28 protein-coding genes are annotated in these 43,809 nt (G+C 44.1%); 12 read left to right on the top strand and 16 right to left on the bottom strand.

Going from position 1 to position 43,809, the window contains the following annotated elements:
• Positions 1–133 precede the first annotated feature (133 nt).
• From DDR33_RS10800 to DDR33_RS10770, 7 genes are all read left to right on the top strand, one after another.
• On the top strand, positions 134–3,163 hold the full coding sequence (locus tag DDR33_RS10800; protein WP_109415806.1) for a tetratricopeptide repeat protein: 3,030 nt from the start codon (positions 134–136) through the stop codon (positions 3,161–3,163).
• Positions 3,164–3,167: 4 nt separating this feature from the next.
• Positions 3,168–4,829 carry a porin family protein gene (locus tag DDR33_RS10795; protein ID WP_109415805.1) on the top strand — a complete coding sequence of 554 codons (1,662 nt, stop codon included), beginning with the start codon at positions 3,168–3,170 and terminating at the stop codon, positions 4,827–4,829.
• A gap of 40 nt (positions 4,830–4,869) precedes the next feature.
• Positions 4,870–5,892, top strand: a complete 1,023-nt coding sequence (locus DDR33_RS10790) for an HU domain-containing protein (RefSeq protein WP_109415804.1) — start codon at positions 4,870–4,872, stop codon at positions 5,890–5,892.
• Positions 5,893–5,897: 5 nt separating this feature from the next.
• Entirely contained in the window at positions 5,898–6,596 is a 699-nt protein-coding gene (locus DDR33_RS10785) for a MotA/TolQ/ExbB proton channel family protein (RefSeq protein WP_109415803.1), read from the top strand.
• Positions 6,597–6,661: 65 nt separating this feature from the next.
• Positions 6,662–7,057 (top strand): ExbD/TolR family protein, encoded by a 396-nt coding sequence (locus DDR33_RS10780; RefSeq protein WP_109415802.1) that lies wholly within the window; start codon positions 6,662–6,664, stop codon positions 7,055–7,057.
• Between the two features lie 3 nt (positions 7,058–7,060).
• Positions 7,061–7,882 carry an energy transducer TonB gene (locus DDR33_RS10775; RefSeq protein ID WP_109415801.1) on the top strand — a complete coding sequence of 274 codons (822 nt, stop codon included), beginning with the start codon at positions 7,061–7,063 and terminating at the stop codon, positions 7,880–7,882.
• Between the two features lie 17 nt (positions 7,883–7,899).
• A complete protein-coding gene (locus DDR33_RS10770) occupies positions 7,900–9,195 on the top strand; it encodes a bifunctional folylpolyglutamate synthase/dihydrofolate synthase (RefSeq protein WP_109415800.1) in 1,296 nt (431 codons plus the stop codon).
• Between the two features lie 88 nt (positions 9,196–9,283).
• Here the strand turns inward: DDR33_RS10770 and DDR33_RS10765 are convergent, their stop codons facing one another.
• From DDR33_RS10765 to DDR33_RS10730, 8 genes are all read right to left on the bottom strand, one after another.
• Positions 9,284–9,961, bottom strand: a complete 678-nt coding sequence (locus DDR33_RS10765) for an outer membrane beta-barrel protein (RefSeq protein ID WP_109415799.1) — start codon at positions 9,959–9,961, stop codon at positions 9,284–9,286.
• A gap of 47 nt (positions 9,962–10,008) precedes the next feature.
• Positions 10,009–11,742 carry a thiamine pyrophosphate-dependent enzyme gene (locus DDR33_RS10760; protein WP_109415798.1) on the bottom strand — a complete coding sequence of 578 codons (1,734 nt, stop codon included), beginning with the start codon at positions 11,740–11,742 and terminating at the stop codon, positions 10,009–10,011.
• A gap of 151 nt (positions 11,743–11,893) precedes the next feature.
• A complete protein-coding gene (locus DDR33_RS10755) occupies positions 11,894–12,529 on the bottom strand; it encodes a carbonic anhydrase (protein WP_109415797.1) in 636 nt (211 codons plus the stop codon).
• Positions 12,530–12,614: 85 nt separating this feature from the next.
• A complete protein-coding gene (locus DDR33_RS10750; RefSeq protein WP_109415796.1) occupies positions 12,615–13,805 on the bottom strand; it encodes a glycoside hydrolase family 88 protein in 1,191 nt (396 codons plus the stop codon).
• Between the two features lie 62 nt (positions 13,806–13,867).
• Entirely contained in the window at positions 13,868–16,333 is a 2,466-nt protein-coding gene (locus DDR33_RS10745) for a glycoside hydrolase family 2 TIM barrel-domain containing protein (protein ID WP_109415795.1), read from the bottom strand.
• Between the two features lie 21 nt (positions 16,334–16,354).
• Positions 16,355–19,060 (bottom strand): glycoside hydrolase family 2 TIM barrel-domain containing protein, encoded by a 2,706-nt coding sequence (locus DDR33_RS10740; protein WP_109415794.1) that lies wholly within the window; start codon positions 19,058–19,060, stop codon positions 16,355–16,357.
• Positions 19,061–19,146: 86 nt separating this feature from the next.
• Positions 19,147–21,030, bottom strand: coding sequence for a RagB/SusD family nutrient uptake outer membrane protein (locus tag DDR33_RS10735; RefSeq protein ID WP_109415967.1), 1,884 nt, complete (start codon positions 21,028–21,030; stop codon positions 19,147–19,149).
• A gap of 13 nt (positions 21,031–21,043) precedes the next feature.
• Positions 21,044–24,115: a SusC/RagA family TonB-linked outer membrane protein gene (locus tag DDR33_RS10730; RefSeq protein WP_109415966.1), complete on the bottom strand. Its 3,072-nt coding sequence runs from the start codon at positions 24,113–24,115 to the stop codon at positions 21,044–21,046.
• Positions 24,116–24,858: 743 nt separating this feature from the next.
• On the opposite strand from DDR33_RS10730, the gene DDR33_RS10725 reads away from it, so the two are divergent.
• From DDR33_RS10725 to DDR33_RS10705, 5 genes are all read left to right on the top strand, one after another.
• Positions 24,859–28,011, top strand: a complete 3,153-nt coding sequence (locus tag DDR33_RS10725) for a SusC/RagA family TonB-linked outer membrane protein (protein ID WP_109415793.1) — start codon at positions 24,859–24,861, stop codon at positions 28,009–28,011.
• Between the two features lie 15 nt (positions 28,012–28,026).
• Positions 28,027–29,688 (top strand): RagB/SusD family nutrient uptake outer membrane protein, encoded by a 1,662-nt coding sequence (locus DDR33_RS10720; protein WP_109415792.1) that lies wholly within the window; start codon positions 28,027–28,029, stop codon positions 29,686–29,688.
• Positions 29,689–29,708: 20 nt separating this feature from the next.
• A complete protein-coding gene (locus DDR33_RS10715; protein WP_109415791.1) occupies positions 29,709–30,218 on the top strand; it encodes a hypothetical protein in 510 nt (169 codons plus the stop codon).
• A 107-nt stretch (positions 30,219–30,325) separates the two neighbouring features.
• Positions 30,326–31,198, top strand: coding sequence for a polysaccharide lyase (locus DDR33_RS10710; RefSeq protein WP_146198748.1), 873 nt, complete (start codon positions 30,326–30,328; stop codon positions 31,196–31,198).
• A gap of 83 nt (positions 31,199–31,281) precedes the next feature.
• Positions 31,282–32,445 carry an alginate lyase family protein gene (locus DDR33_RS10705; protein WP_109415789.1) on the top strand — a complete coding sequence of 388 codons (1,164 nt, stop codon included), beginning with the start codon at positions 31,282–31,284 and terminating at the stop codon, positions 32,443–32,445.
• 52 nt (positions 32,446–32,497) lie between these two features.
• Here the strand turns inward: DDR33_RS10705 and DDR33_RS10700 are convergent, their stop codons facing one another.
• From DDR33_RS10700 to DDR33_RS25800, 8 genes are all read right to left on the bottom strand, one after another.
• A complete protein-coding gene (locus DDR33_RS10700; protein ID WP_109415788.1) occupies positions 32,498–33,634 on the bottom strand; it encodes a glycoside hydrolase family 18 protein in 1,137 nt (378 codons plus the stop codon).
• 35 nt (positions 33,635–33,669) lie between these two features.
• Positions 33,670–35,580 carry a 7TM diverse intracellular signaling domain-containing protein gene (locus tag DDR33_RS10695; protein ID WP_109415787.1) on the bottom strand — a complete coding sequence of 637 codons (1,911 nt, stop codon included), beginning with the start codon at positions 35,578–35,580 and terminating at the stop codon, positions 33,670–33,672.
• Between the two features lie 29 nt (positions 35,581–35,609).
• Entirely contained in the window at positions 35,610–37,526 is a 1,917-nt protein-coding gene (locus DDR33_RS10690) for a 7TM diverse intracellular signaling domain-containing protein (RefSeq protein WP_109415786.1), read from the bottom strand.
• Positions 37,527–37,546: 20 nt separating this feature from the next.
• Complete coding sequence (locus DDR33_RS10685) at positions 37,547–39,331, bottom strand: cellulase family glycosylhydrolase (RefSeq protein WP_109415785.1); 1,785 nt, start codon at positions 39,329–39,331, stop codon at positions 37,547–37,549.
• Between the two features lie 380 nt (positions 39,332–39,711).
• Positions 39,712–40,638: an L-lactate dehydrogenase gene (locus DDR33_RS10680; protein WP_109415784.1), complete on the bottom strand. Its 927-nt coding sequence runs from the start codon at positions 40,636–40,638 to the stop codon at positions 39,712–39,714.
• A 91-nt stretch (positions 40,639–40,729) separates the two neighbouring features.
• Positions 40,730–41,683, bottom strand: coding sequence for a D-2-hydroxyacid dehydrogenase (locus DDR33_RS10675; protein WP_202913714.1), 954 nt, complete (start codon positions 41,681–41,683; stop codon positions 40,730–40,732).
• A gap of 79 nt (positions 41,684–41,762) precedes the next feature.
• On the bottom strand, positions 41,763–42,830 hold the full coding sequence (gene serC, locus DDR33_RS10670; RefSeq protein WP_109415783.1) for a 3-phosphoserine/phosphohydroxythreonine transaminase: 1,068 nt from the start codon (positions 42,828–42,830) through the stop codon (positions 41,763–41,765).
• 631 nt (positions 42,831–43,461) lie between these two features.
• The coding region (locus DDR33_RS25800; protein ID WP_158280705.1) for a hypothetical protein at positions 43,462–43,809 on the bottom strand (348 nt) is incomplete at its 5' end.

The following is a 43,809-nucleotide window of genomic DNA, read 5'->3' as shown; positions in this document are numbered from 1 at the left end:
AAACCGATTGCTCTCTTTCTATTTCACTTTTGGTTCCGGAAACGTTATTTTTGGCAGATTATCCACATCTGTTAATTTCTTATGTGCATTTATCGAACTATATCTGTTAAATTCGCAATTTTCACACTTAGATATGCTTAGGAAATATATTCTGCTTACCTCAATATTTTGTTCATTCCTTTTTACAGCGAAGGCACAACAAACCGAATGGTTTACCATAAACCAGGCTTATAAAAGTGGGATCGAGCTTTTTGAAAAATCGAAATATGCTGCGGCAAGTGAACAGTTCAGCAAAGTTGAACAGTATCGCCTGGCGCCTTCATCTCAACTGCTGCCTGATGGCAAACAGATTTCTCTTATAAAGGAAAATGCACAGTACTACCAGGCGGTGTGTGCGCTGGAACTCGGGAACTCGAATGCGGAAGGACTCTTTCTTGCTTTCATCAGGGAATATCCTTCCGGGGCTAATACAAAGGCTGCGTACTTCCAGATGGGACGTTCATTCTTCGAGAGGAAGAATTACGAGAAGGCAATTGAGTGGTTCACTAAGACCAATGCTTCAAACCTGGCAGGAAAGGACAATTACGAATACAGGTTTAAGCTTGCCTACTCTTACTTCTCTGTAAAGAAATACACTGACGCAGAACCGCTGTTTGCCAAGCTGAAGGAAGAAAAGGGGATTTATAATGAATCGTCCATCTATTATTATGCTTACCTGAGTTACCTGAATGCCGACTATAAGACTGCCCTGCGGGAGTTTGAACGACTGAAGAATTCAACTGCTTATCAGTCCAGCTACCCTTATTATATATCGGCTCTTTACTTCCTGGATAAACGCTATGATGATGTCCTGGAATACACTATTCCCGCAATCAACGTAATCGATGAGCAGTACAAAGCGGAAATGTACCGCCTGGTGGCTGCCACCTACTTTGCAAGAAATGATTATAAAACGTCCATTTCTTACTATCAGAAGTTCCAGGCTCTTGATAAAGGAAAAACACAGAATAACCAGGATAACTACCAGATGGGCTATGCCTATATGCAATTAGGCAACCCACAGAAAGCTATTGTGGAACTCGAGAAAATGGGAAGCCCGGATGTTCACTACCAGAGCGGAATGCTTGTTCTGGGAGAAGCCTCTGTAAAAACCAACAACAAGCAGGCTGCAAGGAACGCTTTCTTCAGAGCATCCCGCCTCGACTTCGACCCCAAACTGAAGGAAGAGGGATTATTCAATTACGCAAAGCTTTCTTACGATCTCGATTTCTATACTGTAGCTCTTGATGCGGTACAGCAGTTCATCAAAACCTATCCCCGTTCTGCTAGGATCAATGATGCCAAGACATTGCTGGGAGAAGTTCTGCTTTCAACCAAAAACTACAAAGAAGCTGTAAACATCCTGGAAACTATCCCGACCAAGAATGCCGAAACAAAAGCGGTCTATCAGAAGGTAACGTATTTCAGAGGGCTGGAGTTCTATAATGAAAGAGCTTTTGAAAACAGTATTTCCCTGTTCATGCGTTCTCAAAAGAACGCTGTTGACGACGAACTGGAGGCTTTAGCTACCTACTGGCTTGCCGAAGCAATGTTTGAGGTTAGAAAATACGGAGAGTCGGTAGCCCAGTTTGAGAAATTTCTCGCTATGCCTGCTGCCCGCAAAACAGATGTATACAATTACGCTAACTATGCTTTAGGCTATTCTGCATTCCAGTACGAAAACTATGGTAAGGCGGCGAAATATTTCGACAGGTTCCTTAATGGCGACGACAAAGACCGGAATACGGTAAATGACGCTACTTTACGCCTTGGGGATTCCTACTTCGTATTAAAAAGCTATGATCTCGCCATGCAGCAGTATAACCGGGTGATTGCCTGGAATACTGATGGTGAAGACTATGCTTTATTCCAGAAAGGGATGATCGAAGGGCTGACAGGACAACCGGATGCCAAGATCGCCACGCATCAGGCTCTGCTGCAAAAATTCCCGAATTCCAACTATGCGGATGATGCCGGGTTCGAGATCGCTTATACTTATTTTGTGAAAGGCGAAAATGACCGGTCGAAAAACGACCTGCTTGCTCTGATAGAAAAATATCCGAGAAGCAGCTATGTTCCCCGGGCTCTTGTAACGGTGGGACTTGTTCAGTACAACCAGGATCAGGATGAAGCCGCCCTGGCTACATTCCAGAGAGTAGTAAAAGATTATTCTACTACCGACGAAGCAAAGCTGGCACTTGAATCGATCAAGAATATCTACCTGGATAAAGGAGATGCCAACGGATATCTTGGCTATGCAAACAGCACCAGTATCGGAAACCTGACAACTTCAGAACAGGATAACATCACTTTCCAGGCTGCGAATAACCTCTTCCTCAGAGGAGATTACCAGGCTGCTTTTGATGCGATCAATGCCTACTTCGACAAGTTCCCGAAGCCAATTTATGAGAAACACGCCCGTTTTATAAGGGCCGAAAGCCTGGTTAAACTCAACAGGCCTGATGAAGCCATTCCAGACTATACATTCATCCTTAACGACTGGACAAGCGAATATACCGAGAGAGCGCTGATGAGCATCTCCCGGCTTTACCTGCACCAGAAAAAATACAATGAAGCGGTAGTTTACCTGAAAAAGCTGGAGCTTACATCAGAATATAAGACGAATTACGGATTCGCGATCAATAATCTTCTGGAAGCATATCAGAACATGAATATGCCGGATGATGTACTTAAATATGTAAAGATCATCAGGGAGTTCGACCGCTCGTCTGCTGAAGAAAAATACCGGGCCGGACTTTTTGCCGGCAAGGCTTACCTGTTGAAAGGTGATACGACTACGGCGACAAAAGAACTGACAGATGTTGCCGGTAAAACAGCTACGGTAGTTGGTGCCGAAGCAAAATATCTGGTAGGATATCTCCAGTATGTACGCGGAGATTACAAAGCATCACAGAAAACCATATTCGAGTTAGTCAAGATGGAGTCGCATGATTATTGGGTGGCGAAGGGCTTCATTCTTCTCGCCGACAATTATGTCGCCCTGAAAGATAACTTCCAGGCTAAGAGTACTCTTCAGAGTGTTCTGGACAATTACGCGGGGAAGGATGATGATATCATTCCGACAGCCAAAGCAAAACTTGATCAACTTAACAAGAAGAAATAGTACAATGAAACTCAATCATATTCCATATACTCTTAGTTTTTCAGTTCTGCTGTTTGCAGCGACTTCTTATGCTCAGGTAAAACCTGAAGAAAAAAAGACTGATAAACCGACCGGGGCATTAACAGAAGAAATTGTTGTAGAAAGACCATACAAACCGGTACTGGCTGATGCTGCCAAGATCCGGAGGAGCCCGGATCTGAACAGTACCAAAGCATTAAAATCGAAACAGAATTATTCTATCCTGAATAGAAAGCTGGAATTGAACAGCGAGATCAGGCAATTGCAGGCACAGCCCCTGTCGCAGGCGGCAGTTCCTCCCCCGCTGGCCAATTACGCCAAACTCGGTCTCGGGAATTTCAGTACGGGACTGGCAGAACTTTACCTCAACACAGGTGCGGACGAAGGCTTGCAGGCCGGAGTTTTTGCAAAGCACCTGAACCAGGAAGGGAGCCTGACAAAGCAGCAATTTTCAAGACAGGAATTAGGAATATTCGGGAAAAGTGTGCTGGACAAAATCACGCTCAACGGAGAGCTTGGCTTTGACCGCTACGCAAGTTATTATTACGGCTTCAGCGCCGATTCAGGTAAGACCATTCATGCTAATCCTGAAAAACAACGCTACAGCACTTTTACCCTTAAAGGCGAGCTGATCAAGAATTACGAAGAAAATCCCCCGGTTGACTACGCGCTGAAAGCCGATGCTTACCTGATGTCCGACAAGTTCAATGCAAAGGAGAACTCATTAGCACTGAGCGGATTCCTGAATAAGGTATGGAAACAGTTCAACATCGGGGTAAATACCTCCCTTGATATCACGCAGACAAAAGATTCAGCAAGTATCGGTAACCACATTTTCAGGGCAAATCCATATATTAAGCTGCAGGGAGAAACCTACAAACTCGCCCTGGGTGTAAACCTGGTCCAGGAGTTCGGAACAAACTCAAGATTCAACTTCTTTCCGGCCATCACTGCTGAAATACCCATCGTTCCTGAATTTGCCACCGTATTCGGAGGCTTTACCGGGAACATCAACAAGTCGACTCTGAGAGAGTTCTCACGTGAGAATCCTTATCTGAATCAGAATGTCGGCATTCAAAACGCCGTTGAGAAAACAAATATCTATGGTGGTATAAAAGGAAATGCAGGTGCAGGTTTTGGGTATAAGGCTATGTTGTTCTATAAAAAGATTAACGATATGGCTTTGTTCAGGAACGACAGGGACCGTCAGGAGCGCTTTAACATGATCTATGATGACGCAAAGGTAACCGGTTTAGAAGGAGAAGTGAGTGTAAAGATCTCAGAAACTGTCAGCTGGCAGGGAAAAGTGAATATCAATACCTACAATATGGATATCCAGGAGAAAGCCTGGTTCATGCCCGAGTTCCGTCTCTCTTCAAACGCCCGCGTTAATATTAAAAAGAAGTTAACCCTTGATGGCGAGATCGTTGTTAACGACCAGACATACGGGGTAAAATACAACCCTGACCCGGTCATGGTAAAAATCAAGAGTTATGTAGACTTTAGCGCAGGTGCAGAATACCTGTATAAAGAGAAATACGGAATTTTCCTGAGAGCAAATAACATCTTCGGCAACAAATACGAAAGGTATTTATACTATCCAAAAGTTGGATTAAATGTTATCGCCGGTTTAAACTATTCCTTCTGATAGTGTTGGCGGCATAAATTTTTTAGTTAATTTTACCGGGATGGATATTGCGCTGTATATATCGGAACTTCTTAGAGACCATAATGAAATAAGCCTTTCTGGTATCGGAACGTTCTGCAAAAAGAGAATATCAGCAAAGTACGACCGGGCTACCGGGATCCTGTACCCTCCATCAGAAGAGATCAGCTTTAAAACAGGGGATTCTAATAACAGTGAACTGGTAAGATATGTCAGCGCCGTAAAAAACATTTCCGATGCAGGCGCAAGATATTTCATCAACAAATTCGTTGACCATATCAGGCAATCCCTCGCTTCAGAAGGACAGGCAGATCTGAGTCCGCTCGGGATACTTCATAACCAGAACGGCCATTTATCGATGTCTCCCCTGAGCACGGAAGCTTCGAGTTTTGGTTTGGCGCCAGTTCAGGATACTGCATTTTCTCCTCCGGCCAGAAAGATGGCGGAGAGCCACACGATTCCCGTTTCGCCTCCCGCAGAGTTCGCTGAAGAGGAAAAACCTGCCAGGTCCAATAGTCTCGGGCAGGCCATCCTGGTGATCCTTATTTTAATCATTGGTACAGGGGGGCTGGCATACGTATTTTACCCGGAATTATTCGATCTGAAGACAGACAGACCGCTCCAGGTGAACGAACAGCCTGCGAAAGTCACGGCTCCGCCGGTACAACAAGATACATTGCAGAACCACCCGCAGACCTCTGCCCTTCCCGCAACAACAGGAGTTACAAAACGGACAGATTCTGTTCCCCGTCCGAAACCAACTGTAACTACCACAGCTCCCGTTGCTCTCACAGAGAAGCTTCCTAAGTTTGAAGTGATAGGAGCCTCATTTGGCTTACGCTCTGAAGCCGAAGACTATATTAAAGTAATGAAAAACAGGGGCATCCGGGCTTCTATTTATGAAGACACGAGGAAACCCAGATTCAAGATCAGCTTAGGTTCTTACACCACTTATGAAGAAGCCAACCTGGAAAAGAGAAAAGTACAGAACACTTTCAACAGGGAGGCCTGGATTTTAACAGTAAAAGATAAAGTAAAACAATAACACACATGTTTCTATTACAGATTGATTCAACAATAAACCCGGACACCGCTGCTACAGCAGCAGCGCAGGCGGCACAGAAAGCGCAGGAGTTGAGATTTATGGACCTGCTGTTTAAGGGGGGATGGGTGATGATACCGCTCGCAATCCTTTTATTCATTGGCCTGGTAATCTTTATAGAGAGATATATAACCATCCGGAAAGCGTCGCGTAATGATTCTAACCTGATGGTACAAATCAAACAGAGTATCTTAACCGGTAAACTTGATTCGGCTGTCGCCATCTGCCGCAACAGCAATACCCCTCTTGGCAGAATGCTTCAGAAGGGATTATTACGGATAGGAAGACCCATCAAGGAAATTGAAGGCGCTATTGAAAATGTAGGCAAGCTTGAAGTTTCGAAGCTCGAAAAGAACATCAGCATCCTTGGTATCGTAGCCGGTATCGCTCCAATGCTCGGTTTCGTTGGTACGATTTCGGGAGTAATCAGGATCTTCTATAACATCTCTCTTTCTGATAACATGAGTATTGGTATCATTTCGGAAGGTTTGTATGAAAAAATGATCACTTCAGCTACGGGTCTGATGATTGGTATCCTTGCATATGTTGGATATCATGTATTGAATATCATGGTAGACCGCGTGATCCTGAGAATGGAAACGGATGCCATTGAGTTTATCGACCTGCTTGAAGAACCGGGACGTTAACAGTTAGTGCAGATAAATTGATTTTAGACTTGCAGGCATCAAAGCCCTGCTAAAATGCATCTTAAATGAATTTAAGAAAAAGAAACCGTCCTGCAGCAGAAGTACAAACTTCCGCGATGAACGACATCATGTTCTTCCTGATGCTGTTCTTCCTGATCGCGTCAACGTTAACGAATCCAAATGTGATTAAGTTGTTGCTCCCGAAATCAGAATCAGGACAATCAATATCTAAAAAAACCGTTAGTATAGCAGTTACAAAGGATCTGGAGTACTTCCTGGACAAACAGCCTGTTAAGCTCGAAGATATTCAGCCAAGGCTGCTGGTTTATAAGCAGCAGGTAGAAGAGCTAACTATTGTATTGAGCGTTGATCGCACGGTTGCCATTCAGGACGTTGTTCAGATCATGGACATCGCTAACAAAATGGGAATAAAACTTGTTTTAGCAACGGAACCCAAATAAGCTATGCAATACCAGGAAGAAAATAACTATCCCAAAGCATTCCTGATCTCAGGAGTTATGATGGGACTTTTAATAGCAATCAGTTATTTTATTGTCTTTGGGATGCAGGCACCCCAGGAAGTAGGAACAGGCGGTATTGTTGTCAATTACGGCACGGTTGAAGAAGGAATGGGTGATGACTTCATGAGTATCGAAGAACCTTCAGTAGATCCGAATGCCAATAATACCCCGCCTGATAAAGTGCTTCCCAATACCGAAACACAACCCGTCCCCTCGGCAGAAAGCAATGAGAAAACCGTTGTGACGCAGGAAGTAGAAGATGCTCCGGAAGTAAGTGTTCCTAAAAAGGCAACCAGCGCACCCGTTGCATCAACAGCCACAACACCCCCTAAAGAAAGTAAACCCACTGTGAATCAGAATGCCCTTTACAAAGGGAAGAAGAGTACCGGAACGGGTATGGGCGATGGAACCGGCAGCACACCGGGTAATCAGGGAGATCCTGATGGCGACCCTCTTGCCTCTAATTACGGATCAGGCGGCTCAGGTTTCGGAAATGTCAAGCTTACCCTTGCAAACAGGCGCTTCCTCAATCTGCCAAGGATCAACGATCAGGGGCAGCAATCAGGGAAGATCTATGTGGAGATCCGGGTTGACAAGTCAGGCGAAGTCGTCTACGCCCGGGCAGGCGTCAGGGGAACTACACTTTCAGATCAGAACCTCTGGCGTAAATGTGAACAAGCGGTAATGGGTGCTAAACTAAACCAGCTTGAATCTGCTCCGGATGTACAGATCGGAGTCGTGGTGTTTAACTTCAAGGTGAAATAATCTGAGGTATACATAACATGTCTTACCAGCAAACCGTAGAGTTCCTTTACTCCCGTCTGCCTATGTTTTCCAGGATCGGGGCTCCGGCGTTAAAAAAGGATCTTACTAATACCAGGCTGCTTTGCAGTTATTCGGGCAATCCGCAGGAAAAGTTCAGGACTGTACATGTAGGCGGCACTAACGGAAAAGGGTCAGTGTCGCATATGCTCGCCGCAATACTACAGCAGGCTGGCTACAAAACCGGTTTATACACCTCCCCTCACCTCCGGGATTTCAGGGAGCGAATCCGGATAAACGGAGATATGATTCCGGAAGAAAAGGTTGTTGAGTTGACGGATCACCTCAAAGCTTGCATAAACGAAATTGAGCCTTCATTCTTCGAAGTGACAGTTGCAATGGCCTTTCAGTACTTTGCTGAACAAAAGGTTGATATTGCTGTCATTGAAGTAGGTTTGGGAGGGAGACTTGATTCTACCAATATTATCACTCCGCTTCTTTCAGTGATCACCAACATTGGTTTTGATCACATGAATATCCTCGGAGATACCCTTCCGCTTATTGCTGCCGAAAAAGCGGGAATTATTAAACCAGGCGTACCGGTTGTTATAGGAGAGCAACACCCGGAAACAAAAGACGTGTTCATTACCCAGGCAAGAGAAACCGGATCAGATATTACTTTTGCTTCAGAAGAATGGGAAGTGTCGGGAGAAAAGATAAGCGGAGCACACAAAGATCTGCTGCAGGTAAACGTCAGCCCTTCTGATGATATAATTCCCGCCCTGATTGAACTTGATCTTACAGGAACATATCAGTTAAAAAACATAAAGACAGTATTAAGCGCTGTAAAGGAGTTACGGAAGCAGGGATTTCTTATTGATAAGGAACATATTACTAAAGCTCTTGCCAATGTGCAGTCTGCTACCGGTTTAATGGGCAGATGGCAGGTCCTGGACAGAGCTCCTCTGGTTATCTGCGACACTGGGCACAATGAAGATGGAATCCGTGAAGTTTTAAGAAACATTCAGCAAACTTCCTTTTCTAAGCTTCATCTGGTGATTGGCATGGTCAAAGACAAAGATATTTCCAGGGTACTCTCTCTCCTGCCCGCTGATGCTGCATATTACTTTTGCCAGCCCGCCATTGAGCGGGCTAAGCCCTCGGAAGAACTGGCTGCAGAAGCTGCCCTGAAAGGACTGAGGGGGCAGGCATATTCAAGCGTTAACGAGGCCCTGGCAGCCGCCAGGAAGGCAGCAGGGAAAGATGACCTGATATTTGTTGGCGGAAGTACGTTCGTTGCAGCTGAAGTAGTCTGATCTGCGTACAGCGGCGTAAAGCAATAAGTCAAGCCGAATCTTTACAATACCGTTTACCCATACTAAAGGAATCGAAATAAATATCAGCTTAATACTGCACAAGCGGACCGAACATGTATTTCAGCCCTATATTGAAAACCCCATACATATCATTTCCACTTCCGGGAATGTAATACCCATCCATATTATCCCCCATTAAAAAGTTCGCCTGGAACTTCATACTCAGGATCACCCTGGGCTCCCTTGAAGTTTGGAGATCAACTCCGGCAAGCACCGGAATAACCAGCTCTTTATTCCAGTTTGCACCACGGAACAAAGCTTCCCGGCCAGGTACCGGCTTCCTGTTAATGCTTACCTGGCTGCTGGAAATCAAGCCGATCCCACTTCCGGCATATATTCCTTTGATGAACCTGTTTATAATACCTTCATCGTTGAAGTGATATCGTCCGCTGTTTCCCATAAACTGGCCGAGATGGACCTTTCCATAAGCCGTTGCCGCCTTATAATCATTCACAAAATATCTGCCTGGTGAAGCGGATTCAGATCCCGCTAACTTCCCCTTTTGCAGCTCGGCTCCGATATTGACATACCGGCTGAAATAAAAATCAGCAGTCCCGCCAAAAGCAAATTTATATTTCGACGACGACAGGTCATTTTTGCTGGTAGTGATCCCTGCATTTGCTCCAACAGCAAACCTTCTGAATTCGTTTTGGGCAAATACGGAGGCTGGTAGCAGAAATATCAGATAAAGCCAGAAAGGTTTCATTCAATAATTTAAAAGTAAAGCCCGCAAAAGTAATCCTTTTTACGGGATCACAACATATCTTTAATATGCTTATAATTTGATTTGATCGTATCAATCACTTCGTCCATTTTTCCGTTCAGCATGAGCCTTGTCATAGAAATGGCAAAACCACGGATCTGGTCAAATTCCGTCTTCGGCGGCATCGCCAGGGCGTTGGGGTCTGTCATAACATTCACAAGGGCCGGTCCATTGTGAGCAAAAGCCTGTACCAGCGCATCTCTTACCTGGTCAGGTCCCGCAGCCGAAAAGCCTCTCATCCCCATCGATTGAGCCAGTGCAGCGAAATCAGGATTATACATATCGGTCTGCCAGTCCGGCAAGCCGGCTACTTCCATCTCCAGCTTCACCATTCCGAGTGACCGGTTATTAAATACCACCAGTTTTACAGGAAGATTATACTGCACGATAGTCGCCATATCCCCCAGCATCATAGACAGGCCTCCGTCGCCGCAAAGAGCAACGACCTGCCTGTTGGGAGCAGCAAACGCTGCACCAATTGCCTGAGGCAATGCGTTTGCCATAGAACCGTGATTAAAAGAACCCAGCATCTTCCTTTTAGCGGTTGCCCTGATGTAACGGGCACCCCAAACACAGCACATGCCTGTATCCACAGTAAAAATAGCGTCATCCGAAGCCAACTTGTCGATTTCGGCAGCCACAAATTCAGGGTGTATGATATTGACATCGCCCCTATCGTCCACATAGGTCTGCATTTTTCTTTTTACTTCCCCGTAAAAGTCAAGTTGCTGACGAAGGAAACTGTCATCCGTGTTCTCAGCCAAAATAGGCAGCAAAGCCTGTAAGGAAGCCTTCACCTGCCCGTGAAGTCCAATGTCAACTTTCGCTCTTCTTCCTATACGTTCGGGCTTCACATCCAGTTGCACAATCTTACAGTCCTCAGGAATAAAATTGCTATACGGAAAATCTGTTCCCAGGAGGATCAGTAATTCAGCATCCTTCATACTGTGGTAAGCAGACGGAAGCCCAAGCAGTCCCGTCATTCCCACTTCATAAGGGTTATCATGCTGTAAAGCCATCTTACCACGGAATGAATATCCTACAGGAGCTTTGAGCTTCCGCGCCAGGGCCACCACTTCCTCATGAGCGTTTTCACATCCGATTCCCCCGAAAATGGTAATCTTTTTATACTGAGATATTAAATTAGCCAGGTTCGCCAGCTCTGTATCAGAAGGCCTTATAATACTTTCTGTATGGTATGCCTTTGTAGAAGTCATGCCATTTTCTGCATTCTGCATGGCGAGGTCCCCTGGCAGTCCCAATACAGCTACACCTTTTTTATGAACAGCATGCTGAACTGCTGCCTGAAGCATGCGCGGCACCTGGGTTGGAGTATTAGCCAACACATTATAACAACTGCAATCGTCGAACAGGCGGATCGTATTGGTTTCCTGGAAATAATCTGTTCCGAACTCATTGGAAGGGCACGTAGACGCAATGGCAATAACGGACGCACCCGAACGGTGTGCATCATACAAACCGTTAACAAGATGAACGTGACCGGGGCCGGAACTGCCGGCACAACAGGCCAGTCCGTTCAGCTGGGCCTCAGCGCCTGCAGCAAACGCACCAGTCTCTTCATGACGCACATGTACCCAATCAATCTTGCCATTCCTGCGGACAGCATCATTTATTTCATTCAGGCTATCGCCTGTAACCGCATAAATTCTTTTGATACCTGCTTCTACCAGGATATCGACTACTTGTTCTGCAACTTTTGCCATAACAATCTTAAGGTTAATAAAGTTCTCCTCAATAACAGAGACCCTAAAATATATACAGCAAGGATGCCCGAATGTTTAAAGCCTCCCGGAGAAGGAGGCTTTAAATTTTAAACATTATCACAATAAAGAAGTATATCTCCCTTCGAAATAGCTATACATCAAGATTATAGATCTTTTGTATCTTCTCCAGTTGTTCTTCAAAATTGATGTTCAGGTCGATAAGATCACCATTATGCAGGTCAAATACCCAACCCGCTACTTTGGGAAAACCGTTAGCTTTGTAACATTGCTGTACCTCTGCTGTCTTGATCACATTAATACATTGTTCTACCACATTAAGCTCAACAAGCCTGTTATAGCGTTTTGTATCATCAGCTATCCGGTCCAGTTCCTCCTGGTGATGACGATAGACATCCCGTATATTCCTGAGCCAGGGATTCAGGATCCCCAGGTCTCTCGGCTCCATTGCCGCTTTAACACCTCCGCAATTATAGTGGCCGCATACAATGATGTATTGAACCTTTAAATGCACGACAGCATAATTAATCACCGACATGCAATTCAGGTCAATGCTGTTCACTACGTTGGCAATATTCCTATGGACAAAAACATCTCCCGGCTCCAGTCCCATAATTTCATTAGCAGGCACCCGGCTGTCAGAACATCCGATATAAAGAAACTCGGGCTTCTGCTCTTTAGCGAGTTCCTCGAAGAAATTGGGATGGCCTTCTTTCTTCTGAGCAACCCACTTTTTATTGTTCTCAAAAAGCTGCTGGTAAGAATTCATTTTGTTTAGTTTCCTGCAAATGTAAGCAGCATCACATTCTTTTCAGACAACAAATGTAAATGCCCGGTAATTTTACGCCTTGCTTTTAAAGTTTCTTACCTTCTGTTAAACGCTTGCAGCGCAGCAGGGCTTCAAGGTAGTAATAGTCAGCATAAACAAGCGGAACGTCAATTTCACTGTTTGCAGGCTTGTGCCCGGTGCTATGAGCAAGAATAAATCCGGCGTTCTCTCCCGGCTTGCTGGTATACTTTTCAGTCAGAGAACGAAGAATCTTATCAGACGAACTTCTAAGCTCTTTCCCTTTTTTGCTGTAAGTACTCAGCTCGTATAATGCAGAAGAGATAATAGCAGCAGCAGAGGCGTCACGGGAAACATTCGGAATCCCCGGATCGTCAAAATCCCAGTAAGGCACCATATCAGCCGGAATATTTTTGTTGCGGAGAATGAAGTTCGCCACTTGCTCCGCCTGCCTGAGGTATTTCTTGTCGCGGGTTTCGCGGTAACACATCGTATACCCATACAAAGCCCAGGCTTGTCCACGAGCCCAAGCAGATCCATCGCTGTAACCCTGATGAGTTACTTTTGATCTGACCGAACCATCCTTAGGGTTATAGTCAACTACATGATAGGAACTAAAATCCGGCCGGAAATGATTTTTCAGTGTTGTGTTGGCATGACTTACAGCGATCTTATAAAATGATGAATCACCGCTAAGCCGGGTTGCTTCAAATAAAAGTTCAAGATTCATCATGTTATCTATAATAACCGGGTATTCCCATTTATCCTTGTTATGATCCCAGGAACGAATGACTCCTGTCACCGGATTAAACCGTTTAGAAAGGCTCCTTGCCGCTTCGATCATCACCTTCCTGTATTCAGGGCCGGAAGTCAGGCGATAAGCGTTTCCGGCACTACACCCAATCATAAAACCGAGGTCATGCGTCCCGGTATTATATTGTTCTTTCTCAATTTTTGCTGTAAAATGCACTGCAGCTTCCTTCCACTGCTGATCTCCGCTATATTCGTACAGGAACCAGAGTACCCCCGGAAAAAATCCGCTGGTCCAGTCTCTTGAGGGAACAAGCTTTAACTCACCCTTTTCATAAGTTCTGGGAGAGACCAGCTTTGCGTTAGCGGTATCCAACGGAGCAATTTTCTTAAGCATGAACTGCACTTGTTCTTCAGCGCCTGTAAAGGCTTTTTTCACGTTTACAGGCTGAGCCTTCACGAGGCCCGAAAGCAATAGAACCAGCGGAAAGAAGATCGTATATTTCATAATATCAAAATTTTAAGTTATAAATGGAGAGTTTCTGGTGACATATGGATCCGGAAAGACTACTATAACTCCACAAAAACAGTTGGCAAGCCTTCCGAAGCGGCGCCGACTACCGATCTGCCCTTCTGTAACCTTACTTTAATAAGTACGCGCCCGTTGTATGCCTGTACCTTTCCTGACCCCGAAGAAGTACCCTGATTATCAATCAGCTTTCCGTCTCCTGAAAGAGAAAACTTAACAAGATTTGCTGCATCCAGGCAGAGCACATCCTTATTGTCAAGAAGTTTTACTTCAAGCGTTGCAATTCCATCCTCCTCCGAGATCTTTTGAAGTGTAATTTTGGCTGGTTTTCCCCATTTCTCAGTCTGATAAACAAAAGAGATACTGTCTTTGACTACCTCTTTCCCATTCCCTGCCACTACACTTACAGTGTTCTTTCCTTCCTGCAGAACGGCGCTCCATCTAAGTCCGGCTGCCGGAAAATCATCTGCACTCCTTTTCTTAATCCCGAGGCTCTTGCCATTAAGGAATAATTCCGCCTGCCCGCAATTCGAGTAAACTTTTATCATTTTCTCTTCGTTCTGATCCCCCCATCTCACAGGCATAGAATGACCATAGATATGCACCATCGGCTTTGCCGCCCAGTAAGACTGAAATACATAGTAAGATTCCTTCTTTGTAAAATCCCTTTCCACTACCCCTTTCTGATTGACATATGGTACAGGATTATCCGGCCGTACAGGCGTCGCAAAATCTTTAAAAGGCCAGTAAGCGGATCCCGACAGCCAGGGCATGTTTTCCTGTTCCTTAAGATGCCAGTCGATGAGGTTACAGATATACGACTCACTCCAGTCGCCATCTTTCGAAACGCGCGCTGCGCCTCCATAAAGCGAAGCATCGCCCGCCCGTTCGTCGGCCCCTCCACCCGAAGTGATCTTATTCAAAGCTTTGTCCGGATTTTCCGAATGTCTTCGTGCATGACTGTCGCCACCCCATTCTACGTGAAGAAAGCGCTTTACTTTATTAAACTCTTCCTGGCTTACCTGTTTATATTCCGTATATACTCCCCGATACCAGCCCGCCCATATAGACGGAGAGTAGACATCCACAATATCGCTGCAAAAGTCGCATCGTCTGATCGCTGTTTTCCGTGAGTCGTCCAGACGATGGGATAACGCGTTCAGCTCTTTCATAAAAGTCCGTATTTTCTCCTTATCAAACTCCGGAAAATCGCCGGGCCAGTCATTCTCGTTTCCAAGCCCCCAGATAATAACCGAAGGATGATTAAAATGCTGTTCAATCATGTTGGTCAGCATACGCCGGGCTTGTTCTTTATAAACCTCCCCTCCCAGTCCGCCCCTGCACCAGGGAATCTCTTCCCAAACCAGAATACCGAGGCTATCACACAGATTTAGCACAATCCTTGATTGCTGATAATGCCCGAGGCGGATAAAGTTCACGCCCATTTCCTTCATCATGACCATCTCCTTCCGGATCATCTCCTCCGTCATTGCCTGTCCTACACCAGCATGATCTTCATGCCGGTGTGTACCGCGGAGAAGAAGTCGCTGACCATTAAGAAAAAAGGGGCCTTTCTCTGCAAACTCAAAATTCCTGAAGCCGATCTTTTCTGTTTGTCTGAATTTTCCGGCAGACGAAGTAATAATAGTTTCAACTGTATACAAAAGAGGTTTTGACGGAGACCACAACATTGGCTTTTTAACAGGAATGTCCCAGATCGTCATGTCGTCCTGAAAATTACTGAGTCTGATATTACCGACGGCTACCCGCTTTCCCGAGGGATCATATAAACGAAGTTCAGCCATAGCCGAAGTAATTCCGGCAGGATTATAGAACCTTGCTTTAACGTTTAAATGTCCCAGCTTTCCTGAGGAGTCCGTCTCCGCTTTGGCGAATAATTGATCAACAGAAAGCGAAGGTGTATACACCAGATTAAGGTAGCGGTAAATTCCGCCATAGATAGTAAAGTCTGACAGGTTCGAGGGAATCATTTCGAGGTCGCGGGAATTATCGCATCTGACAGAAAGCGGGACCTTCCCTCCGAATTGCTTTTTACAAACTTCAGTCTGTTTAAATTCTTCTACCGCTTTTGTTACGTCCACCATCCACTCGTCATATCCGCCAACATGTGCCCCAACCTTCGTTGTGTAGATATAAACTTCCGTCTTTTGTCCGGCCCCTTCAAAATGCAGCAGGGTGCGTCCATCACTGTAAGGATTCTTTATATCGAGTAAAGTCCTGTACCAGCCGGGGCCCTGATAGTAGTTTACATCGGGATCGACAGCATCTTCTGCGTTAAAACAATGCGGCAACGATACCTTCTCCCACAACGGAACACTTTCAGGATTGCCTTTTCCTACCGGCCTGACAGCTTCCCATATCCCACCCAAATCCTGTTTCAGAAATTCCCAGTCATTTATCAGGCGAATTTTTTCCTGGGAAAAACATTGTTGAACTGCCATCAGAAATACCAGCAAGAGAATAAATCCGGACTTAAACCAATACATATCTTACTCCTTCAAAGATTATTAGAATACTTTTCTTACTTGCAATGCATTTAATACAGGATCGCCTTCAACAGCGTTAAATTTAATCCCGATCCCTTTTCCCCCTTCTACCAATACGGCTGTACTCTTAATGATTCCCCTGTTTATCCCCGCTTCCTCTTTAATATTCAGAGCATCTATCAGTTGTTTACCATTCACCGACACATCGAATACCCTGGCAGAATCAGTCTTTGGGGCAACGGTATTATTTAGATTATATAATAAAGGCGCTTTTTCCTTTCCACCGTTTAATTCTGAAAAGTATAAAGAAATATGATATAAACCATCAGGTACATCAAGCCTGTATTCTGTTATTCCTACCTGTTGAGTCTGAAACAGAGGATCATCGAATGTACCCTTTATATTCCTGTCGCTACCGTATCCATCTTTATTGCCGTTATTAAGTTTAAATGGCTTGCCCCCGGTATAACCCCAGCTCCCCGGCCTGTACGGCTGATCAGGGATCCATACAATATACTTCTGATCATCCACAAAGAACCGCTGCGTTCCTGATATGATATTCATTTCTTTAAAAGGGATTGAACCGCTGCTTAAGTTATATGGCAGAAGTTTGAAGTCAATCTCTGTATAATCTTTAAAAGATACCCCCTGCTGCATCGCGATCGCTTCTACCGAATTGACCCCGTCAAGAAAAGGGACATCCCATTCGCCGATGTGATCTTCAACTGTTTTTGTCCCCAGATCCTTACCGTTAACGATAAGAGTCACTTCTTTCTGATTGGTATATACCTTCAGTTTCTGAAGACAAAACAGATCCTTATCAGACATCGCAATGCCAGACCGGAGGTTCCAGCCTCGGGAAGCAATCCTGACAAAGGGCTTTTTAAGGAGGGCTGCCTGATAGAGGTAATATATATCCTTCGGTTTGCGGTCCCAGGTGAGGAGCCCCTTGTTATTCATGTGGGGCATCGTCTCCTCCCGCGGTTCAGAGTTAAAATCAGCAAGATTCCATACGGCAGCTCCGGCAACGAAATCTCTTTTCTGAATTTCCTTCAGGTATACCTCATGATAAAAGCTTGCATATTCAACCGTTTTATCAAATCTAAGGGGGTTAAACGTCCGTAACCGGGGATCTGCGTCAGCCCCGTATTCGGTAACCATCAAAGGTTTACCCGGGTTCTCCTTATGAAACTTGTCAAGGAATTGTCCGAATCCTTCAATCTTGTCTCCGTACCAGCCCTGATAAAGATTCCAGCCTATAACCATAGGTATAGAGGTGAGCCCCACTTTCTTATACAGATCATAAGCACCGTGATTAGATACAAAAGTGTAGCGCGTTGGATCCTCTTTCCTCGTCAGATCTTCCAGGTTTTGTACAAGGGCTTTAATATTCTTATAATACGCTTCCTGTCTTTGGGCGTCATTTCCGAACTTAGGCTTTAAAAGGACTTCATTCATATAAGCCCAGAGAATCACAGCCGGGTGGTTATAATTCTGCCGGATCATTTCAATCTGCATCTCCCTGCAGTTATTATAAAACTCTTCAGATTCCGTAATGGCATTGACAACCGGGATTTCCACTGAAGCCAGTATCCCGAGTTTATCGCACATTTCCAGAATAACAGGATCCTGCGGATAATGGGCTATTCTTAAAAAGTTACCACCCATCTCTTTCAGCAATTCGATATCCCGGATATGAAGTTCGGCAGGGATCGCATTGCCGAGGTTCTTATAGTCCTGATGCCGGCTCGTTCCTATCAGCTTACACCGCTTTCCGTTCAAAAAGAAGCCCTCATCGGGATCGAACCTGAACCACCTGAACCCCAGAGGGTTGATCACTTCATCAATCTGCCGCTTACTCCTGGCATCAAAAATCCTGCTTACAACTTTATACAGATAAGGATTGTCGGGAGACCACAAATGAGGATTGTGTATCCCCTTCATCTCCTGTGATATTTCCGCCTTAGAACCGGCGGCCAATTTCAGGGAAGAACTGGTTGAAGTCACTTTATTACCGAGGCTGTCCATTAGTATGGTCTCGATCAGTATCCTCTGCACATTCGCTGCCGAATTATTCAGTTTAGACCGAACGAGTACTGACGCGCTTTTCTCGGAGACCGAAGGTGTGCTTACATAAATTCCGTTAGAGGCATAGTCCGTCAGATCAAAATAAACATCGTCTTTTACAACCAGATACACATTGCGGTAAACGCCACCGAAGAATGTAAAATCAGCTGATAAAGGGGGAATATTCTCGTTATGACTATTGTCGACCTTAAGTATTATTTCGTTGTTCGCCTGACTATTGAAGTCGAGACAATTGCTTATTGGAATACAAAAGCGGGTATACCCGCCGGTGTGTTTTCCTGCAATTTTACCATTTACCCAAACCTCTGTCTGTTGGTTAGCCCCGTCGAAATAAAGGAATAACTGTTTCCCTTTCAGCTCCGGGTTTATCTTAATTTTCTTTTTATACCATCCGATGCCTCTGAAATATCCAGGGTCGTCATCCATCACATCATGAGCGTTCCATGTATGTGGAAAAGACACGTCCTGCCATTGAAGAGAAGCGTTATCTTTCAGTCCTTTACCCTGAGGATCTTTGGTGAATTTCCAGTTGTCGTTGAGGGAAATTTTCCCGACTCTAAAATCACCGTCTAATGATCGTGAGTAAAGGGGATTTGAAATAATCAGAAGGATAGCAATAAAATTTGCAAAGGACTTCATTTGGTTCTTAAAGACAGATTAAATTGACGCACAGTTGAAATAAAACACAACTGTGCGTCTTCTAAAGTACATGATTTATATGAGCACTATTCAACTATTTTATCCAGCGGCGCGACATTTTCCTCATATCCGTTGTATCCTTTATTCTGGTTAATCCTTCCCCGTACATTAAACCGCTGCGCGGCGGCAGGTATAGGCCATAAAACGTGATAAGGAGCTATTCGATATTTTACCCCCTGAACTGTAGGGACTTGATTCCTATAAAAATCATTCTTTTCAATTATTCTGTCATAGAGGAAATTATTATCTGAAAACGAAGCGAGATTATAAGTCTTACCGTTATACGCAGGTTTACCAGTCATTGCAAAAACATATGCGATACGGGTAAGTTCAGTTTTTCTCGGTTCCTCCCAATAGAGTTCACGTGCCCTTTCATCCAAAATTGTCCCGATAGTAATTTCAGCAGGATTAGTAAGCAATTGAGCCTGAGCCCTTTTTCTCACTTCATTTATATCGTCCATCGCACGTGTCAAATCGCCCTTCCAATAGTACGCCTCAGCCCTTAACAGATATGTTTCTGCAACGCGGAAAACATACCAGTCTGTGTTCGTACCTCTTGGTGGGGTCCAGTAAGGGTCGTTGGCAACTTTGTTAGTCGAGTTAATGAACACTTTGTAATGCGGCCAGCCAAACCAGTGACGAATTGTGTCATATGCACCATTCTGGAACCTTGCAGCAACATTAGAATTATTATACTCTATAAGAGGCTTTCCATACAGTTCCCGGTCAGCTGCATTACTGGAGTTTTTTAACGCCGGATTGTTGTAGACCAGGTCTGTCATGTTCATCCACATTCCCGGAGCATGCCGTAAATCGGTATTATCTGTCCAGATATATTTCGTACTGTATGGGGTTCCTCTGTAACGGCCGATTCCTCTTCCATACCAGGCTGTCAATGGATATTCAACATTTACAGCATCAGTCATAGCCGTCGCGCCCGAAGGTGTTTTAACGTTGGCGAAGTGCCATGCGGGAACACAATTACGCATAACCTGAGAACCGAATTGTGTAAACCCATTTGCAAGATTATCCCTGTCTATAACCAGAAAAAGAGCTTCTTTGTTACTTGCCAGCGCTTTGTTATCCATTCTGTGCAAATCCCAAATCACGTTCTTTGAAGCATCTGAAGCTGTACTACCAAAGCGGTTTTTCATAAGGGCATATTTTGCCCCATTAAGGATATTACCTGCGGAGGCAATTGCATCGTCAAACTTGCCCAAAGAGAGATTTACTTTTGTAAGCAAATGGCTTACCGCACCTTTTGTCACTTCTCCTTTCATTACATCATCTGACACCCAGGTTTGGGCGAATTCCAGATCTTCCCTCATCTTCTGAAGGATCACCTCCCTTTTTGTGGAGTAGTAATCGTCACGGGGCGAAGAGATGTCTTTAAGGTTCAGTGGAACATCTCCAAACTGGTGAACAAGACGATAATAAAAGTAAGCGCGATAGAAATATGCTGATCCTAATATTGCATTACGCTCCGCATCAGAAGCATATTTTGCATTATCGATGTTAGTGATGATCGTGTTTGCATATCTGACCGCTCTGAATTCTTCAGTCCAATACCATCCTACTTTGTTATAGTCATTATTATTTAACTCTGCGTCGGGAGTAATGCGGGTAACCAGGTCTTGAGCATTAGTGCTTTTATCAGTAGTACCATCGACTGCTACATCCGAAAAAAGCGACTCTGTCAGCATTGGCGCGGCATCTCCAAAAAATTCCTGCCGCGTACTTGCGCCCAGATTATTTAATGCAGCTTTCATAGCCGCAACATTATTTAAAGACGTAGAGGGAGCATACTGGGATAAAAGATCTGAATCAAGATACGACTCTTTACATCCGCCAGCAGCCAGCAAAACGGCCGAAATTGCAATAACACCTATTCTTTTATTTAGAGTTCTCATGTGAATGATCAAATTAAAGTGAAACATTAAGCCCTAAAGTGTAATACCGCGGCGTCGGTCCGTCATTCTGCGGATCCCAGTAATCCCATGTCGGGGCATATAGCGCGGCGTTATTAACATTCAGGTAAACTTTAGCACTTTTTACCTTTAATTTTCCAGCCAGGTACTGAGGCAGTGAATAAGCAACGGCAACAGTATTCAACCTGATGAACGAGTTATCCCTCCATACGTTGAAACTTGCTCCGCTAAGCCCTGAATTTAACCGTGCAAAATCATTTAAGGGATTTGAAGGAGTCCAATAGGGCAGTATATAGGAACTGGACCTACCGAAGCCAACACTTCCAGGCTGGTTCTTGGCCTGATTAAATTGCTTTTTCTGCCCCCAATTGGACAACAGCTGAAAAGAGAAATCAATATTTCTGAAGATGTTGAACTCGTTTCTTAATGCCCACACAAATCTTGGTGTTTTATAACCAATAAACTGTTTGTCAAGATCATTATAGGTATAATTTCCGTCGACATCTTCAAGTTTAAAATCACCGGCTTTGATGCCTTTGTTAAATTTATTGGCCTCCTCAAGTTCACTTTCCTGCCAAACTCCTAAAATCTTGTAATCCCATATCACGTCGACATCTTTTCCAATAAACCACCCGTTACCTGGTTCATCTGAGGTAGTTGCAAGTCGCTCAATTTTGTTACGGTTGAAGAAAAAATTAAGTGATGTATTCCAGGTGAATTTCTCAGACCTCACGTTCTTGCTGTTCAGGCTCAGCTCTAATCCTGTATTCTTGATTGCAGCTAAATTTGAAAAAACATTGTCGTATCCTGAAACATTAGTCAGCGTTGGTTTTACAAGCAGGTCACGGGTTCTTTTATCGTACACGTCAATTGAACCGCTTAACCTGTCATGCAGAACGGAGAAGTCCAAACCAGCATTAAGCGATTTCGTTTGTTCCCATTTCAGATTGTCATTTCCCATCCGGTTCCCGTTTCTGACGGTGTTTGCTTCAAGTGGAGTACCGCTGTTATTCACAAGTTGATATTTTCCTATTGTAAGCAGCTGCAAGGCAGCGTAAGGATCTAATGTTCCGTTATCCGGGTTCCGTAATTCTCTGTTGCCGTTAATACCATATGACAACCGTAGTTTACCATAATCCAGCCAGTTTAGTTTACCTTTCATAAACGACTCTTCTGTAAAAGTCCAGGCAAAAGCAGCCGACGGAAAGACTGCATCCTTAAAGTTTGCTCCAAACACCGAATATCCATCCTGTCTTACAGAAAGCGTCAGATTATATCTCTGCATAAGGCTGTAGTTTAACCTGCCCATCAAAGCGTTTCCTGTCGCAACTTTGTCTTCTGCGTCTACTGTAGCCTTAATTCCACTTGACAAATTATGATATCCTAAGACATCGCTCGGCACGAACCCCTCATTTCCGGCCTGCGTCCACCATGTTTGATATTTTTCAGCATTCGCAAGCAATGTCACATCAATAGTGTGGATCTTGTTGAAGGTCTTGTTCCACTTTAGCAAATTATCGACCTGCCAGTTGTACCTGGTTTCATTTGCACGGGTAACCGACCCACCCGGAGTTGTAACATTTGGATTATTAGTTGAACTATGATTAAAGGTACGATACATATCTATTCCGGGGCTGAAGTTCAGCTGATATGTGATTCCGAAGGGCAACTCAACCTTGGTATACAAACTACCGAAAATTGTATTCTGCCTGTTCAACCGCGAATTATAGGTCATATCAAGGAACGGGTTCCTTGCATTTAGTCCGTTGTCATCTGTCGGAATTCTCCTTAATTTGCCGTCTGCTGTATACATATCGCCATATGGAGAAAGGCTTGTTAACTGATTCCAATCAGCCTCAATAGCTCCCTCGTCTCTATCTGCATATTGAAAATTTAGTCCGACTGTCAAAAACTTCGCTGCCTTACCCTCGAGATTAACCCTGGCTCTGAATGTGCTAAACTCACCCCCTTTTATCAGATTCTCATTCTTTAGATATCCCAGAGACATATAATAGCTAACTTCCTCTTTTCTGCCGGACATACTTACCGTATGATCCTGACGCAGACCAGTTCTGAAAATCTCATCATACCAATTGACCGTTTTTCCTGCGAGATAATTGGCCTTTTCATTCGCAACCAAGCCAAGACGGTTTAACCAGAGATCGGTAGGATCACCGCTCTGACCATTCAGCCATTGGGTGAGAGTTATTCCTTCCGGCAGGTTATCCGGATTATCATATAAATAAGATGGCGTTGCCGCACCGCTCCTCATTACGTCAGCTCTCCATTTGAGAAAACCGGGGCCGTCGTAAACTTTTTGGTCCCGGGCCAGGGAAGCAAGGCCGAAATTTGTGTTAACAGTAATGATGGGAGCACCGCTTTTCCCCTTTTTTGTAGTGATCGCAACAACTCCTGTTGCAGCTTTGGCTCCATATACGGCGAGCGAACTGGCGTCTTTCAGAACATCAATACTTTCAATATCATTAGGATTAATATCAGAAAGCTGACCTGAATAAATAATCCCATCAAGAACTATTAATGGGGAAATTGAAGCGCTTAAGGTAGTCTTCCCTCTCACAAGCAGATCACCCCCACCTTTTGCACTGGTGCTAAGACCAACATTAAGACCTGGTATGTTTCCTCTCAGTATATCGGTAACATTCTGCGGGTTCTCATTCTCCAATTGACTGGCTTTTACACTAGATATAGCACCGGTCACATCCTTCTTTGTAGCAGTACCGTAGCCGATAACCACCACTTCATCCAGCTGTTTGGTATCGTCAGAAAGAGTGATGTTAATCTCCGACCTGCTTCCGGCGTTTATCTCCTGAACAGCAAAACCAATGCTTGTAAAAACCAATACAGCGTTCGGGGGAACTGCAATCCGGTAATCTCCATTCACTCCGGAAGAGACACCTTTGCTTGTTCCTTTAACTTTCACCGATACCCCCGGCAAAGGGATTCCCTGTTTGTCTTTCACGACACCCTTGACAGTATGCTCCTGAGCAAAAGATAACGTACCAACAGATAACAGGAATACAAGAATAATTGTAAGTTTTTTTCTCATATTACTTAGGTTAATTAAAAACTGATAGAAATAACCGGTTATAATTTCTGCGGTAAAGATAGGGCGGTTTTCAAGAAAAAAACAAGAAAAAAATATCACAATTTATTGATAATAAGATAGTTAACTAACTTTCAATACGCTTTAACGACATCGTAAAAAAATCGGTTATAACCTGTATATCAATGATAAAATACATCTGTACCCGGCCCTGGCCGCTGAATATGATACGCCTTATTCGCCAGTCTTTTTTGGCGTTCTTTTCGTGAACTGTTCTCAGCAACAGATCAACTATTACATGAACTTAAGTAAAAACGCCTCATCAAGTTAAGGGATAGCTCCCGACTAAATTTTTTTTTTCGTTGTGAGATTAACGTATCGGTTTTTAAACATCCCCTTCGGGCTATCGGCTGTAAATGAAGCGGGTACGTTAAATTTCATTTAAGAACAAACCGTATCAAAAAATACATAAATAACTGTAAATCAAATAATTAACCATATTTTTTCCTTGACTATTGAAAAAATGTCGAGTACTTTTGAACTCACAAACCATCTGAAGCCAATTAATAAATACAATGAAGGAAAGAACTCCCCGCACAATCAATTACCAGACCAGCGAATAAAACTAACGACATTAAATTGTCTGGCGGATTAAACGCCTCAAAGAATGTCCGGCACAACAAAATCCATTGCGGACCGGACGAAGTAAAAGCTAATTAATTAACATAAACTTAATTTTTATGAACATGAAAGTCTACTTTCAATGCTTACATCCTATCCTCTCTTTGTGTATTATAATGTTCATTGCGACGGCTGCTGTTGCCCAAACTCCCATTAAGATCACAGGAAGAATAACGTCGCAGGACGGCAGTCCGGCACCCGGAGTCAGTGTATTAGTTAAAGGGACTACAAAAGGTGTTAGTTCTGATGTACGGGGTAATTATACTATCACAGCGCCGGACAACAGCATTTTAGTATTCACACAGGTTGGCTCTATCAAACAGGAAATACCGGTCAATAAACGGAATGCCATTAACGTAGTCATGAAAGACGACGTTTCTCAATTAAACGAAGTCATAGTAATTGGATATGGAACACAAAAAAAGGTTAACCTTACAGGTGCTGTTACACAGGTAGGCGGTGAAGAACTGGAGAACAGGCCGGTACCAAATGTGACCGCTGCTTTACAAGGCGTCGCCCCCGGTGTTGCGATTTCGCGTCAGACGGGGAGACCGGGAGATGAGGGTTACGGTATCCGTATTCGCGGATTTTCCTCTGCAAGCGGCTCCAACGCCCTGGTATTAGTCGACGGGATGGAAATGGATATGAACCTGATAAATCCTGACGATGTTGAATCTATTTCTGTACTTAAAGACGCTTCGGCAGCAGCTATATACGGAGCACGGGCCGCCGGTGGTGTTGTATTGATTACGACAAAAAAAGGTGCGGAAGGCAAGACGAGGATCAACTTTAATAATTATTATGGTCTCAATATCACGGCCAGGCAACCAGAGCGGCTGAATTCATGGGATGAACAAACCCTGATTGACGAATCGCGCTTCAATGCTACAGGTGCCCGTGAATACACTCCCGAACAAATTGAATGGCTCAAAAATGCCAATTTCGACGTGAGAGAAAATCCCACTCAGGATCGCTGGGAATATTTCGGCAATAACAACTGGCTGAAAGAAGGTATGGATAAGGTTAATTCTATGCAAAACTATACCTTATCTGTAAGCGGAGGATCTCAGAAGCTTAATTACCTGGCTTCAGGAAGTTACTACACGCGGAATGGGGTATTACGTTACGGACCGGACGATAACTCCAGAACAAATTTCAAACTGAACGTGAACGCTGAGCTGAATAAGTATATCAGCGTAGGTTTCGTGGGAGGATATATCGGATCATCCGTTAATCTGAATTCAAATGGTACGGACAATATTATTGATCGTTTATACCGGAGCCGTACTCGACAATTATTATATGTACCGGCCGAGGATATAACGGGGCAGCCTTATAACGGAGACCTTCAGATCAATCCGGTCGATATTGAAAAGAACGGAGGGAAGGAAACGAGGGATTATGACACCTTCCAGGGGAAATTAAATTTCACACTAAAAAACCTGGTAAAAGGCTTAACGGTTGACCTCGCCGGCTGGCGCAACCAAAACTATTACAACCAGGAATCCGACAAAAGAAGCTTATTCTGGTATGGTCGTACTACCAACACAGTCAGATTCCAATTTAATGTCCCCAATGAACTGGACATGACGAAAAACAAAGGATTTCAAAATAACATACAGGGTACCTTTACCTATAATCTTCAATTAAATAAGCATAACTTCAAGCTGCTGGGAGGCACTTCTTTTGAAGAGTACCGTAAGGATGAATTCTGGGCGGTAGGCAAGGGAATGATCACTAACGACTTTTACAGCTTCAACTTTTCTGATCCCCTGCAAAAAACAGTTAATGACAATGTTGAAACCTGGGCATTCTCTTCTTATTTCGGAAGATTCAATTACAATTTTAATGAAAGATACCTCTTCGAAGCCTCGTTTCGTTATGATGGCAGCTCCAGGCTTGCTCCGCAGAACAGATGGAAGCTATTCCCTTCTTTCTCGGCGGGGTGGCGAATCAATGAAGAAAAGTTTTTCAAAGAAACGTTTCCATTTGTATCTAACCTGAAACTCAGAGCATCATGGGGCCAGCTGGGGAATGGGGCCGGATTTGGCTTATATGATTATCTGGGACTGATTAGCAGCGGCCTGGTTCTTAATGGAAGTAGCCCGGGAAGTTATCCTAATCTCGTATTTAACGATCAGCGTACCCAATACCTGCTCCAGGAGGAATTGCCCTCAGTAGATAAAACATGGGAGATTGTAGAAAATTCCGATTTCGGTCTTGATCTCGGATTGTTTCAGGAGAGACTGACCGTAACGGCCGACGCATTTGTTAAACGCAATAAAAATATGCTTGCCCGGTTAAATGTCCCCAATATAATAGGTGTAAGGACATCGACGACTAACATAGGAGAGCTTAAAAGCTGGGGATGGGAACTTGAGACTAAGTGGAGAGATCGTATCGGGAAGTTTAATTATAACATTGGATTTAACATCACTGATACTCAGAATAAACTAATCAAATACAATGGCACCAACTCCATAGGGAGCGGTGGTCAGGTTTACACGCTTGAAGGTTACCCGCTGAACAGCATATGGGGATACAGAACTGACGGATATTTTCAGTCACAGGCAGAAGCCGACGAATACAGAACCAAAGTAAAATATCCCTTTTTTGCGAGCTACACCGCCGGTGACGTGAAATACCTGGATCTGGACGGGAATGGGACTATTGATGCGGGAGACGGCACACCTCAAAACTCCGGAGATCTTGTATACTTAGGCTCCAACGACCCCAGATACCAGTTCGGTGCTGATTTCGGCTTTAACTGGAAAAGAATTGATTTTTCGGCAATGCTGCAGGGCGCCTCAGAACGCCACTTTTTAATAGACCGAAGCACTGTAGCTCCGTTTTATGAAACATCAAATATGCCATGGACCATACATATGGACCGGTGGACCCCGGAAAATCCCAATGCCCTTTTTCCACGGATGTATCAGACAAGCGATCATAATTACCGCCCGTCCGACAAATGGGCTCAAAACGGCAATTACATACGTTTAAAAAATATCCAGCTCGGCTATACAATCCCTGTAAAGAAAAAATATATACAAACCTTGCGGGTTTACTTTTCAGGGCAGGATCTGTGGGAATCGACGAAGGTGTTAAAAGTGTTCGATCCCGAGGTAGGAACAGATGCTTCACCGGGCAACCTTGTCAAGGCAAATACATACCCCTTTTACAGGACTATCTCATTCGGGATGAATGTTGGTTTATAATTTCAATTATGATTTATGAAAAAGATAAATATCACTATAGTTACTTTGCTTTCGCTCTCTCTGATCTACAGTAGTTGCGACCTCGATCGTTTTCCTGAAACAAAGTTTTCTGAAGTGGACTTCTGGAATACTGAGTCCGACCTGATGAACGCCGCTAACAGACTATATGTTATTCTGGGTCAGATGAGTCCCTACTCGCCTGATAACAGAGCTGACGACAATACAGGTCAGAATGTAAATGGGGTCAGCAGTGGAAACCGAACCATTCCCAATACAAGTGATGACTGGAGCAGGCCGTATGATATGATTTTCACTGCTAACAACATTCTTGAAAAGGGTGTCAAAGCACAAGTCTCTGATGCGGTTAAGAACCGCTATTTCGGGGAAGCCCGCTTTTTCAGGGCTTATGCATATTTCAGCTTACTGCAGAAATTTGGAGGAGTTCCTCTTGTTTTAAAAGTTCTCAGCATCAATTCCCCGGATCTGAAAATGCCGCGATCCGACAGGCAAACTATTGTTCAAACCATTTATGATGATCTCGATTTCGCCGCAACCTGGGCTCCCACCCGTGCAGCACTCGCCAGCACTCAATATGGCCGGATCACAAGAAGCGCTGCTCTGGCGTTTAAAGCCCGTGTAGCTCTATATGAAGGAACAAGAGCTAAATTTCATAACGACGGCGAATGGCAAACACATCTCAATATTGCGGTTCAGGCAGCTTCGGCGGTAATGGGCCAGGGACACACTCTGTTTCCCAGTTATTCAGGCCTGTTTATTCAGGCCGGGGAAGGCCCGGCAAATACGGAAAATATCCTTGTTAAGATTTATGGAGTTAATAATACCAATGTGATATTGGGTCATAATTATTCCCGTGATCTGGAAAACGGGCGAGCCGCAGCTACACGGAATTTGCTCCGCGAATATTTATATACCGATGGCCTTCCCGCATTTAATACAGATAATGCTCCCAGTGCAAAAAGATCAGCCTTCTTTGTAAATGAACGTGACGAAGCCTCCTATAATACAATCTTCGAAAACCGGGATCCGAGAATGGCAGCAACTGTTTTCATGAACGGAGAAACGGCCTATAAAGGAATATGGACGCCGACTACTTCCCTCGGTTCGCGAACTGCTTATGCAACCAAAAAAGGGTTCAATATTCCCGACTGGACGACCACCAATGCCGGGACGGTTGACCGGATACTTATCCGTTATGCGGAAGTACTACTGATATATGCAGAGGCTAAATATGAGCTGGATGGAGCCATAAGTGATGCGGATTTAAATTTAACCATTAACGCATTACGCGCCCGTGCTGGTTTTGGTGCCAGACTTACCAACACATTCGTTACTGGCAATAATTTAAGTATGCGTGAAGAGATCCGGAGAGAGCGAACTGTAGAACTGGCTTTAGAAGGCTTCCGTTATGACGACCTTATCCGGTGGAAAACAGCAGAACGGGTCTTACCTCAAACACTTCTCGGAGCTAAATTCAATGCTACCGACTGGGTAGGAACCAATCCTTCTTCATTGAACCTGAATGCTGATGGAGTTCTAATAGTTGAAGATGCAGGCAAAAGATCTTTTACGGAGAACCGCGACTATCTATATCCGATTCCTTTCAACGAGATAACACTGAGTGACGGTAACGTAATACAAAATCCGAACTGGAAATAATAATATAGATGATTAACGAGATGAAAACAACAATTATATTATCTGCAATCATACTCTTCCTTTGTGCCATTACAGCTTGTGAAGACAAGGACTATCCTGCGGGACTTCAAGAGTACGACAACCACTATTATATTGCGTATGTTCCCTATAACAATTCAAAGGTCACAGTAAACAGGAACCAGACCGGCTTAGTTAAGTTTCCTGTTCAGTTTCATTCCGCTTTTGTCAGGAATTATGACGCGGTGGGCATGTATACTTTGAATACTACCGGAATCGCTAGCCCGGCGTTACCCGGGCAGGACTTTAATATTGTAGACAAAAATGGCAATATTATTCAGCCGGTTGATGGAAAATATTCTATGACATTTCCGCAGGCTAAGAAAGTGAGAGATACGATTTATGTTAAATTATTAAATAACACACTGCCCGGAACACGGACAATTGAAATCAATTTAATAGAAAATGTAACATCGGAATACTCGGTAGACACGATGTCTACTGCTTTTAAACGACCATTGGAGATCCGTTAAAACCATACAAATTCATGTGTTCGCAGGCTCTAATACCCGGAAATGAAAAGCCTGCGAACCTTTTGGAAGATAGTGATCATTATTTTAACCAATTAAATTCTATGAAAATGATTCAAAAACTAACAGGAGCGCTCATAGTATTGCTTGCTATCACAGGCGCATGCAAGAAAACTGCTGAACCCCAAACAGAAGCAGACGGCGGGGGCAATAAGCCTAAGTCTGTCGCTACAACAAGCGCCATTAAGAGCTCTTTTTCTCTTAACTGGGACAGCAACACCAACGGCACTTATACTTCGTCTCAGGCAGGAACAGACTTCGGCAATGTCAGCGGATGGAACCAGTCAAGGGCTAACATCACCGGAGGGCAAAGTGGAAAAGGTGTTCAGGTGGTCCTGCTGCCAAATGCATTATCAGGCAACGGAGGGCTTATAGCAAACGTAGACATATCTGACGGATCGGCTTACGAAATGGACTATGATATCAAGTTCCATAGCCAATTTAACTGGAGCAGAGGCGGGAAAGTGGGATTTGGATTTCTGGTAGGTGACGGAAATACAGGAGGCGATCCGGGCTGGGATGGCAATGGAGGAAGTCTGAGAATTATGTGGTATTCTCCGGATTCAAATCCGAACAGAGTTTTCTTTCAACCTTATGTTTATTATAAAGACCAGCCCGGAGAATATGGAGATTCGTTTACCCAGAGATACCCATCATCAGGAGCACTTCAAAAAGGTGTATGGTATCATGTCCACATGTATATCAAGAGTAACACAGGCAGTAATAATGATGGCCGTGCACAAATTCTGATCAATGGCAGCCCTATCCTTGATACAAATATACGATGGACCACCAACGACAGTAAACGACTTATAAAGAACCTGAGTTTTCATACATTCAGGGGAGGCAGCCAGTCTTACTGGCAGGCTTCGACTCAGGACTATATCTACTATGATAATCTGACTGTACATAAAATCCAGTAACAGCGAAGGACTTATTTCCGGGCGGGGCTATTGTCTTCAATAGCCCCGGTAAATCCTTCAGAACTGACGACAATTAAAAATATATGCAAAGAACAACAACTCTCTTCATAACCATCTTACTTTTATTATGGAATGCCGCTTCCGGTTCAGACATACCCGCTGAAGTTGCAGCAACACTCCGGAAAGATATACTTAAAGAAGCATCGTGGGCTATGCAGCAGCAGCCGGTAACAGTCACTGCTCAGACTTCAGAAAGAAGCGCCGGGGGGAAACATGACTTCTACTCGGAAGGGGATTACTGGTGGCCGGATCCACAAAACCCTTCCGTACCCTATATACAGAGAGATGGCATGACGAACCCGGAAAATTTTACAGCTCACCGTCAGGCCATGATCCGCTTCAGCCGGATTATAGGAGCTCTTGCCTCTGCCTATAAAATCACAAAAGACGAGAAGTATGTAAAACATGCTCTGATCCATCTTCGTGCTTGGTTCCTCGATCCTGAAACACTCATGAATCCGAACCTCCAGTTCGCACAGGCAATTAAAGGCCGGTTTACAGGAAGAGGTATCGGGATTATAGACACGATTCAGTTAATGGAAGTTGCACAGGGCGTTTTGGTAATGGAGAGATCTCCTGCATTTGACAAGAAACTTCTGAAGGGCGTCAGACAGTGGTTTTCCAGCTATTTGAGCTGGCTTACTACCCATCCATACGGCAAAGATGAGATGAATGCCAAAAACAATCACGGAACGTGCTGGGTGATGCAGGTGGCGTCGTTTGCTAAGCTTGCAGGCAATCATGACTTATTGAGTTTCTGTTCCGAACGCTACAAAACAGTCCTTCTCCCCAACCAGATGGCTTCGGATGGCAGTTTTCCGCTGGAGCTTGCAAGGACGAAACCCTACGGTTATTCGTTATTTAACCTGGATGCGATGGCCACAATATGCCAGATCCTTTCGGATAAAAAAGATAATCTTTGGAGTTTCACTCTCCCTGACGACCGCTCGATTGAAAAAGGGATAAAATTCCTTTATCCATTTATCGCGGACAAAAGCCTCTGGCCGTACAAAGCGGATTTAATGTACTGGAATGACTGGCCCGTGGCGCAACCGGCGCTGATCTTTGGAGCGAATGCCTGTAAGTCCGAAGCCTGGTTCAACACATGGAAAAAGCTCGATCATTCTCCTGATACCGAAGAAGTAATACGCAATCTTCCTGTCAGGCACCCAATCATCTGGCTGTAGGCTCCCGGCTTACAGCCATCCCTCCCTCTTACTACTTATAACTTATAACTTACTACTTCAACTCCTTGTTAATCTCGTCGACCAGATATTCTTTAGGATCGGAACTGTACTCCCAGAACATCACTCCCCCCATCCCTGACTTATTTACATACCGGCATTTGTTCTTAACAGACCATTCGTCGTCGTAGGTTATAAACTTTTTAGCAGAAGCGCTATAGAGATAAGGAGCTTTTGCCTTTTTGTCTTTATACATTCTAAACGCTTTATTAGTCATCAGACTATCTTTAATGAAACTGTAGCCCGACCCGTAAGCCTGAGAAGCATATTTAGCCCCTAATATTCTGGTGGAATCTACCAGAACAAAGGTCCTGCCATAAAAAGCAATTCCCATTACCAGTTTAGCTGCAGGCACACCGGCAGCAATGTAAGCTTTCACCGCCTTATCTGCATTATTGCCGGCAGGATAAGCTTTGGATGCGTAAAGATTGGTATGATGCCCTACCGTACTTCCTGAGTAGAAGTCATACGTCATCAGGTTTATATAATCAAGATATTGCTGTGCTTTGCCCATCTCGGTATGCTCAAGAAAAGAAGTAAAACCGCCTGTCGCTGTTGTCAGCAGTTTCTTCTTCCCTGTTTCTTTTTCCAGCAGATCAAGTTCAGAGCGCAGAGAGCGGAACATTAGGGTATAGTTTTGTTTATCTTCGGGACGATAAATATTCCCCTCTTCCCCACTCATACCCGGATATTCCCAGTCTATATCGACTCCATCCAAAGCGTATTTCCTGATAATATCTACCGCACTCTTTGCAAATATCACTCTCGAACTATCGGTCAGCACGGCATCCGAAAAGTTCTCACTCCACGACCAGCCTCCGATAGAAATCAGTATCTTCAGTTCCCTGTTCTTCTCTTTCAATCTGTTGAGCGACCTGAAATTAGATGTATCAGTTACTTCATTGTCAAGAAAAGCCCTTCCGTTCTTTATATTAACAAATGCATAATTGATATGGGTAAGCTTTCCGGCAGAAATCCCCGCAATATCGATTCTCCCCTTGTATCCTCCTACGTATCCAATAATCACTTTTTTGCGTTTATCATTATTCCCTGCCTCCGGTTTGTCGCTCCTCATTGATGCAGTCAGAATAAAGAGTACTGCCACCATTAATACTAGATTTTTCAGTTTCATTTTGAATATCAATTATTTACTTAGTCAAACTATTGCTACACCATCAACTTACTCCACCCCTCAGCCCCGGCATTACGTAAATCCCTTTTTCTTTCTTCCAGTACCTTTTTAATTTTCGTACAATAAGACCAGCACGTACTCTGCCTGATTCCCGTAATTTCCGAAAGCTTATGGGAAGATATCTTTCCCTTACTGGTATAAATCAAATAAACCATGTAAAGAGCCTTATTTGCGGGAATACGGGTATTCTGAAGGATCGTATTGGCAATCACGGATTCTTCATATCTGCACTTTGAGCATCGCCGGCTGAAAGGAAGATGCCCGTTACAGTAGTTAGTATTTCCGCACCTTCTGCAAACATATCCACCCTTCCACTTGATATCAGCCAGCAGGCTATAGCAGGTTTCCCTGTCCGGATAGGTCTTGCTGAACTCCTCAAAGTCAACTTCAGCCGACATGATCCTGTCATGTGTCACTTTTTGTATGCTCGTCTGCAGTTCCTGGTTATCTTTCCGCAACAAGGCATTCATCCGGGCGATCTCTTCTGCCTGAGCCTTCAGCAAACTATTAGCAGTTATAAGCTTCTCATTCTGTACTTCAATAAGCTGAGATTGTTCCCTGATTTCATGGGTTTGTTTTATGATTTCCTGGGTTCTTTCCTCCACTTTTATCTCGAGGTCGCGTGTCATTGAATCTTTCAAACGGGCATTTTCCTCCATCTGCCGGATCACCCTTTGCTGTACTTTTTCCTTCTTCTTCTTAAGTAAACGCACCTTATCTCCAATGGCAAATGAGAGGAACAACATTTCAAGGATAAAGCCTAAACTCATGCTGTAATGAGGCACCGGCCCTGGTATAAACCTCGCATACTCAAAGCTTACAAGCAGCTTACCAATAAAACCTATAAAAAGAAACGCATAAGCAAGCACAAAAAAGCGCGCAGCATGATATCCTTTCCTCCATAAATACACTCCCGTAAAAAACGCAATAGAAAGAGGAATGAATTCAATCGCTCTGTAGTTGAACCACTCCTGCCGGTAGAACAGACATAACAGAAAAAATACAAGGCGGACACATAAAACGATCCTGACTAAAGAATACACCTTAGGTGCATGTGTTTTTATGTTTAACAGATCAGCAGCAAACAGCAGGGAAAACACCGAAATAAAGAATAGGGGTACTCCGTAAGCATACTGACTCCATTCGGGCGACCCGGGCCACAGATACTGAAACGCGATACCGTCGGTACTCATTTCATAAAGCCCTACCGAAAGAAGATACAGGATATAATAGATATAATATCTTTTCCGTATCGCAATAAACATCAGCAGGTTATAAAAGCTGAAGATGAGGATCATACCATAGAACAGTCCAAAACAGATGTATTCGCTCAAGGCGTATTCAACAAAGCGCTGTAAGGAACGGTGCGCAACAATCACATTGGCAACAGGGGCCGATTTTAACCTGAAGTATATGATATAACTCCCCTTCAGTTCCGGAACAGGGAACTCAAAATTCTTATGGCGAAAGAACCGTTTCTTGAAATTATTTTTATCACCAGCTTTAAAAATCTGGTAATTCCCTTTACCATCCGGTATATACACTTCAAGATTATCGGTAGTATGATTATAAAACTCGAGGATATATCTTTTGCCGGACGTCCTTTGGTAACGCACATTCACCCTGAACCAGTACGCCGACGAAACAGAAGTATTCCGGGGATAATTTCTGTCTCCGCTGACAAATTTATCTTTATATTTTCCCCTTACGTCTGCAAACGTTAATTCACCGGACCTGTCTTCGATATAATCTATTTCAGAATAAGTAAATATATGCTCGTCAGTGTTCCCCCCTATACCGACCTCTCTGGCAGCCGATACTGTCACCGGCGCCGTCAATGTGCATAAAAATAAAAATAGTAACCTGCTGTAAAACTCTCTCCCCATAGCAAACAATACTAATCTTAATTAAAGCCTTATTCAAGTACAAGTTTACTCCAGCCCTGCTCGCCCGCTTTACGCAGCTCCTTTTTTCGTTCATTCATTACCTTCCTGATCTTACTGCTATACATCCAGCAGGTACTCTGCCTGATACCGGTAATCTCCGAGAGCTTGTGGGAGGAGATCCTGCCCCTGGTTGAGTAGATGAGGAATATCATATAAAAGGCTTTATTTACAGGGATACGGGTATTCTGAAGAATGGTGTTACTAATGACAGATTCATCATATCCGCATTTTGTACACCTCCTGCTGTAAGGTAAATGACCACTGCAATAGTTTGTGTTACCACATTTCCTGCATGCATACCCGTTTTTCCATTTCAGATTGGATAATAAACTGAAGCATGCGTCACGGTCGGGATAAGTCCTGCTAAATTCCTCGAAATCCACTTCAGCCGACATCATCCGGTCATGAGTAACTTTTCGGATATTCGTTTGCAACTCCTGGTTGTCCTTCTGAAGGAGCAGGTTCATACGTGCAATTTCTTCCGACTGCTGGTGCAGAAGCTGATTGGCAGAGAGCAACTCTTCATTTTGCTGTTCAATAATAAGTGACTTCTCCCTGACCTCGTTCGTCTTTTCGACGATTTCCTGCGTACGCTCGCGGACTTTTACCTCCAGCTTCTGGTTCATCGTATCCTTTAGCCTGGCGTTCTCTTCCATTTGTCTGATGATCTTCACCTGAGCCTTTTCTTTCTTCTTTTTCAGCAAACGAACTTTATCACCTATCGCAAAAGATAGAAGAAGCATTTCTGCAATAAAGCAGAAACTCATGCTGTAGTGTGCAATCCATCCGGGAATGAAACGACCATAGCCTAACACCACGAGGACCTTAAGGACAAAGCCCACGAATAAAAAAGTATAGGCAAGAACAAAAAAACGGGCGGGTTTATACCCCTTTCGCCAGATATAAAAGCCTGTATAAAAGGCTATAGCCAATGGAATAAATTCTACGACCCGGTAGTTAAACCAGCTCCTTTCATACAAGGCACATAACAGGAAAAAAGCGGATCTCAGGGCGAGGACTCCCAGCATCAGTTTATAGAGCCGCGGCGCCTTCACCTTTACATGCAACAGGTCGATCGTGAACAATAACGCAAACGTGCTTAAAAAGAATAGCGGAACCGAGTATGCATATTCGTTCCAGCGCGGAGAATCCGGCCACAGGTACTGAAAGGCTATTCCGTCGGCACTCATTTCGTATAATCCCACCGAAATGATGTAGAGTACGTAGTAAAGGTACTGCCTCAGCCGCATAACACTATACATGAGGAGATTATGGAAGCTAAAGATGATAATCATTCCATAAAACAGACCGAAACTAAAATATTCGGTCAGCGCGTAACCTACGAACCTCTGAACGGACCGGTGAACAATGATCACATTAACGGTCTGGGCCGATTTAATCCTGAAATAAAAGGTGTAAACTCCTTTCTGATTTGCAGGAACACTAAACTGGAAGTTTTTATGGCTGAACAGTCTTTTATCAAAACCGAACTTCGCTCCTGACTGCGCCGATGAATATTTTCCTTTGTTATCAGGCAACCATGCGGTTATGTCATCAATGGTCTGATCATAAAATTCAAGCAGATAACTGGAATGAGCTTCTTCTGCATACCTTACTTTTACACGGTACCAGTACGCAGAACTGACATGGTTGTTTTTCGGATATTTTTCTCCGCTTGAAACAAACTGTTTATCGAACTTTCCGCTTTTCACCTGCTCAAACGTGAGCTGGCCCGACCGATCTTCAAGGATCTGAACATCGCCAAAGGTGAAGATGTATTCAGGTGTACTGGCGAACAGCTCTACGGTCTTTTGAGCCAGGGCACGCCCGCCAAGTAAACAAACAAAACAAACTGCGATGCTTACAATCGATCCTTTCCTTATCATAATAATTGGCCGGTGCGTGCTTAATGCGCTATAAACCGGATATCTTTCAAATTCCACCCCCCTTTATCACTGTATATCCTGATTTTGTTCGTGCCTCTGATTAAGCGAATATTTTTAAGCTCCTGCGACCTCCAGAGATGAAAATCTCCTGTCGCCGCCAGTGGCATGGCGTTAACACTCTTTGTTCCGTTTATGAAAACAGATACGCTTCCCTTATCAGAAGGAGTGGCAACATTTAAAGCCAGCGAATATGTTCCTGCCTTCTTAACCGTTATGGTATATTGAAGCCACTCTCCATCTTCAATATCACTTATGTAATAGCTTTCATAACGGCTTGAGTCCTTCCGGATATCCACTCCGTCGTTCCGGTAAACACCACCCCGGTTCCCTCGTCCGTCCTGTCCCGACACCCTGTAATTAGCAGTATCTTTGTCAAAATAGGCGTATCCGTTTCTTCCAAGGTCGTAATTAACAGCGTGAATCACATTATCCTTATCAATCAAATGGAATTTGAAAGGCCTGGTTTCAGAAGAAAAGGGTTGCCTCATCATGGCGTCGATAACATCGTGATGTACTGCATTATTTGAGCTCTTTAACGCGGACGTTAGTTCCATTAAACCGCTGTATGCATCGCTTGCACCGGGCTTGTTACCTGCACCATTCCAATACCGGGCCACCTTGTCGTAATTGGGGTTAGATTTTATTTCAAGAGGATTATTAGATCCTAATTTTTTCAAAGGCCACCACGACCAGCCTATATTATTGGATTCAAGCAGACGAATTGCCTCCGTGAACCAAACATTGGAGTTTTCGCCTGTCTCTCCAAGCCAAACCGGAATATTGTATTTCTCCCGGCTCTCAAGGATCCCCTTTATTGAAGCAAGATCGTTAAAGTTCCAGTACTTATGATAACTCAATGCCATGTTGCTATCCCATGGAGGAAGAATTCCCCGGTAATTGTTTCCCCAGCCATTGCCCTCAATGATGATCAAATGATTTTTATCTACCTCCCGGATTGCACGGGTGATGTCAACCATCAGCTTTCTTAAAGGTGCATTCGACGGCTCTCCCGTACCGTTCTTATCGTTTTCCGGATTAGTAAATCCCCAGTTCGGTTCATTTATAATATCATACCCACCTATCCACTGCTCATTGGCATACCGCTCAGCAAGTTTTCTCCACAATGCTACCGTCTTCTGCTGGTTTGCTTCGCTGTCCCATAATGAGGGTTTGGAGGGGTCGCGGTCAGAGATGTTCAGATCATTCCCCTGGCCACCGGGTGCGGCATGAAGATCAAGAATGAGATACATACTGTTAGCTTTACACCACGACAATAAACTATCTGTTAATTGAAATCCCTTGTCGAGCCAGGTATTACTGCCTGCAACGGGTTCTTTTTCAACCGGCAGTGTATACAGGTTATAGTGCATCGGTAGCCGTATCGAGTTAAAGCCCCATTTCTTCATCGAATCCACATCTGACTTCCTCATGTGGTTAGCAAGCCATGCATCATAGAATTCCTTTGTTTGTTCAGGCCCTATCAATTCTTCAATACGTTGCCTGATCCTGTACTGCTGCCCCTCGCGGTTAATCTTCAACATATATCCTTCCTGGAGCATCCATCCTCCTAAACCGATTCCCCGTAACAATACATTTTTCCCCTCTCCGTCCACAATCTTCTTTCCTTCCGCCCGTAAAAAGCCCTGAGCTATCGACGCAATGGGCAAGCATAAAATCAGTAAGGGTAAGACAAGAAATACGAAAGATGTTGCGCGATTGTAATATCGGTTTTCAGAGCTAAGCATAGTATATTGAAAATTAATTTTATTTGGCTAATCAGTTTCTGACACCTATTGATGTGTTTAATGTATTTAGAAATAACAGGCTATAATCTGAAAGCAAATATAAAGTGGTTCCCCGGAAAAACAAAAGAAACAACCACATAATCAACTGAAAAATAACAATTTACAGCACATTTGATACGCTTCAAAAACAAAAAGGGAATTTTATTAACGCTTGATAATCAAACGCCGGCGTTATTTCACCTCCATTCAGAAAATAATTATGATACGCTTCAGGCGCACAAAGTTTTCCTGCCTGAGCATATATGGGGCTACATAGAAGCTGAAGCAACCATGACGATGGTCGCTCAGATCCGCAATATGAATAAGGCAGAAGTTTGCAGCTATAAAGCAATAGACTCTATAATTTCCTTCAGCTTGGCCGCTGAACTTTGCAGCATCTCCTTTTCAGAATCGCTTATATTCAGTTTAAGCACATCTCTTATTCCGTCACGATCCACAATACAAGGAACCCCTAGATATACTCCCGAAACGCCATGGTAGTCATCCAACAGAGTAGATACATTTAGTACCGCTGCTTCGTTGTGAAGAATTGCCGTACAAATCCGGTCAAGAGCTAAAGCAATGGCATAATATGTTGCTCCTTTTGCTTTTATAATCTGGTAAGCAGCATCCCTGGTGTTCGCAAAAATCCGGTCTTTTACCTCGCCGGAAATAGAAAGTTCCGTCCCTGCAATATTTGCGAGACTCCATAAAGGCAGTTCAGAATCGCCATGCTCTCCGATAATATGTGCATGAACGCTTCTCGAGTCGATCTTCAGTTCTTCCCCGATAAGGTAGCGGAACCTGGCACTGTCAAGCAGCGTCCCGGAGCCGATGATTCTTTTGGCAGGCCACCCCGATTTCTTCAAGGTAAAATAGCTCATGATATCGACAGGGTTTGAGGCGATCAGCAAAATGCCGTCGGTATTGTATTTCAGAACTTCAGAAGTAATACTCTCATAGATCGCAACATTCCGTTTCAGCAGATCAATCCGGGATTCGCCCGGACGCTGCGCCGCACCGGCTGTTATGATAATGATATCGGCACCTTTACAATCTTCATAGGTACCGGCCCAAACTTTAGACTGACCGAGAAAAGGAAGTCCGTGGTTCATATCCAAAGCATCGCCGACCGCTTTCTCCTGGTTGGCGTCAATCAATACGAGCTCATCCATCCGTTCTCTTAACAGAAGGGTATAAGCCGTAGTGGAACCTACAGCACCAACTCCAATTACTACTATCCTTGTCTTTTTCGTTGTTAATGGCATATCTGATCTGTGTTACTGTTATTTTATAAACAAAAAAAGGCTGTACAACTGTTTGCACAACCTTTATCTTTTCATTCTGTAAATTTTACCGTCAGGCTTTTTTAAAGAAGTCAATAATGAGACCCGCCAGCTCTACTCCAATTCTTTCCTGAGCTTCGTTTGTGGCAGCGCCGATATGCGGTGTCAGCGAAATCTTTGGATGCTTTAATAGCTCTTCAGCAGGAGTTGGCTCATTATCAAATACGTCGAGACCGGCGAAAGCAACTATTCCCGAATCAAGAGCTTCCACAAGTGCCTTCTCGTCTACCGTTCCCCCGCGGGAACAATTTACGATCCCGATACCAGGTTTCATCCGGCGGAATTCCTCTGCTCCTATTATAGGTTTATCCAGGAAAGGAATGTGAAGGCTTATAAAGTCAGCTTCAGTGATCAGTTCATTAAACTCAGCACTTCTTACCGGTACATTCACCTTAACACCTCCGGCAAGGCTTAGCTCCAGTTCGGAGGGCACTTCATACAGATCATAGGCCAGGACTTCCATGCCCAGACCAAGAGCAATCTTTGCCGTCTCCCGGCCGATTCTCCCGAAACCAATGATCCCGATCTTCTTACCCTTAAGCTCTATTCCTCCGGCGTAAGCTTTCTTAAGCTTATTAAACGCGGTATTACCTTCAACAGGCATTTTCCGGTTTGAATCGTGAAGAAAACGGATCCCGGTAAACAGATGTGCAAAAACCAGTTCCGCAACAGATGGAGATGATGCCGCAGGAGTATTCACCACTGTAATCCCCTTGTTCTTTGCATACACCACGTCTATATTGTCCATTCCAACACCGCCTCTTCCTATCAGTTTCAGATTCGGACAGGCGTCTATCAGATCTTTACGAACCTGCGTTGCGCTTCTTACCGTGATGGCATCATAGTTCTTCAGAGCTTCAGGAAGCTGATCCTGCGGGATATTGTTTGTATCGACAAAGAAGCCAGCCTGCTCCAAAAGCTGCTTCCCAACTGCGTCAATACCGTCGTTTGCCAGTATTCTAATCATTGCTTTTATTTTTCCGGAAAGCGGGAACTAAAGCTCCCGCCGCTGTAAACGTATTTTAAGAAATTGTCTTGATGCCTTCTCAGGCGTTCTTTTGGGCGAATTCCTGCATTACCTCCACCAGGCTATATACACTTGTGATAGGCAAAGCATTATATATAGAAGCCCTGAAACCACCTACGCTCCTGTGACCTTTAATACCGATCATTCCGCGTTCTTCCGCTAATTTAAGGAAGGGCTTTTCATGCTCCGGATTTTCGGTAACAAAGCACACATTCATCCGGGAACGGTCTTCCGGCTGACAGGTTCCCTTAAAAATAGGGTTTCTGTCAATTTCTTCATAAAGAGCAGCTGCCTTAGCCGTATTTTCCTTCTCCATTTGTCCCACACCACCTTTAGCCTTTAGCCATCTTAAATTCAGCATAGCTGTATAAATAGAAAATACAGGCGGCGTGTTGTAAAGGGATTTGTTATCTGCATGGATCTTATAATCAAGCATAGAAGGCAATTTCCTGCCCGACTTACCTAACAATTCATCTTTCACCAGTACCAGTACCACACCCGCAGGACCCAGATTCTTTTGAGCCCCTGCATAGATAAGACCGAAGTCCTCTACATTGATCTCCCTGCTGAAAATGTCAGAAGACATATCGCTTACCATCGGAACAGGGGTTTTCGGGAACGAAAACAGTTCCGTACCGAAAATAGTGTTATTAGAGGTGCAATGAAAATACGCTGCATCAGCAGGGATCTCATAATCCTTTGGAATGTAGGTGTAATTAGATTCCTTAGAAGAAGCAACCACTTGTACATTACCGAACAGCTTTGCTTCTTTCATTGCCTTACTTGCCCATGCACCGGTGTCAAGATATGCAGCAGTCTGACCTTCGGCCAATAGATTTGCCGGCACCATTGAAAACTGAAGACTCGCACCTCCCTGTAAAAACAATACAGAATAACCTGAAGGTACGTTTAGCAGTTCCTTTACTAAATGAACAGACTCATCCATTACAGCTTCAAATTCCGGCGCCCTGTGCGAAATCTCTAGAATAGACAAACCTGTACCATTAAAATTCAATACTGCTTCAGAGGCTTGTTTAAACACTTCCTGGGGTAAAATACACGGGCCTGCGCCGAAATTATACTTCATTGTTTAGTTTGTTTTGTTGAAGCGCCAAATTTAGGACTTTTATGAATTTTTTAGCTAATTTTTACAATATTTTAATCAGAAAAGTGCAATAAATAAGTTATAGGTAATAAGTTATAAGTGGTAGGAAGGATAACCCAGCTGAGAATGTTTTATATTTTTTTGCTGCGGAGTTGGGGTAAAATGGATTGAATTTTCCGCTCTTAAAGGAAGGAATTTTTACTTGAAAAAGTTTCAAACGAAGAATTTTTCTAAACGGCCGGTCATGAGAAAGCAGCAGCTGTTTTTAACTAAAACGTTTAACCAACCTTTTACATCCGACATAAAAAAGGAATTGGTGAGGACTGAGAGAATTATAGGATTCACGCATGTACCATACCTCTCTCCTGCTTATGGATAGGCCAATCGAAACCCATCACGTTGCCATGTTAACCATCCGTCAACTACCGCATTAAATTATGAGGTGTAACTGGCAATCCTTCACATTACCATCTTGCTTTTCCCATTTTGCCATACTTTCTTTCTGCAAAGACCCAGCCAGGATGTCTTACAGCTCATCCCTTCGACCCCCATTTAAGGCCGCCCCTATATTCCTTCCCTTAAAGAGAAACCCGTTTTAAAGAGAAAACCACCTTTAAAGAGAAAACCTCTTTCCCAATACAAAAGGCATCCCTTCATCACCATCAGTGCTCAATCTTTCCTTCGCGCTCAACACACCCTCCGAACTCCCCCCCCTCTCATTCTCCACAACACCCTCCGGCCCGTTTCTCCCCATGCCATCTCCCGCTATCCCATCCGCCCGAACCCTCCGGCCGCCCCTTTGCTCCCTCGCCTTCCGCTTCTGCGCCACCTCAGCCATCTTTTCCAGCAACTCATTCCCCGCATAACACAAGCCCGGGTGACGCCCCCCGGCCTCTTTCCTCACTTTCAGCGGCTCCTGCAACGAAAGAGGCTCCGTCGTCCTGAAAGCCGCCAGGATCGC

Origin of the sequence: Pararcticibacter amylolyticus, assembly GCF_003130405.1 — a bacterium.
GTDB classification, from domain to species: Bacteria; Bacteroidota; Bacteroidia; order Sphingobacteriales; family Sphingobacteriaceae; genus Arcticibacter; species Arcticibacter amylolyticus.
This window is presented reverse-complemented; position numbering and strand designations above follow the sequence as displayed.

Coding starts and splice junctions, on each gene's coding strand:
- DDR33_RS10800 (WP_109415806.1), top strand. CDS start 134: ATGCTTAGGAAATATATTCTGCTTACCTCAATATTTTGTTCATTCCTT.
- DDR33_RS10795 (WP_109415805.1), top strand. CDS start 3,168: ATGAAACTCAATCATATTCCATATACTCTTAGTTTTTCAGTTCTGCTG.
- DDR33_RS10790 (WP_109415804.1), top strand. CDS start 4,870: ATGGATATTGCGCTGTATATATCGGAACTTCTTAGAGACCATAATGAA.
- DDR33_RS10785 (WP_109415803.1), top strand. CDS start 5,898: ATGTTTCTATTACAGATTGATTCAACAATAAACCCGGACACCGCTGCT.
- DDR33_RS10780 (WP_109415802.1), top strand. CDS start 6,662: ATGAATTTAAGAAAAAGAAACCGTCCTGCAGCAGAAGTACAAACTTCC.
- DDR33_RS10775 (WP_109415801.1), top strand. CDS start 7,061: ATGCAATACCAGGAAGAAAATAACTATCCCAAAGCATTCCTGATCTCA.
- DDR33_RS10770 (WP_109415800.1), top strand. CDS start 7,900: ATGTCTTACCAGCAAACCGTAGAGTTCCTTTACTCCCGTCTGCCTATG.
- DDR33_RS10765 (WP_109415799.1), bottom strand. CDS start 9,961: ATGAAACCTTTCTGGCTTTATCTGATATTTCTGCTACCAGCCTCCGTA.
- DDR33_RS10760 (WP_109415798.1), bottom strand. CDS start 11,742: ATGGCAAAAGTTGCAGAACAAGTAGTCGATATCCTGGTAGAAGCAGGT.
- DDR33_RS10755 (WP_109415797.1), bottom strand. CDS start 12,529: ATGAATTCTTACCAGCAGCTTTTTGAGAACAATAAAAAGTGGGTTGCT.
- DDR33_RS10750 (WP_109415796.1), bottom strand. CDS start 13,805: ATGAAATATACGATCTTCTTTCCGCTGGTTCTATTGCTTTCGGGCCTC.
- DDR33_RS10745 (WP_109415795.1), bottom strand. CDS start 16,333: ATGTATTGGTTTAAGTCCGGATTTATTCTCTTGCTGGTATTTCTGATG.
- DDR33_RS10740 (WP_109415794.1), bottom strand. CDS start 19,060: ATGAAGTCCTTTGCAAATTTTATTGCTATCCTTCTGATTATTTCAAAT.
- DDR33_RS10735 (WP_109415967.1), bottom strand. CDS start 21,030: ATGAGAACTCTAAATAAAAGAATAGGTGTTATTGCAATTTCGGCCGTT.
- DDR33_RS10730 (WP_109415966.1), bottom strand. CDS start 24,115: ATGAGAAAAAAACTTACAATTATTCTTGTATTCCTGTTATCTGTTGGT.
- DDR33_RS10725 (WP_109415793.1), top strand. CDS start 24,859: ATGAAAGTCTACTTTCAATGCTTACATCCTATCCTCTCTTTGTGTATT.
- DDR33_RS10720 (WP_109415792.1), top strand. CDS start 28,027: ATGAAAAAGATAAATATCACTATAGTTACTTTGCTTTCGCTCTCTCTG.
- DDR33_RS10715 (WP_109415791.1), top strand. CDS start 29,709: ATGAAAACAACAATTATATTATCTGCAATCATACTCTTCCTTTGTGCC.
- DDR33_RS10710 (WP_146198748.1), top strand. CDS start 30,326: ATGATTCAAAAACTAACAGGAGCGCTCATAGTATTGCTTGCTATCACA.
- DDR33_RS10705 (WP_109415789.1), top strand. CDS start 31,282: ATGCAAAGAACAACAACTCTCTTCATAACCATCTTACTTTTATTATGG.
- DDR33_RS10700 (WP_109415788.1), bottom strand. CDS start 33,634: ATGAAACTGAAAAATCTAGTATTAATGGTGGCAGTACTCTTTATTCTG.
- DDR33_RS10695 (WP_109415787.1), bottom strand. CDS start 35,580: ATGGGGAGAGAGTTTTACAGCAGGTTACTATTTTTATTTTTATGCACA.
- DDR33_RS10690 (WP_109415786.1), bottom strand. CDS start 37,526: ATGATAAGGAAAGGATCGATTGTAAGCATCGCAGTTTGTTTTGTTTGT.
- DDR33_RS10685 (WP_109415785.1), bottom strand. CDS start 39,331: ATGCTTAGCTCTGAAAACCGATATTACAATCGCGCAACATCTTTCGTA.
- DDR33_RS10680 (WP_109415784.1), bottom strand. CDS start 40,638: ATGCCATTAACAACGAAAAAGACAAGGATAGTAGTAATTGGAGTTGGT.
- DDR33_RS10675 (WP_202913714.1), bottom strand. CDS start 41,683: ATGATTAGAATACTGGCAAACGACGGTATTGACGCAGTTGGGAAGCAG.
- serC (WP_109415783.1), bottom strand. CDS start 42,830: ATGAAGTATAATTTCGGCGCAGGCCCGTGTATTTTACCCCAGGAAGTG.